This is a genomic window from Parabacteroides johnsonii DSM 18315, from assembly GCF_025151045.1.
Taxonomy (GTDB): domain Bacteria; phylum Bacteroidota; class Bacteroidia; order Bacteroidales; family Tannerellaceae; genus Parabacteroides; species Parabacteroides johnsonii.
The window spans coordinates 3,575,633-3,633,303 of record NZ_CP102285.1 but is presented as its reverse complement, the minus strand read 5'-3'; the positions used below and the strand labels follow the sequence as shown (position 1 = coordinate 3,633,303).

General features: G+C 44.9%; 39 protein-coding genes (2 of these 39 running past the window's edge). 29 read left to right on the top strand and 10 right to left on the bottom strand.

Features of this window, described 5'->3' with window-relative positions:
* Positions 1–715 carry the 3' portion of a Na/Pi cotransporter family protein gene (locus NQ564_RS15065; protein ID WP_008146559.1) on the top strand. Its footprint begins 974 nt before the window's first position, so 715 of the gene's 1,689 nt are visible here — the last part of the coding sequence; its start codon lies off the left edge, out of view; it ends in the stop codon at positions 713–715.
* A 70-nt stretch (positions 716–785) separates the two neighbouring features.
* Here the strand turns inward: NQ564_RS15065 and NQ564_RS15060 are convergent, their stop codons facing one another.
* Together NQ564_RS15060 and NQ564_RS15055 are read right to left on the bottom strand one after the other, a co-directional pair.
* Positions 786–2,273, bottom strand: a complete 1,488-nt coding sequence (locus NQ564_RS15060) for a UxaA family hydrolase (RefSeq protein WP_008146557.1) — start codon at positions 2,271–2,273, stop codon at positions 786–788.
* Entirely contained in the window at positions 2,273–3,712 is a 1,440-nt protein-coding gene (locus NQ564_RS15055) for a tagaturonate reductase (protein WP_039848029.1), read from the bottom strand. Before NQ564_RS15055 ends, NQ564_RS15060 begins: the two co-directional genes overlap by 1 nt.
* Positions 3,713–3,906: 194 nt before the next feature.
* Here NQ564_RS15055 and NQ564_RS15050 point away from each other — a divergent pair, with 194 nt between their 5' ends.
* A complete protein-coding gene (locus NQ564_RS15050) occupies positions 3,907–4,812 on the top strand; it encodes an SMP-30/gluconolactonase/LRE family protein (RefSeq protein WP_039847994.1) in 906 nt (301 codons plus the stop codon).
* An 81-nt stretch (positions 4,813–4,893) separates the two neighbouring features.
* On the top strand, positions 4,894–7,074 hold the full coding sequence (gene rnr / locus NQ564_RS15045; RefSeq protein WP_008146551.1) for a ribonuclease R: 2,181 nt from the start codon (positions 4,894–4,896) through the stop codon (positions 7,072–7,074).
* Positions 7,075–7,139: 65 nt separating this feature from the next.
* On the opposite strand, the gene NQ564_RS15040 is transcribed toward rnr, so the two are convergent.
* From NQ564_RS15040 to porX, 3 genes are all read right to left on the bottom strand, one after another.
* On the bottom strand, positions 7,140–7,355 hold the full coding sequence (locus NQ564_RS15040; RefSeq protein ID WP_008146549.1) for an immunity 17 family protein: 216 nt from the start codon (positions 7,353–7,355) through the stop codon (positions 7,140–7,142).
* Between the two features lies 1 nt (position 7,356).
* A complete protein-coding gene (tsaE, locus tag NQ564_RS15035; protein WP_008146546.1) occupies positions 7,357–7,776 on the bottom strand; it encodes a tRNA (adenosine(37)-N6)-threonylcarbamoyltransferase complex ATPase subunit type 1 TsaE in 420 nt (139 codons plus the stop codon).
* A gap of 153 nt (positions 7,777–7,929) precedes the next feature.
* A complete protein-coding gene (gene porX, locus NQ564_RS15030) occupies positions 7,930–9,480 on the bottom strand; it encodes a T9SS response regulator signal transducer PorX (RefSeq protein ID WP_008146544.1) in 1,551 nt (516 codons plus the stop codon).
* A gap of 157 nt (positions 9,481–9,637) precedes the next feature.
* Between porX and NQ564_RS15025 the strand changes: the two genes are divergently transcribed.
* From NQ564_RS15025 to NQ564_RS15000, 6 genes are all read left to right on the top strand, one after another.
* Positions 9,638–10,441 carry a sugar-binding domain-containing protein gene (locus tag NQ564_RS15025; protein WP_008146542.1) on the top strand — a complete coding sequence of 268 codons (804 nt, stop codon included), beginning with the start codon at positions 9,638–9,640 and terminating at the stop codon, positions 10,439–10,441.
* A 142-nt stretch (positions 10,442–10,583) separates the two neighbouring features.
* On the top strand, positions 10,584–10,721 hold the full coding sequence (locus NQ564_RS15020; protein WP_008146541.1) for a hypothetical protein: 138 nt from the start codon (positions 10,584–10,586) through the stop codon (positions 10,719–10,721).
* Between the two features lie 42 nt (positions 10,722–10,763).
* Complete coding sequence (dut, locus tag NQ564_RS15015; RefSeq protein WP_008146539.1) at positions 10,764–11,195, top strand: dUTP diphosphatase; 432 nt, start codon at positions 10,764–10,766, stop codon at positions 11,193–11,195.
* A 37-nt stretch (positions 11,196–11,232) separates the two neighbouring features.
* Complete coding sequence (locus NQ564_RS15010) at positions 11,233–12,966, top strand: tetratricopeptide repeat protein (protein WP_008146537.1); 1,734 nt, start codon at positions 11,233–11,235, stop codon at positions 12,964–12,966.
* Complete coding sequence (locus tag NQ564_RS15005; RefSeq protein ID WP_008146535.1) at positions 12,959–13,798, top strand: DUF4292 domain-containing protein; 840 nt, start codon at positions 12,959–12,961, stop codon at positions 13,796–13,798. Before NQ564_RS15010 ends, NQ564_RS15005 begins: the two co-directional genes overlap by 8 nt.
* Position 13,799: 1 nt before the next feature.
* Positions 13,800–15,125, top strand: a complete 1,326-nt coding sequence (locus NQ564_RS15000) for a murein hydrolase activator EnvC family protein (protein ID WP_008146533.1) — start codon at positions 13,800–13,802, stop codon at positions 15,123–15,125.
* Here the strand turns inward: NQ564_RS15000 and NQ564_RS14995 are convergent.
* Genes NQ564_RS14995 through ribF form a run of 4 tightly spaced genes read right to left on the bottom strand, consistent with a single transcriptional unit; the run spans position 15,122 to position 20,261 of the window.
* Entirely contained in the window at positions 15,122–16,780 is a 1,659-nt protein-coding gene (locus NQ564_RS14995) for an adenine nucleotide alpha hydrolase family protein (protein ID WP_129650216.1), read from the bottom strand. The genes NQ564_RS15000 and NQ564_RS14995 overlap by 4 nt on opposite strands.
* Complete coding sequence (locus tag NQ564_RS14990; protein ID WP_087375077.1) at positions 16,764–18,272, bottom strand: oligosaccharide flippase family protein; 1,509 nt, start codon at positions 18,270–18,272, stop codon at positions 16,764–16,766. The genes NQ564_RS14995 and NQ564_RS14990 overlap by 17 nt, the downstream gene beginning before the upstream one ends.
* Position 18,273: 1 nt before the next feature.
* Positions 18,274–19,326: a M20 family metallo-hydrolase gene (locus tag NQ564_RS14985; RefSeq protein ID WP_008146529.1), complete on the bottom strand. Its 1,053-nt coding sequence runs from the start codon at positions 19,324–19,326 to the stop codon at positions 18,274–18,276.
* An 8-nt stretch (positions 19,327–19,334) separates the two neighbouring features.
* Positions 19,335–20,261, bottom strand: coding sequence for a riboflavin biosynthesis protein RibF (gene ribF / locus NQ564_RS14980; protein ID WP_008146528.1), 927 nt, complete (start codon positions 20,259–20,261; stop codon positions 19,335–19,337).
* A 125-nt stretch (positions 20,262–20,386) separates the two neighbouring features.
* Here ribF and NQ564_RS14975 point away from each other — a divergent pair, with 125 nt between their 5' ends.
* From NQ564_RS14975 to NQ564_RS14900, 16 genes are all read left to right on the top strand, one after another.
* Complete coding sequence (locus tag NQ564_RS14975) at positions 20,387–23,536, top strand: hypothetical protein (RefSeq protein ID WP_008146527.1); 3,150 nt, start codon at positions 20,387–20,389, stop codon at positions 23,534–23,536.
* 27 nt (positions 23,537–23,563) lie between these two features.
* A complete protein-coding gene (locus tag NQ564_RS14970; RefSeq protein ID WP_008146526.1) occupies positions 23,564–24,106 on the top strand; it encodes an RNA polymerase sigma-70 factor in 543 nt (180 codons plus the stop codon).
* Positions 24,107–24,639: 533 nt separating this feature from the next.
* Entirely contained in the window at positions 24,640–25,620 is a 981-nt protein-coding gene (locus tag NQ564_RS14965) for a FecR family protein (RefSeq protein WP_008146523.1), read from the top strand.
* A gap of 159 nt (positions 25,621–25,779) precedes the next feature.
* Complete coding sequence (locus NQ564_RS14960) at positions 25,780–29,259, top strand: TonB-dependent receptor (RefSeq protein WP_129650213.1); 3,480 nt, start codon at positions 25,780–25,782, stop codon at positions 29,257–29,259.
* A 32-nt stretch (positions 29,260–29,291) separates the two neighbouring features.
* Positions 29,292–30,764: a RagB/SusD family nutrient uptake outer membrane protein gene (locus NQ564_RS14955; RefSeq protein WP_008156250.1), complete on the top strand. Its 1,473-nt coding sequence runs from the start codon at positions 29,292–29,294 to the stop codon at positions 30,762–30,764.
* An 83-nt stretch (positions 30,765–30,847) separates the two neighbouring features.
* Positions 30,848–32,035 (top strand): family 16 glycosylhydrolase, encoded by a 1,188-nt coding sequence (locus NQ564_RS14950; protein WP_008156251.1) that lies wholly within the window; start codon positions 30,848–30,850, stop codon positions 32,033–32,035.
* Between the two features lies 1 nt (position 32,036).
* Entirely contained in the window at positions 32,037–33,608 is a 1,572-nt protein-coding gene (locus NQ564_RS14945; protein ID WP_008146515.1) for a DUF4832 domain-containing protein, read from the top strand.
* Positions 33,605–35,761, top strand: coding sequence for an alpha-N-acetylglucosaminidase (locus NQ564_RS14940; protein ID WP_008146513.1), 2,157 nt, complete (start codon positions 33,605–33,607; stop codon positions 35,759–35,761). The genes NQ564_RS14945 and NQ564_RS14940 overlap by 4 nt, the downstream gene beginning before the upstream one ends.
* A 21-nt stretch (positions 35,762–35,782) precedes the next feature.
* Positions 35,783–37,378, top strand: coding sequence for a glycoside hydrolase family 31 protein (locus NQ564_RS14935; RefSeq protein WP_008146512.1), 1,596 nt, complete (start codon positions 35,783–35,785; stop codon positions 37,376–37,378).
* Between the two features lie 116 nt (positions 37,379–37,494).
* A complete protein-coding gene (locus NQ564_RS14930; RefSeq protein ID WP_008146511.1) occupies positions 37,495–38,049 on the top strand; it encodes an RNA polymerase sigma-70 factor in 555 nt (184 codons plus the stop codon).
* A 107-nt stretch (positions 38,050–38,156) separates the two neighbouring features.
* Positions 38,157–40,145, top strand: coding sequence for a glucosidase family protein (locus tag NQ564_RS14925; RefSeq protein ID WP_008146510.1), 1,989 nt, complete (start codon positions 38,157–38,159; stop codon positions 40,143–40,145).
* A gap of 32 nt (positions 40,146–40,177) precedes the next feature.
* On the top strand, positions 40,178–41,128 hold the full coding sequence (locus tag NQ564_RS14920; RefSeq protein WP_008146509.1) for a FecR family protein: 951 nt from the start codon (positions 40,178–40,180) through the stop codon (positions 41,126–41,128).
* A gap of 219 nt (positions 41,129–41,347) precedes the next feature.
* Positions 41,348–44,626: a TonB-dependent receptor gene (locus NQ564_RS14915; protein WP_227963166.1), complete on the top strand. Its 3,279-nt coding sequence runs from the start codon at positions 41,348–41,350 to the stop codon at positions 44,624–44,626.
* A 23-nt stretch (positions 44,627–44,649) separates the two neighbouring features.
* Positions 44,650–46,317: a RagB/SusD family nutrient uptake outer membrane protein gene (locus NQ564_RS14910; RefSeq protein ID WP_008146507.1), complete on the top strand. Its 1,668-nt coding sequence runs from the start codon at positions 44,650–44,652 to the stop codon at positions 46,315–46,317.
* A gap of 94 nt (positions 46,318–46,411) precedes the next feature.
* Entirely contained in the window at positions 46,412–47,896 is a 1,485-nt protein-coding gene (locus tag NQ564_RS14905) for a trehalase family glycosidase (RefSeq protein WP_008146506.1), read from the top strand.
* Positions 47,880–50,759 (top strand): sugar-binding domain-containing protein, encoded by a 2,880-nt coding sequence (locus tag NQ564_RS14900; RefSeq protein WP_008146505.1) that lies wholly within the window; start codon positions 47,880–47,882, stop codon positions 50,757–50,759. The genes NQ564_RS14905 and NQ564_RS14900 overlap by 17 nt, the downstream gene beginning before the upstream one ends.
* A 189-nt stretch (positions 50,760–50,948) precedes the next feature.
* Here NQ564_RS14900 and NQ564_RS14895 read toward each other — a convergent pair whose 3' ends face one another.
* Positions 50,949–51,734 carry a phosphatidylinositol-specific phospholipase C/glycerophosphodiester phosphodiesterase family protein gene (locus NQ564_RS14895; protein WP_008146504.1) on the bottom strand — a complete coding sequence of 262 codons (786 nt, stop codon included), beginning with the start codon at positions 51,732–51,734 and terminating at the stop codon, positions 50,949–50,951.
* Positions 51,735–51,828: 94 nt separating this feature from the next.
* Between NQ564_RS14895 and NQ564_RS14890 the strand changes: the two genes are divergently transcribed.
* The 4 genes from NQ564_RS14890 to NQ564_RS14875 all read left to right on the top strand — a co-directional run.
* Positions 51,829–52,728 (top strand): metallophosphoesterase, encoded by a 900-nt coding sequence (locus NQ564_RS14890; RefSeq protein WP_008146503.1) that lies wholly within the window; start codon positions 51,829–51,831, stop codon positions 52,726–52,728.
* Positions 52,729–52,733: 5 nt separating this feature from the next.
* The gene (locus tag NQ564_RS14885; protein WP_008146502.1) at positions 52,734–53,348 is read left to right on the top strand and encodes an RNA polymerase sigma-70 factor; all 615 of its coding nucleotides are present in this window, start codon (positions 52,734–52,736) and stop codon (positions 53,346–53,348) included.
* Positions 53,349–53,444: 96 nt separating this feature from the next.
* Complete coding sequence (locus NQ564_RS14880; protein WP_008146501.1) at positions 53,445–54,443, top strand: FecR family protein; 999 nt, start codon at positions 53,445–53,447, stop codon at positions 54,441–54,443.
* A 48-nt stretch (positions 54,444–54,491) separates the two neighbouring features.
* Positions 54,492–57,671, top strand: the 5' portion of a protein-coding gene (locus NQ564_RS14875) for a TonB-dependent receptor (RefSeq protein WP_008146500.1). It continues 42 nt past the right edge of the window; only the first 3,180 of its 3,222 coding nucleotides appear in the window; the start codon lies at positions 54,492–54,494; its stop codon lies beyond the right edge, outside the window.

Below are 57,671 nucleotides of genomic sequence, written 5' to 3'. Positions count from 1 at the left end.
CCTTATCAAAGGAAAGAAAGACGAGGACGAGGAATATCGTTTACGTTATATTACGGGGGGTATGCTGTCGACAGCCGAACTTTCGATCTTGCAGGCACATAAGGAGATCACGCTGTTTGCCGAGCGTACAGGCCGTATGCTGGATATGGTGAAAGCGCTGTTCTACGAGAAGAATGAGGATGCTTTCCTGAAAATTTATAGCCGTGTCGAGAAGTACGAAAGTATCAGTGACCGGATGGAGATCGAGATTGCCAATTATTTGACTTGCGTGGCGGAAGGTCGCTTGAGTTCGGAAGGTAAGGAAGAAATCCGTATCATGCTGCGTGCCGTATCGGAGATCGAGAGTATAGCGGACTCTTGCAATAACATGGCGAGAAGCATCAAACGTCGTAACGAGTTTAAATCGATATTCACAGATGAGCAGAATCACAATGTGGACCAGATGTTGGCACTTACGGAGAAAGCTTTGCATCGTATGATTGAGATTCTGAAGAAGTCGGAGCTTGTACGCGACGATGTCAATCCGTCTTATAATATCGAAAATGAAATAAACAATTACCGCAATCAGTTGAAGATCCACAATGTAGAAAATATCAACAATAAGAAATACCAGTATCAGGACGGTGTCTACTACATGGATATCATTGGTGAAGCTGAGAAGTTAGGCGACTATGTGCTGAATGTGGTACAAGCAGTTATTGAGAAGAAGATTTAAGAAAATATGAGTCTGATGACGCAGATATAATTTTATTTATTTGAATCTGCGTCTATCAGACTTGTGTGAATCACAGTGTCACACCGGATTTGAAAATTGCGATCTCTCTGTAACCGTTCTTTTCATTGTTAGTCGGGTTGCCACTTGCGATACCGATGATAAACTGGATAAAACATTCACAAAGTTCCTCCATGCTTTTGCCCTCCAAAAGGGAGCCGGCATTGAAGTCGATCCAGTTCGGTTTGCGGGCATTTAGATTACTGTTGGTCGAAACTTTGACTGTCGGAACAAATGTGCCGAACGGAGTTCCTCTTCCGGTTGTGAACAAAACCAGATGACAGCCGGATGAAGCAAGAGCCGTACTGGCTACGAGATCGTTCCCGGGGGCACTCAACAAATTCAGTCCCTTTGTTTTTAGCTGTTCACCGTAAAGCATCACGTCTCGGACAGCCGATGTTCCGGCTTTTTGCGTGCAACCCAGGGATTTCTCTTCCAGGGTGGAAATGCCTCCTGCCTTATTACCCGGAGAAGGGTTTTCGTAAATCGGCTGTTTGTTCTCTATAAAATAGGATTTGAAGTCGTTAATCAGATGAACGGTCTTCTCAAAGACAGCTTTCGATTCGCTCCGGTTCATCAGGATCGTCTCGGCGCCAAACATCTCCGGAACTTCTGTCAGGACGGTTGTCCCTCCCTGGGCTACCAGAAAGTCGGAAAAGACACCTAACAGCGGATTGGCCGTAATACCGGAAAATCCATCCGATCCTCCGCATTTCAATCCTACACGCAATTCATTTAAAGGAATATCTGTCCGCTGATCCTGCGAAGCAATCGCATAGAGTTCTCGCAACAGTGCCATTCCCGTTTCCAGTTCATCGTCCACCTTTTGCGTTTCCATAAAGCGGATACGTTCCGTATCGTAATCGCCAAGTATTTCACGGAAAGCGCCGACCTGGTTGTTTTCGCAACCTAACCCGACAACGAGAACTGCACCGGCATTCGGATGCAGAACCATATCCCGTAAAATCTTCCGGGTATTCTCATGATCGTCTCCCAGTTGGGAACAGCCATAATTATGAGGGAATGCGACGATCGCATCGACTCCGGCGCCCTGTGTCTCCTGTTGTAACCGATCTGTCAATCGATGTGTGATACCGTTGACGCAACCGACGGTCGGAATCACCCATATCTCATTCCGGATTCCCACTTCTCCATTCTTGCGGCGATATCCTTTAAAGGAAAGCAGCTTTCCGGATAACTGTTCCGGAGTAGGTTGCGGATTGAATTCATATTCCCGTAACCCTTCCAGATTGGTCTTGATATTCTTTTCATTCACCCAGCTTCCGGCAGTTATCGCTTTACGGGCATGTCCGATGGGAGCGCCATATTTAATTATATAGTCTCCCTCTTTAAAATCCTGTAAGGCTACTTTGTGTCCTGCCGGGATATCCTGCAGGACGATGATCGTTTTACCGTTGATATCCAAAGATGCACCGGCCTGTAAATCCTTTACGGCGACGATGACATTGTCTGCCGGATTTATTTGTATATAAGTCCGCATCAGCAAATTTCTTTAACGACATTAAGCATTCCTTTTTCTTCAATGGCATCCAGGAAACCTTTTACCATACTGGTTAATCCAGGAATGCGGTTCAAGTCTTCTCCCCAAATGGAAGTCGCTGCCAATACGCCTTCGGCGACTTGACCGGTCGAGCCAGTAGCCCAAAGGTCTTGCAATAGTTGAAGAATCTCGGTGGAATCATTCGGTTCGGATTTTGCTCCATCGGTACGGACATATCCTTTATAATAGGTAATAATAGCTGCCAGACCTAACACCAGTCCTTTGGGCAACTCGCCTTTCCGTTCCAGGTAAATTTTCAAGCCCGGCAGGTCACGTGTTTCATATTTAGGAAATGAGTTCAGCATGATCGAGACAACCGAATGATCGACGAACGGATTGTTAAAACGTTCCATGACGTCATTGCCGAACTGTACCAATTCTTCTTTCGGCAGATTCAGCGTTTCCAGCAATTCCCCGAACATCACTTTGTGGATGTATTTCCCTAAAATGTCGTGTTGGCAGGCATCCCGCACGATATTCACTCCGGAAAGCCAAGAGACAGGCGCTAAAACAGTATGAGGACCGTTCAAAAGGGTCACTTTCCGCTGGTGGTAAGGTTCCTCGCTCGGAACAAACAGTACATTCAAGCCAGCTTTGTCTGCCGGAAACTCTTTGGCGACCGATTCGGGCGCTTCGATTACCCATAAATAGAATATTTCCGCCTGTACGACTAAATTGTCGTTATATTGCAGTTTCTCTTTAATTGAATCGATCTCTTTACGTGGAAATCCCGGGACAATACGGTCGACCAGCGTCGCATATACACCGCAGCATTCCGTAAACCAGGTTTTGAAATCTTCTCCTAATTGCCACAAATCGATATACTGGTAAATGGTCTCTTTCAGTTTATGCCCGTTCAGGAAGATCAATTCGCACGGAAAGATGAGCAAGCCTTTGTCTTTTTCTCCGTTAAATGTTTTGTAGCGGTGATAAAGCAATTGCGTCAGCTTGCCCGGATAAGAAGAAGCAGGCGCGTCCTCCAACTTGCAAGCCGGATCGAAGGTGATTCCTGCTTCCGTCGTATTTGAAATGACGAAGCGCATTTCCGGCTGTTCCGCCAGTTTCATGAATGCGGAAAAATCCACATAAGGATTCAACGCGCGGCTTATCACATCGATCCGGGTAAGGCTGTCGACCTTCTTGCCTTTGTCTAATCCCTGAAGATTGACATGGTACAAGCAATCCTGTGCGTTCAACATGTCGACCATTCCCCGGTCGATAGGCTGGACCACCACAACGCTGCTGTTAAAATCCACTTTTTCATTCATCTTCTGGATAATCCAATCCACGAATGCCCGGAGGAAATTGCCTTCGCCGAACTGGATAATCCGTTCCGGATACAGCATTTTGCCGGCAGTTTTTTCATTCAATTCTTTCATCTTACTATTCATTTAAAATCTGTTCATTAATGGCAATCAAAGCCGATTATATAAATTCGGCGCCTAATTTAAAAGAAATCTCGGATTTATTTAGTATATTTGCATAAAACTTATCCGTAACTGGCAAGAACAGTCTTTTTTATACCATGAAACATTTTCTTATTAACGCATCTATTTTATTATCACTTTTAATTATGACAACATCCTGCTCACCAAAGGTCGAAATGATTCCAGCAGAGTTGGCTTATCAGGCTGAAGCGACTACTGGAGAAGGTTCTATCTGGCATCCCGAGCGTCACACTTTGTTTTGGGTGGACATCGAAGGGCAAACATTATACGAATATCATCCCGATACAAAAGAATGTAGTTCCTGGAAGTTTGATCGTATGGCATCGACGGTGGTTCCCGAAACGGACAGTACGGTTATCATAGCCTTGCAAAATGAAATTGTGCGGGTAAACCTGCATGACGGCCATACCACTTCCATTGCTCCGATACCTGACGAAAACGGTAAAGTGCGTTGTAACGACGGTAAATGTGATCCTGCCGGACATTTGTGGGTAGGGACGATGGGATTTGGTGCACCTAAAGGTGCCGGGACCTTGTACACTGTTTCGCCTGCCGGGACTGTCACCACGAAATTGAAAAAGGTCACGATTTCAAACGGGATCGTCTGGTCGTCCAATAAGAAGTTTATGTATTATAACGACACGCCGACCGGTAAGATAGCCCGCTACCGCTACGATGCCGACAACGGGGATATCTTGTTCGACGGTATAGCCGTTACCTTGCCCGACGGGACGGGAGCACCCGATGGTATGGCGATTGATAGCGACGATCACCTTTGGGTAGCCCAATGGGGAGGATATGGTGTTTATTGCTACAATCCCTACACGGGAGAATTGCTGGCGAAAGTAGAGGTCCCGGCACCTAATGTCGCTTCTTGCGCTTTCGGAGGCAATAAAATGGATACGCTTTACATAACAACGGCTCGTGCAGGCTTGTCCGAGGAACAACTCCGGGAATACCCCTTAAGTGGCAGTGTATTTTGTTGCAAACCGGGTATTAAAGGTGTAAGGGCCAACTGTTTCGGGGAATAAATCTCCCGAAGATTATTTATCACAAATGTAAACAGCTTCTCAAAATTTATTGTTTACTTTGTAAAACATTGAAAAAGATATATGACTAAGAGTAAATCTGAAAAGAAAAGTAATAAACCGGGGAAGAAGAAAAGCAATTCCAAAGGCGAAAACAAACGGATGAAAAAAGAGGCTATGATCAATGCCATCATCAACGTTTTCAAGTCTTCTCCCAAAGAACCTTTTAACTATCGACAAATCAGCAGTATGATAGGAGTAACCAATCAGGTGCAGAAGTTGCAGGTGGTGGATATCCTGTATGCTCTTTCTTCCGACAACTTCATTTCCGAAATAGACAGGGGACGTTACCGTTATAATAATTGGGGAACGACTGCTATCGGAACCTTTATGCGCCGTCAGAATGGCAAAAACTCTTTTATTCCCGAAGATGGGGGGACGCCGATTTTTGTGGCAGAGCGAAACTCCGCACATGCGCTTAACGGTGATAAGGTAAAAATACAGCTTCATGCCAAGAGAAAAGGGGCTGACCCAGAAGGCGAGGTTATCGAGATACTGGAAAGTGAGCGACGATTGATTACCGGTAAACTACAGGTGACCAAAGGATTTGCGTTCCTGATAACGGAAGACAAAACGCTCGCAAACGATATCTTTATCCCAAAAGACAAGTTGAAAGGTGGCAAGACTGGCGACAAAGCGATCGTCCGTATTACCGAATGGCCGGAGGAAGCCAAGAACCCGCTGGGTGAGGTGGTAGATATTTTGGGTACCGCCGGTGAAAACAATGCGGAGATGAACGCTATTCTGGCAGAGTTCAACCTTCCGTATAAATATCCGGTCAATGTAGAGAAGGCTGCGGAAAAGATATCGGAAGCAATTCCCGAAGAGGAAATTGCCAAGCGTGAGGATTTCCGTGGCATCACGACTTTTACGATTGACCCGAAAGATGCTAAGGACTTCGATGATGCCCTTTCCGCCCGTAAGTTGGATAATGGCAATTGGGAAGTAGGCGTTCATATCGCCGATGTGACCTACTATGTCAAACCCGAAAGTCTGATAGACCGGGAAGCTTTCAGTCGTGCGACATCTGTTTATCTCGTGGACCGCACTATCCCGATGTTACCGGAACGTCTGTGCAATCAGATCTGTTCGCTCCGTCCGGATGAAGAAAAACTTTGTTTTTCCGCAGTTTTCGAGTTGAATAAGGATGCCGAAGTCCAACAATCCCATATCACCCGTACCATTATCAAGAGCGACCGTCGCTTCACTTATGAAGAAGCTCAGGTTGTCATCGAGACAGGAGAAGGCGATTATAAAGAAGAAATCCTGATGCTTAACAGCATGGCGCAAAAATTGCGTGACCGTCGCTTTAAGGACGGGGCAATCGCTTTCGACCGTTACGAAGTCAAATTCGACATAGACGAGAATGGTAAACCGTTAGGAACCTACATCAAAGAATCGAAGGAAGCTAATAAACTGATTGAAGAATTCATGCTGCTGGCCAACCGTACGGTAGCCGAGTTTGTCGGAAAGAGCAAGAATAGGACAAAGAAAACGTTTGTCTATCGTATTCATGAACAGCCGGATCCTGAAAAATTGAGGGACTTCTCCGCATTCATCAGTCGCTTCGGTTACAAGATGCGTACGGAAGGGACGAAAACGGATATATCCAAAGGTATCAACAAGTTGTTGGATAACGTACAGGGTAAACCAGAAGAAAATCTGGTGGAGACGCTGGCTATCCGTTCCATGCAGAAAGCTCATTATACGACGGATAATATCGGTCATTATGGGTTAGCAATGGACTATTATACACACTTCACTTCTCCTATCCGCCGTTATCCGGATATGATGGTACATCGTTTGCTGGAACGCTATCTGGCAGGTGGCCGTAGTGTGATAAAGAGCAAGTATGAGGAGTATTGCAAACATTGCTCTGAGATGGAAATAGTGGCTTCAAATGCCGAACGTTCTTCCATCAAGTACAAACAGGTCGAGTTTATGAAAGATAAACTGGGACAGGTATTCGATGGTGTCGTATCCGGTGTCACCGAATGGGGTTTGTACGTGGAGCTGAATGAAAACAAATGTGAGGGGCTTGTTCCGATCCGTGATCTCGATGATGACTTCTATGAGTTTGACGACAAGAACTATTGTCTGCTTGGTCGTAGAACGAAACGTACTTACCAATTAGGAGATGCCATCACGGTAAAAGTAGCACAAGCTAACCTGGAGAGGAAACAGCTGGACTTTGCACTGGTTTAAACAATTGACAATTGACAATTAGTTCGGCCTTTGGTCGATTGTTCTATCTCTAAAATTGTCAATTGTCAATTCCAAAAGAGAAGTCCTGTCACTCCACAGGCAATCAATCCTAATCCCAAAAGAGCATAGAAAATACGGGCGCCTTTGCGCCCCAGCCACTTGACGAATGTCATGGCTCCACTGGTTTGGAAATACCAGTCGAGATTCAGGATTGCAGCGACAATCGAGAATATCCCTAATGCGATAAAGAGTGTCAGGATAAAATATTCGGTAGGTTCCATCTTATTTCACTTCTACGGTGCGGGAACCGTCCAGGTTTTCTGTAATGGCAACTTCCACAACGTCACCCGGCAATAATTCTTCGATCTTTTCCGGCCATTCGATAAAGCAGAGAGCACCGCTATAGAAATAGTCTTCCGTGCCTATATCTTCTGCTTCGCTTAATTTGTTGATGCGGTAGAAGTCAAAATGATAGATCAGTTCACCGGTTTCTCCGCTACGATATTCGTTGATAATGGCGAACGTCGGGCTGTTGATGACATCTTCCACGCCTAACTCTTCGCAGATAGCCTTGATGAAAGTGGTCTTCCCGGCTCCCATATCGCCCCGGAAAGCGAAAACGGTACGGTCGTCCATCCCGGCAATAAACTCTTTGGCAGCTTGGCGGATCGTATCTAAATTTTCGATTTTAATTGTATGCATAACTTTAATAATTGGCAATTGACAATTGACAATAGACAATTCAGTGAGAAAGAGAATTGGTAATTGACAGCCGGCAATTGAAGTTTTCGATTGCAAAGTTAAAACAATTGTCAATTGTCAATTGTCAATTGCCAATTATTTTGCGGTTGCTAATTATTTTACTGTCATAGTAATGAAAGGAATCAGCATTTCTTCCATCGAAATACCACCGTGTTGGAATGTATTCTTATAATAAGAAACATAATAATTATAGTTGTTCGGATAAGCAAAGAAATCATTGTTCATCGCAAAGATGTATTTGCTGCTCAGGTTCGGGGAAGGTAACCCTGCCTTGTCGGGAAAACGGATGTCAAATACTTCTTTCGGATTATAATTCAAGTTTTTGCCAACCTTGTAGCGCAGGTTGGTATTTGTATTCTTATCGCCTATTACTTTCTGCGGGTTATCGACACGGATAGTACCGTGGTCGGTCGTAACGATCACTTTATATCCTTTTCCGGCAATACGCTTGAAAAGTTCCAGCGTGCCCGAATGCTGGAACCAGGAACGTGTCAGGCTGCGATAGGCAGCTTCGCTCTGGGCCAGTTCGCGGATCATCTTGTTTTCGGTACGGGCATGGGAAAGCATATCGACAAAGTTCAGTACCACCACATTCAACTGGTTATGAAATAGGGAAGGGACGATATTCAGCAATTTGTCGTTATATTGCGAATCATGCACCTTGTGATAGGAGAAGGTATATTTCTTACGAAACCGCTCGATCTGCGTCCGGATAAGCGGTGCTTCGTTCAGGTTTTTCCCCTCCTCGCTATCCTCGTCCACCCAAAGTTCCGGAAACATCTTTTCGATCTGCAAAGGCATCAGTCCTGAGAAGATCGAGTTGCGGGCATACTGTGTGGCAGTCGGAAGGATACTGTAGTATAGGCTTTCGTCGAACGTATAGTATTCGGCAAGCAGATCCTTTACTTCGCGCCACTGATCGAGACGGAAATTGTCGATCAGGATGAAAAAGACCTTATCTCCGTTGTCGAGCATCGGGAATACTTTCTTTTTGAATAAATCCGGGCTCATCAACGGGCGGATTCCGGGGTTCTGAATCCAGTCCACGTAATTCTTTTTGACAAATTTGCCGAATGCACTGTTCGCCTCCTGTTTCTGCATGCGTAGCAGGTCGGTCATCGGAACCTGACTGTTTTCCAGTTCTATTTCCCAATAGACAAGCTTCTTGTAAACCTCCATCCAGTCGTCGGTCGTTAGCGAGTCGTTGATCTGCATGCCAATACGCCCGAACTCCTGCTGATAGCCGACAGTTGTCGTCTCGGATATAATTACATTCTTATGAACATTCTTCTTGATAGACAAGAGCAACTGATTCGGATTGACCGGTTTGATCAGGTAATCGGCGATCTTGTTACCGATAGCCTGGTTCATGATGCTTTCTTCTTCGCTCTTGGTAACCATGACGACAGGGACATCGGGATTGATCGCCTTGATCTGTGCCAATGTTTCCAATCCGGTCAGCCCCGGCATATTCTCGTCCAGGAAAATAATGTCGAACGACTCTTCCTTACAGCATTCGATGGCGTCCTGCCCGCTGATTACCGGAATCACTTCATATCCCTTATCCTGCAGGAAAAGGATGTGGGGCTTTAACAAATCTATCTCATCGTCTGCCCAAAGCACTCTGTCTTTCTTTGCTGCCATAGTTTTATCTTTCTTTTTTGAAGATGAACAAACAGGTTCATCCCTACAAATGTATGATATTATAACGACATACCCCTTTATTTTGTATGTTCTTCTCTCATTTTTTAGTCTCTTTTGTATTACCTTTGTATAATATAAACGAGTTAACTGTACACGTATGAGACTATCCGTATTTGCCCTGATCTGTCTGTCTCTTACCGCATGTGGCATTTGGAAAAAAGGGTATGAAAGAATATCCTTCAGCCAGGAATGGGACTTTGTTTTGGGCGGAGGACAAACAGATGCTTTCATATCCGAAGGCGATACACTGTGTGAGGGCATGGATGGATATCGGAAACAATTCAAGTTGCCCGAAAAAGACAAAGGAAAAGTGATCTGTCTGGATTTTGAAAGAGCGACCCTGAATCGTAAGATCTGGCTGAACGGACATTGGTTATGTCCTCGTCCTGACGGAAATGCCTCGTCTCGTTTTGTCCTAACACCGTTTCTGAATTATGGCAAGAAAGAAAATATATTACTTGTTCAAACAGACAGTTGCGTACAATTTAACTCTCACCGGGATTCGGATTCTGATATCGGCCGGAATGTATGGCTGGTGAAAGCCGGACAGGTTCATGTGGATAATTGGGGAACGAACATCACTATCCCGGTCATTAATGCGGACAAGAGTACGGTCGAAATTGAAACACCCTTGAAGAATGAAGCCTCTGGCGTAATCGTGGAAGTTTCTACCCGGATACAGGATCGGGAAGGGAAAGTTCTCTATCAGATATCCTCTCCGGCAGAGATCGCAGCTGGAGGGAAGAAGGTCGTTATACATACGATAGAAATGTTTTATCCGGAACGATGGAGTGTCCGAAATCCTTATCTATACACTGCTATAGTAGAAGTGAAAGTTGGTAATGAATTGATAGATAGCCATCAAACTACATTCGGCATGCATTCGCTCGATAGTATATGAATTTTTTCTCGAAAAAGTTTGCAGATTAAAAAAGATACCCTATATTCGCATCATAAATTTTTTCATAGTTAAGGTTTTGGTTAATAAGAAAGGATTGCCTGTGAGGGTGATCCTTTTTGCTTTTATAATGAGTCTATTCTAAATGAACCTGCAAAGTTATCGTGCTCATCTTCCGCTCGAAGTGACAGAAGGCTGTCCGGGTGAGCTAAGCCTGTTGAGCGATGAACGTTCGTTTTATAAGCATAATTTAAAGAATAATGGAACTTCCAAGAGATGGTAATCAGGGATATTTGTGTAAATTTGCCCGGAAATAAAAGAGTTTATGGAAGTAAAGATCATAAATAAGTCACACCATCCGCTGCCGGGATACGCGACTCCGCTGTCGGCAGGAATGGATATCCGTGCAAATCTGACGGAACCGGTAGTTTTGAACCCCCTTGAACGGAAACTGATTCCGACCGGATTATATATCGCATTGCCGGAAGGCTATGAGGCACAGATGCGCCCCCGTAGCGGTCTGGCATTGAAGCATGGCATTACATTGCTGAACACTCCGGGTACTATCGATGCGGACTATCGCGGCGAGATCGGTATAATCCTGATAAATCTCTCATCCGAACCTTTTACCGTCAATGACGGAGAGCGGATTTGCCAGATGGTGATCACGACTCATAGCCAGGTCGCTTGGCAGCTGGTGGAAGCGCTGGACGACACCGAACGGGGTGCTGGCGGCTTCGGTCACACAGGGAAATAATTCTGAATTGACAATTAATAATTGATAATTGACAATTATGAGGAAAATGCTAAAGTTGCTGTTTTCGATATTGTTCCTATTCCCTTTGATGGGATGTCCGCTGTCGTTGAGGGCGCAGGGACAGGAGGCGGATCAGCGGAAATTCGATTACTTCTTCTACGAAGGGCTGAACTTGAAGACTGCCGGAAAATTCGATGCTGCTTATGATGCCTTTAACCATTGTCTGGCGATCGACTCGACTGCTTCGGCCGTCTTATACGAACTTTCTTCGTTTTATGCCCAGCTGAACCGTCCGGAAAAGTCGTTGGAGATGTTGAGACGTGCAGTGGCTTACAGTTCCGATAATTTTACCTATAGACTGGCGTTGGCGACCATGAGCCGCAACCTTGGTATGTTCGGCGAGGCGGCGGAAGAGTATGAGAAGCTTGTAAAAGATTATCCCGGAAAACCGGAGTTGAACTATTACCTGGCGGATGCGCTTACACAGGAAGGCGAAATCGGGAAGGCGATCGATGCTTATGACGCCCTCGAATCGTCCATCGGTATGAATGAAGCGCTTTCAATGCAGAAATATAAGTTGTATAACGCGTTGGAGCAGACCGAAAATGCGTTCAAAGAGGTGGAAAAGCTTGCCGACAAGTTCCCGATGGAATCCCGCTATCAGATAATTCTGGGTGATCTTCACCTGGAAAAGAATGATACGGTCAAAGCACTGAAATATTATCAGAAAGCGCACGAAATCGATCCGGGAAGTCCTTATTACATTGTCTCCATGGCGAACTATTATGAAGCTGTCGGTAATAAGGACGCTGCCGAGACGCAGATACGCAATGCATTGGTGAATGAAAAGCTGGATGTCGATACGAAAGTCGGTATCCTGTCCCGCTATATTCTCAAATTGCAGCAGACGAAGAAAGGGACCGAGAGCGCGAATGCCCTTTTCCTGACATTGCTGGAACAACATCCGGAAGATATCGATCTGAAACAGATGTACGGTAGTTTGCTGATTACGCAGGGAAAGACAGACGAAGCCCGTTTCCAGTTTCAGCTGATTACCGAGATGGAGCCTTCGAATGCTGCTGCCTGGCAACAACTCCTGAATCTGGCGTTGAAGTCGGAAGACATCCCCGAAGTGATCCGTATTTGTACCCGTTGCCAGGAGCTTTTCCCCGATGCACCGGAGTATTACTTTTATCTTGGGATCGCTTATTTCCAGCAGGAAAAGTATCAGGATGCACTGGATACTTACAAAGCCGGCCTGGAGATTATTCCAGAGACGAACGTCGGGTTGAAGTCTGATTTTTATGGGCAGATAGGCGATATTTACTATCAGATCAAGAATATGCCGGAAGCCTACAAGGCATATGACGAAGCTTTGAAATATAATGATAAGAATGTGGTCGTCCTCAATAATTATGCCTATTTTCTTTCACTGGAAAAGAAAGACCTGAAAAAGGCGGAGCGGATGAGCGCGTTGGCGGTCAAACTGGAACCGAACAATTCGACTTATCTTGATACCTATGCTTGGATATTCTTTGTACAAGGAAACTATACGCTTGCCAAGATATACATAGAGAGCGCTCTTGCCAACGATACGACCAAAAGTTCCGAACTGGTGGACCATTACGGCGATATCCTCTTTATGAGCGGTGATAAGGAAAAAGCGCTTGAACAGTGGAAGAAGGCGAAGGAGATGGGAAAAGAAAGTGAGGTACTGGATCGCAAGATCGCAGAAGGAACCTATATAGAAGAGGAGGTCAAGAATGAATAAGATAAGCTTTGCCTTTGTGCTGGCCTTTTTTATCGCCCTGTCGTTCACAGGCTGCAAATCGACCAAGAAAGTCGGTACGGTCGAAGCAGGCGGAGCGAAAGCGCATAACGAGTTCTTTGCGCTTATGCAGGAGCAGGCGTTTAAGTATGAAACCCTGACCGCACGCCTGAACGTAGACTTGAACCTGCCGGGTAACAATATGAGTTCTCGTGTTGACCTGAAGATGGTAAAAGACAGCGCTTTCCAGTTGTCCGTACAACCTTTTTTAGGTATTGAGGTTTTCCGCGCCGAGATCAGTGTGGATAGCGTAAAAGTGATCGACCGCATGAACAAGCGCTATGTAGCTGATAATTATGCCAACCTAAAAGGGCAGACGCCGATTGAGTTCAATTTTTATAATCTGCAGGCGCTTTTCACCAATCATCTGTTCCTTCCTGGACAGCAAGGGATCAGCCCGAAGCAGTATAGTCGTTTTAAGTTGAAGCAGGACGGACCCACAGCCGAAATACAGGTAAAGGATGTGATGGGACTATTGTACACTTTTATGGCGGATGGAGAGGAGAAGATTCTCTCAACCTGTATTGCCGAACCTTCAGACCGTTACGCCCTGCAATGGGACTATGCCGATTTTCGCTTGGCAGACGGACAGCCATTCCCGATGAAAATGGATGTGCAGGTGATGAAGGAGGGCGCTTCGCAAGGAGGAATTACACTGTATTTCTCCCGTATGCAGACGGATGTCCCGGTGAAAATGGATTTTTCCATTCCTGCCAAATATAAACGTATCACATTGTCTCAGATCATCAAATCGTTGAGTAGTAGTAAGATGTAAGATGAGATATCTCTGGTTCGTCATATTCGTGCTGTCGATCGGTTCTGTTTTCGCACAGAACTCGGCAAGAGTGCGCGAACTCGAAAAACAGCGTAAAGCCGCACTTGCCGAGATCGAGATGACCAGCCAGTTATTAGACGAGACGCGGCAGACGGCACGTAACTCTCTAAACCGGCTAAACCTGCTCTCCAAACAAATTCTTTCCCGTAAACAGGTTATCAGTCTCCTGAACCAAGAGATCGGGGAAATAGACAAACAAATAGCTTCTTCCCGCCGTAACATCTCCCAACTGGAAAAAGAGTTGGGGAATAAACGGCAGAATTACGGTAAATCGGTTCAAAGCATGTACAAACGCCGTAGTTCGCAGGATAAATTGCTGTTTATCCTTTCCGCTGACAATTTCGCCCAGTCTCTTCGCCGTATGCGTTACCTTCGCGAGTATGCCGACTGGCAGAAGAAGCAAGCATCCGAAATTATCGATAAGCAAAAGGAAATTGCCGACAAGCAGAAAGAACTGGAAAAGACGCGTTCCGAGAAGAACGCCTTATTGGGGGCACGGGAAGATGAAAGCCGCAAGCTCCAGACCGAAGAATCGAGCCAAAAAGAGGAGGTGCAGCAGTTAAACAAGAAACAGAAGCAGTTGCAGGCTGATCTGAAAAAGAAGAAGAAGCAGGCTGATGCCCTGAACCGCCAGATCGAAAAGCAGATAGCTGAAGAAATCGCCCGTGCCGAAGCCGAAGCCGCCCGTGAGCGGGCCGCCCGTGCTGAAAGGAACCGTCTGGCACGTGAAAAGGCAGCTGCTTCAGGCAAGAAAGTCCCTGATACCGCACCTGAGACAGAGCAGGTCCGTGAGGAACGTGTTGCCGATACCAAAGGGGGATATGCCATGACAAAAGCCGAGAAACGTTTGTCTGATGATTTTGCAGGCAATAAGGGCCGTTTGCCCTATCCTGTGTCCGGTCGCCATACGATTGTCGCTGCCTTTGGCGAGCAGCAGCATCAGGAACTGAAGTATGTCCGTACGAATAACAGCGGTATCGATATCCAGACCGCTCCAGGGGCTGATGCTCGTGCCGTGTTCAATGGCGAGGTGACACGCGTGTTCGTTGTCCCGGGATATAACAATTCGGTCATTATCCGTCACGGTAACTATCTGACGGTTTACAGCAATTTGAGCCAGGTCTATGTGAAGGCAGGCGATAAGGTAAGTACCCGCCAGGCGATCGGAAAGATTTTTACCGATACTGAGGATGGCAATGCTACGATCCTTCATTTCCAGCTTTGGAAAGAAAAGACGAAATTGAATCCAGCTCCGTGGCTGGATTAGGAAAAAACTTCCTGTTTAAATTGCTCTCGCAAAGCGTACATACTATTGTTATCATTGTCTGGGAACCAGCATAAAGGTCGATTTTTATACGGTTTCAAATAGTTTTGTAATGCTTTGGGACAAGAGTTGTAGGTAGCCTGATCTTTTAAGATTGTTTTTTGATGAGCATATACATGATGCAGCCCGTCATCTAAATGTATGGCTTGCGGGCGAATATAATGTTTAATTTTGCGAATGAAGGTATAGGGAATCAAACGCAACAGTTTGTCTATTGTGCGAGCTTTTGGATTCATTTGAAAATCAAATGGGATGGAGCGTAGAGGTTCATTATATAGTCCTTGTTGTTCACATTCATATAGAAAATTGCGGTATAATTTGTAGTCTACGTGCAACGATTGCCAATATTTAACCAGCTCTTGGTCCCATAAAGGTGCACGCCAATCAAATCCGAAATATTCATATACACGGACACTGTTCAATAAAAATTTGCAATGCCATTCTTGCCAATAGAAGTATTCTGTAAAGTTATTATAAGGTAAAGGGGTTTGCCTGATCATATCAGTAATCTCTTTTAAAAGATGTTTGGGACGTGTTTTGTAACTCCATTGATTGATGCAGTATCTCAAATAATTGATAACATCTTTCTCCGACTGTAGTTCTTTTATATTTCTTAGACATTGAGAACCTGTGATAAAATCGAATGTATGTCCTGGAACAAAAATATCGTCAGGGTGGAAAACACCCTGTTTGTTCAGTTCATATACTGCTAACAGATCTTGTATATGCGGATTGCTTATTCCGTTGAAAGCAAAGTCGAAATATCGGTTAAAATCGGCAGTTTGTCGTATTTGATACCACTTTTCAGCAGTATATTCAACGAAATACCAAGGATACCCTAATGCATTAGCCACTCGTTGGCTTAATTGAGCTTGCCGATTGTTGACTTCTCCGTATGAAAAACAAATCACATTTTTAATTCCCAGCTTATGTATTTGATTGATAATCATACGAGAATCATGCCCTCCACTTAAAGGTACAATCCAATTATGTACGGTCGGAGCACTATCTGACATTCGTTGGAAAACATGGGCAAATATTTCGTTTTGCTTGTTGATCTCTTCTTTAGTTATGAGTTGCTGCTTGTTTTCGGTATTTAGCGTATAGCGAAAATAACGTTTTGACTTGGCAGTCTCATTTTGTTTAGATAATTCTACTATTTCGGCAGCTTGTATGCCAAATACCTCTTTGTAAATCGTATGGTTTCCGAACGTCAAACTTGAAAGGAGGAATGTTTCGGCCTGAGAAATATCCACTGTAGGTTTGAGTACATAATCGGCTTTTAGAGATAAAAAATCATCTGTGATATATAGGACACCCTTATTTTTTAGATAGATTAAGGGATATGACCGTGTTCTGTCTGCAATTAAAAAGACGCTTTGATGTGTGGTAATTACTAAAGCATAGCTCCCATTGAGTGTGTTTGCTAATTGATAAGCATCATCTGCGCCGAATGTGTTCGGATCAATTTGCGATTCGATAAATTGGTGGAAGGCTTTATCCGGATAGCAAGTGTCAGGAGTAGAAGCCCATCCGATGCTATGAATTCCGTTTCCGGATATCCATTTATTTCGATATAACTTAATTTGAACGTCCATGATTTTTGTTTGTGAAAGAATTAAAAAGATGTACTAAAATACTCATATAATTGAGTCCAAACAAGCGACTGCTTGCGACGAGCACTAAATAAAAAAGCAGAAATGCCATCAGCAAGGTAATCAATGGTGGATATGATTCCTGAAAGGCCGATGTACTCCAGTAAATCAGAGAGGCAGTCAATAGGCTGTGAAATAGCACCTTGCTCAGAAATAACAAAATTCTGCTTGTAAACACAGTTGTTTGTAACTCCCTTTTTATGTAAAGGTAAAACACGACTACTAACAAGATTGTATTGGTAATTGATATACAAGCAATAGCAATCGGGGAAGAAAAGAGACGAATCCCAATAGCCTCCGTTACCCAGATGGATAAGGCAGATAAGAAGTAAAAAGATGAATATACTTTTAACTTTTTGAGTGCCAATAAAAGGGGAAGGAATGGATAAATATTAAATAAATTGCTAATAAGTATGATTTGAAAGTAAATGGCCGAACAAGTATAGTTTTTCCCATAAATGAACGTAACAATCTCTGTCGCAAAAAAGAAACAAAATACTAAGATCGGATAGAGCAACAAGCAGGTTTTTCGGATGGCATTTTGCCATGATCGGATAGCCTCGTTTAGTTTCTTAGTAGTATTGGCTTGTGAAAACATTGGTATCAATACAGTTAGGACACTTCCTGACACCATAGTTGCTAAAGGAAATTGTATGAATCCATTGGAATATTCGGCAAAAACAGCTTCTCCAAAATATCGGCTGATGAAAAACTGATCGGCTGAATTGAATAGCATCAAAGCAAAGTCTGCACTCAACAAAGGAATAGAATAGCCAATGACATCTCGTATATTCAAATGGCTTCTCTGACAGTGATATCCTTTGTATGGCTTAGCTATCAAAAATAGAGCCACAATGAGCATACAAGCAGACGAGAAGACCAAGCCATGAAGAGCTACTTGACAACTTGCCTGATAGAAAATGACTGGAAGTGTAATACCGCATAAAACCATGAATCGCGAGAAAATAAGATAAATCGCTTGATAATGGCTTTTATGTTCGTTCATGTAAATGCTTTCCATAGTGAAAGTCGGCATCAGCAACAAGGGGACCGGCGCATATATTTTTAGTGCATCTGCCAAGGTTGGGTTATTCAATATCTCAGCAATAGTAGAGGAGCCAAAATATAAGCAAGAAGAAAACAGCAATCCTAAGAAGATGAATATTATTTCAAACTGGAGAACTAAGTATTTTTGCTCTTCTTTCTTTAATTTTGGCAGAAAATAGGTAAGTGTTTCCGGAAGACCTGCCATGAAGATTAATGAAAAAGATGCATATAAATACATGATTTGTTTATAGGTCCCATAATCTTCTTTGCTAAGAAAACGGGACAGAATCGCTGCACTGACAAAAGCCAATGCAAATGAGCTAAGTCTTCCGAAACCTAACCAAAAGGCTTGCATAATATTGCTTTTGTCTTTTAACAGTTGGATCATTTTATACCAGTTGTAGTCCGTCTAATAACTTCACATACATATCGATTGCTTCCCGTATCTCCATCAGGCCGATATATTCGTCGGCGGCATGGGAACGGGCGGAGTTTCCCGGTCCGATCTTTACGGAAGGGAAGTGCATGAGGGCCTGGTCGCTTAAAGTAGGCGAACCGAAAGGCTCTTTCCCCATCATGACGGCGCGACGTACGAACGGATGTTGCAAATCTGTACGGGTAGAGTTGAGGCGGAAACTGCGGGCCTTTATTTCGCAGCCGACCTGAGGCTTGATCAGTTCGAACAGCTTTTCGTTGGGATAGAATTCGTTTGTCCGGATATCGACGGTAAATTCGCAGCGGTCCGGAATGACATTGTGCTGTGTACCGGCATGGATAATCGTTACGCTCATTTTCACCGGTCCGAGGAAATCACTTTTTTCCGGGAATTGATAGCTGTTGAACCATTCGATATCTTTCATAGCGAGCGTGATGGCATTGATCCCTTCGTTCCGGGCGGCATGTCCGGCCTTACCGGTACTTACGCAATCCAGGACCATCAGCCCCTTTTCGGCTATGGCAGGTTGCATACCAGTCGGTTCGCCGACAACGGCGAATGAGATGGGAGGAAGGTCGGCAAGAGCACTTTCCAGCCCGTTCTTACCGGAAACTTCTTCTTCGCATGAAGCCAAGAAGATCAGGTTGTAGGGTTGTTCCTTTCCTGACAACACTCTGAATGCCTCGTAAAGAGAAACTACGCTCGCGCCGGCATCGTTGCTGCCGAGACCGTACAGACGTTCGTCTTCCGTCTCCTCTGGCTTAAACGGATCTTTGGTCCAGCCCGAAGCCGGCTTGACAGTGTCGATATGCGAATTAAGCAGCAAGGTAGGCTTGTCCAAATCAAAACCAGGAGCAATTAGCCATAGGTTATTCCCCTTGCGGTTCACCTTATACCCGGCCTTTTCCCAACTTTTCTTGAGAAAATCAGCCACTTCTCCCTCTTCCCTGCTGAAAGAAGGACGTGAAATCATCCCTTTTAATAGGTCTATTGCGTCGTAGTACATGATATGTTTTATTCCGTTAATATTCTATCCACCGTTTCCCTGTCTTTTTTCAGTTGGTCGATCAATTGGTCGAGGGAGTTGAATTTGATGTCGCCTCGTACGTGTTGTATGAACGCGACTGTTATTTCATTATTGTAGATATCGCCGGAGAAGTTGAGGATGTTTACTTCCAGTGTGATGTTGTCACCGTTGTCCAAAGTCGGGCGGTTGCCGATGTACAGCATTCCTTTGTAGCGCTGTTCGTTCAGATAGACCCGAACGGCATATACGCCGATACCCGGAATAATCTTGAAAGGTTCGTCTACCTGGATATTGGCGGTCGGAAAACCTAATTTCCGGCCAACCTTATAACCACTGACGATGCTTCCCCTCAGCCCATAAGGATAAGTCAGCAGATGAGCCGCCTCTTCTACCCGGCATTCCGCAAGGAGTTTCCGTATTTCGGACGAACTGACGGCCGCCTCACCTTCGCTGTATTGCGAAGCTTTGATCACCCGGATGCCGTAATTCTTACCATACGTTACATATTGCTCGAAGCCATCCTCGCGGTTATGCCCGAAGCGATGGTCGTAGCCGATCAGCAAAGTATCCACATGCAACCGGTCTGCTAATACGGTCGTGATAAACTCTTTTGCCGTCAGGCGGGATAGTTCGAGAGTGAAGTCTAACACGATACAATAGTCGATCCCGGTGGATGCCAAATGTTTCAATTTCTCTTCGAACGAATTGAGCAGCTTAGGCTGATAGTCGGCGTGCAGGACTGCACGGGGATGTTCGGGAAACGTAATGACGGCGGAAGGCAATCCAGCGGCCTCGGCCACCTGCTTCAGTTCGTGAATCAGAAAACGATGTCCCAGATGAACTCCATCGAAAAAGCCGATAGTGGCTACCAGCCTTTTCCCTTTCAATGTCTCCGTATCTCTTACAACTATCATTTTTCAGTCTTAGGTGCTTATATTACATCTACAAAAGTACATAAAAACTGCGAGTAATAATAATACGGAAATAAATCGTACATTTGGAAAGTGATTTGAACGAAAAACATTTGTATTAAGTTTATATGAAAAAAACATGTATCTCCCTATGCCTAATTGTATTTGCTGTACTTCAGGCATACGCCTCATCTTCCTGGAAAGAAACAAGAACAGTCATCTTTACCCCCGCAGGAAGTGAAAAAACACATCTGCTCGAACCCGATCAGAGCGTCTCCGAAATCGTTACCTTCGGGCAGTCCGGAATCCCGACACGGAAATTCCTGCGCGTGATCGGAGGAGTGAAGATGTCTGCCCCTTTTCAGAGCAGAGGTGAAGAAATGTTCCGTCGGTCTGAGTTTTATATTGACGACAACTTGGATTCTGTGATCCGTAAAAAGGATCGTTATTCGCTTTATTTCAAAGGCGAAGACAATAATTTCGAGCGCCATGCCTATTACCGCATTTCCGGTAAGTTGCTGAAACCGGGTGAACTGACGGTTACGCTGCCGGTCGTGAAGAAACAGGATTTGACTGTTTCCAAGAATGGCGATTTCGGAGTCGAAATCGAATTGTTCTACCAGAAACCGGGACGGGGGGCTGACGATATCTATGATAAGCCGGATTCTGTGCTCTACATGCCGGTCCCGGAAGGTACGGGAAAATACCAGACGGTGTCTGAGACATTCGTATTGCCGGAAAATGTGGCTTGCGCTTTCCTGCGTGTTGGCGGAACGCATTTCAGCGGCGAATGTTGGGTGGAAGCTCCGCGCCTGACACAGGACAAGAAGGTGGTTTGCTCCATACCATTTACCAAATTTACCCAAAAAACGGACGACTACAACTACTGGATCGGCTGTAATCTCGCAACCCGTAGCTGGCCGATGTGGAAGCTCGAATTTAATGGAGAGACGCTCTTCGAGGGAAACATCTTCGACCGTGCTTCCAATGTGGCGGATTTCTATATTCCGCTTCCGTCTTCCTTGCAAGGCAGTGGCGAGATGAAGCTGACACTTCGGAAAGAACCGCATCGCGCCGCTTATCCGTATGAATTGAGAGGTTTGGAGATCATCGAAGAGACAGCACGTGATTTCGAAGTCGTTTCCGTCCCCGAATATGTTGCCAAAAACGCCTCTTTCGGCATATTGGTGGAAACGAATAAACCGAGTGTCAGCCTCAAAGTAAAGGCAAACGGTGCTGCCACGCCCGCCGAGCAGGAATGTTTGTTTGAAAAGCCCGGTCTGCATGTTGTAGAAATGCGTGCAGGCGAGGCCGGTCACGCTATCCCGCTGGTGTTTGATGATGGTAGCCGTACGGAGCAGGCACAAATCCGCCAAGTAATCGACAAGGAAGCAGAGCAGATTTACCTTTCGTCTGGTGATGAAATCTATATCGACAAGCAATATACGCCGTATGATTATTTTTTTAAATGGTATATTTCCAACCGGATCGGTAACTGGTATCAGTTCCGTCCTTCCTACCAGTGGAGCGGTTTCCGTGTTGCCGACCCTGCCGTAATCGGCTATTACACCCGGTTGCTGGACCAGTTGAAAATCCCGTACGCTTGGCAAGTCGAAGGGCGTACGCTGGCAGGAAGCCGGATCAATCCTTCTTTGGAAACATTGGCTTCCCCGATGTTCCGTGGCAAGCAGGCGCATGAGAATGACGGCGGCTACTATTACTGGCAGCATTTCCAGTATCAGGGAGTCTTCTCTGATATGGCGGCACGCAACCGTCCTTATGGCGGAATCTTTGCCAAACGTCGTCCGATTTATACCGATCACGGTGTCTTTATCCATTATGATCCGGAAGGAGTGACGGATATGGCCGACGGCGCCCGCAAACTCGTTGCCAATTTCCGCTATTCCAAAGGTCCGAGTACACGCCATACGGGACCATCCACATTGTTCCGCTATCTGTATCAAGCCGGTTACGACTGGTTGGGAGCCGAACAAATGTACGGGCCGGAAGAAATCATACTCTCTTCCTTGCGTGGTGCATCCCGCGCCTACAGCCGTCCGCTTTACGGGACGCTTCATGCCATGCAATGGGGCTCAGGCCCGTTTACCGATCCGAAGCACTCCTTGCGTCTGTATATGTCGCTGGCTGTTGCTTATATGCACGGTTCTTCCCACATGAATACGGAAGAAGCCTTGTGGACGGACGAATATATGAACGACCGTTATTCCGTTTCCGGCAAGGAACACCTGTTTGCCCAGCATCAGATGCTCGATTTCGTGGAAACGCATTCCCGCCGTGGAGATCTGAGAAGCAATATTGCCGTGATTCAGGGACGTAATGACGCTTGGAAATCGTTCGGTCGCGGTAGCCTGTGGTCGCAGAAGGGTGATAAATGGAAGTTCAATAAGGCATGCGAAAGTTTCGATCTGCTGAATGTCTTCTATCCGGACAATATCGTGGATGGCTGCGGGCCGGAAGGTTGGTTCACTTCCACCCCTTACGGTACGGTTGACTTGCTTCCTGTCGAAGCACCTCAAGATGTGATGGACCGGTATAAAGCGATGATCTTCCTCGGATGGAACAGTTATGATGCGAATGATTTCCTGCGTATCCGGGATTTCGTATTCAAAGGCGGAACACTTTTGCTTACGGCTGCTCATCTGAATGAAGAGTTGCAGCCCGACCAATCGGTCCGTTTTCCTTCCGACGATGCGGTTATCCGTGAGATGTTGGGAGAAAATTACCAACAATTAACAACTAAGACAGAGATTACCTGTGGTTTGGGAAAAATCATCTATTTCCCCCAGAAAGCCTATCCTGCCGAAACAACGTTGAAAGCTGACTACGTGGCAGCCATGAAAGAGATTGCAGCCAAGACTGCCGGTGAGGAAGTCTGTAAAGGCTGGATGGAGGCGGCTCCTTCCGTCGGTTTCACGGTTTGGGATCACTCGGATCGCCGTACGATCTATCTGTTGAACGCTGATTGGACGAGCGACCAAGAACAGCGTCCGGCTACCTTCATATATAAAGGTAAGAGATTCCCGGTAGCTGTACGCCGCTATCATATCGAAACCATACATTGCGCTGATGGATTGGCTGTTATGCCGGCTTCTAATACGACGGATATCCTGTCTGTCTGCAAGAAAGAAAATGGATGGGCAGTCAAGGCCCAGACTACTGGAAACGATATTGTTCAATGTATGAATGCTGTCACCGGGAAGGTCGAACCTATAAAATTCGATAAGCCGGGTGTGCATGAAGTGTTTGTTAATGAATAATTAGATTTTTTTTCTATATTTGCAAGTATGGGGAATGCATCTTTGGACATAGATCATTATCAACATATTTATACGGAGTATGCCCCGATGTTGATGCGCTTTGCGGAGAAGTTTGTTTCCGGCTTCTTTGCAGAAGATATTGTTCACGATGTATTCCTGAAACTGTGGGACAAGCAGGTGTTCCGCCTTCCGGAGAGTGACCTGAAACGGGTGCTTTATGTCTCCGTACGGAATGCCTGCCTGGATTACCTCCGCCGGATGAATATGGAGCAGGAGATCATCGATCACCGTGCCCTTCAGTTAAAATTGGACGAACTTGATTTCTTTGAAGCTTCCGACGAACTTTTCATGCGAAAGGATCTGCTCGATTTGCTGATGAAAAAGGTTGCCGAACTGCCTGAAAGAAGCCAGGAAGTCTTCCGTATGTCCTATCTCGAAGGTCTGAAAGCGGCCGAAATAGCAGAACGCCTGAATCTCTCCGTCCGAACGGTCGAGAACCTGCTTTATCGTTCCCTCCTTTATCTGCGCAAGAACTGTTCGAATCTGTTCCTGCTTATCTTTCTTTTATAAAGGATTTGTGGGTCTTTTTCTCTCCTCATCCTTTCCAACCAATCGGTATTTAGCCGCTTGTCGACAACTGTCAGCAGGCTTGCCGACGATTGTCGGCAGACGACGTGATGCCGGAAAAAGTTCGGCAGCATCGGAGCTTTCGGGAAGATCGGCAGGCATTTGAATCCTCTTTTGTGCTTGCAAACATGACAGTATCCCCCCTTAAAATTATGTTTTTTCTTAAATCTTTGGTTATTAGTGATATATGGAAATATTAGTTTGTTAAAAAATATTACCCTTGCGGGTAATTTGAATTAGATGGAGTATAAAAGTGAATTAGATGCGGTAGTAGTTTCGATTCGGACCAATGGCTTTTTCAAGAAATATGACAATAAGGAGAGGTTGGTTGTACCGACTCTTAATTGTATGATGAAAATATTTTATAAAAAAATCATTTTTCTTGTGAGTACTTTTTCTTTCCCGTTCGTTGTGTATATGTAAGAGCCAAGTTAACCATGTGTCGACTTTGTATCTACATCTAATTAATTAAAAAAATGGAAAACGAACATTCGGAATTAATCATCGGGTATTTGCAAGGACGGCTGCAAGGTCGGTCTTTGGACGATTTTTATGCCTGGGTGAATGAAAGTGCAGACAATAAAAAACTGTTTTTCGAGACGAAAGCACTTTATGAAGCCTGTGCACCTTCCCGTGATGTTTCTGAAATACACGATAGCTGGCTTCGCCTTCTCCATAAGAGAAAGTCCCGCCAGCGTAAAAGGTTTACCTTGTTAACGCGCATAAGTACTTATGCGGCTGTGGCAATCTTTGCCGCAGCCATTACTTCTACTGTATTTCTATTTTTTTCAAGAGAATATGATGGCTGGATTACCAGCTATGTAGGTGGAGACGGGCTTGAAGCGGATGTAGTTGTCTTGCCGGACGGAACCCGTGTCAGTCTCGGAACCCGGACTTCTTTCTCCTATGATTCCCGTTATGGTCAATCCGAACGTGTCGTGCAACTGGAAGGAGAAGCTTATTTTGAAGTCGCCAAAGATAAAGATAAGCCATTTATTGTCAATACGAAAGAGCAATCTATCAAAGCGCTCGGAACAAAGTTCAACGTCTCTGCTTATCCGACCGATTCACTTCTGACTACAACACTGCTGGAAGGTTCCGTCCTGTTGACCACGCAGAGCTTGTTACATCCTACGGTATTGAGGCCAAACGAACAGTTTGTCTATAACAAAAAAACGCAATCAGCCCTCCTGCAACAAGTCGACGCCAACCGGTTCGTTTCGTGGACAACCGGATATTATTATTTCCCCGAACAAAGTCTTGATGCTATTCTGTACCGGTTGAGCCATGTCTACGGCGTGCAGTTCACAGTCAAGTCGGAAGCCCTGAACCGGCGGACATTTACAGGGACTTTCTATCGCGGGCAGAGTATCAAAGACATCATGGAGATTATCCATTTGTCAATCCCGATCCGGTACAAGATCGATGATCATCATGTAATAATATCAGAAATCTAAATAAAAACAAATTGCTAATCTTAGTAGGAAATATGAACACCAGTTAGTCTTAAACAAAAAAAGAAGAGAAAATCTTGCTGGATCTCCTCTTCTGAAAGTGTGAACAATTAAACTCCCATTGCCGTGGGATCATGTTTAATCTTAAAAACATTCAAAAGTATGAATAATCAACGTATAGTTGTTTCTCTTAACCTGAAAAGAACTATAAAAATCATGAAATTAACCGTGTTAATGTTGGCTGTTTGTCTGTCGAACGTGGTTGCTTCCACCTATGCACAAACTGCCACTCTAAATGTTTCAGCTAAGAATGAAACGTTAGAAAAAGTGTTGAAACAGATCGAAAAGCAGTCTGAATTCCTGTTTTTCTATAATCTGGAAGAGATCAACAAGAATGAAAAGATCTCAATTAATGAGAAGAATGCCAATATTCAGACTGTGTTGGACGCCATTGCTGCTAAAACAGGACTGAAATATACTATCAAGGACCGTCACATCGTCCTGACTTCCGAACCGGCTCCGGCTTCTACCGCCGCCGCACAACAGGATCGTAAGGTGACCGGTACTGTAAGCGATGCATTCGGTCCTGTTGCCGGCGCAAACGTTATCCAGAAAGGTACGACTAATGGTACGACTACCGACATGGATGGAAACTTCTCCATTGAAGTTCCGGCTAACGCGACTTTGCAAATTTCCTTTATCGGATACATTCCGCAGGATATTGTTGTGAAGAACCAGAGTGTGATCAACGTTCTGTTGAAAGAAGATACGCAGGCTTTGGAAGAAGTAGTCGTTGTCGGTTACGGTACAATGAAGAAGAAGGATATGACAGGTGCGGTTGCCTCTGTAAAGATGGATGATACTCCTGTAGCGACAGTGTCTACAGTTAGTCATGCTTTGGCTGGTAAAGCTGCCGGTTTGCAGGTCAGCACGATTAGCGCCCAGCCGGGTGGACAATCAACATTCCGTATTCGCGGTGCTGCTTCTTCTGATAAGGCAGGTAATGATCCGTTGATCATTATTGATGGTTTCCCCGTGAATTCCCCGGGCTCATTGGATAGTGGTAACCAATATTCGGGAGGTAATAAAGATAATATCCTGGCTTCTATCAATCCAAACGATATTGAGTCTATCGAAGTGCTGAAAGATGCAAGCTCGACTGCAATTTATGGTGCCCGGGCTGGTAACGGTGTGATCATCGTGACTACAAAACGAGGTAAGAGCGGAGCAGCTAAGGTGCAGTATTCCGGATCGGCTTCTGTACAGCAGATTGCCAAATCTTATGAAATGTTAGACGCTTCCGGTTTTATGTCGGCAACAAACGATTACACTCGTGAACAGTGGATGCGTACGAACGGTGTTGGCATTTATGGAGGAAAAGAGGCTACAGATCCTTCTTTGCCGGCTTTGACGTTGCCTTATACGGATGCTCAGATTGCCAATCCGGCTAATAATACGAATTGGTTTGATGAAATATCCCGTTTAGGTTTTCAGACATCTCATAACTTGTCTATAACAGGTGGGAACGACAATACGAAATACCTGGTTTCCGGAAACTATTTTAATCAGAATGGGGTGATTAAAAATAATGGAATGACAAGATACTCCCTTCGTGCCAATTTAGACCAGAAATTGAGCAAATATGTAAAGATGGGGATTAATTTGACGGCGACACGTAATGAATATGACAATGTGCCTTTAGGTAGTGGCCAGAATGAAAATGCGGGAATCCTGGTTTCTGCGGCTCAGTTTAATCCGGCTTTACCTGTTCGGGACGAGAATGGTAATTATTCGATGAACTCCGATGCCTCTTTCTTACCGAACCCAGTTTCACTGTTGGATATTACAGATAAAACGACTCAGGAACGTTTGTTGGCAAATGCTTTTTTTGAAGTTCGTCCGATCGATGGTTTATTATTGAAGGCAAATTTCGGTATCGACCGTAATTATCAGAAACTGAAACAATATATGCCTACGACGACTCTTTATGGACAACGTGAAAATGGTGCGGCTTCTATTGCGCAGGGTGATAACTCTGACTACTTGATGGAATTGACAGCTAATTATACGAAACAGGTAGGCGATCATAATTTCAACGCTTTGGTTGGTCATTCTTATCAGTTGTTTACGTATGAAATGTTTTCTGGAAAAAGCAATGACTTCATTACAGATGGTTTCTTATACAATAACTTGGGTGCGGGTAATGCGAAACGTCCGACGGTCGAATCGAGTGCGACCAAATCTCGTATGGCTTCATTCTTCGGTCGTTTGAACTATACGTTTAAAGATCGTTATCTGCTGACAGCTACATTGCGTGCCGATGGTTCTTCTAACTTTGCTTCAGGTGAACGTTGGGGGTTCTTCCCTTCAGTTGCTGCCGGATGGAGATTTACGGAAGAAGAATTCTTGGCTCCTTTGAGAAGTGTATTGTCTAATGGTAAATTGCGTTTAAGCTATGGTGAAACAGGTAACTCCAATGTAGGAGATAAAGCATATAGTTATTATAAGGTAGGCAACAACAATATCTTTGGCAGTTCCATGATTAATGGTGTCTATTTGGATCAGTTCGGAAACAGTGTTTTGACTTGGGAAACAGCCCGTGAATGGAACGTTGGTCTGGATTTAGGTTTCTTGGACGGACGTATTAATGTGACTGCTGAATATTATCACAAAGTCGTTTCCGATTTGTTGAACGAACAGACTCTGCTGTCTTATAACGAGGTAAATAAAATCATTGCAAACGTGGGTAAAACTCAGAGCCAAGGTTTTGAATTGACAATCAATACGACTAATATCCGTAATAAGGACTTTGAATGGACATCAGACTTGACATTCTCTCTGTATCGTGACAAGTGGAAAGAACGTGATCCGAAATGGAAACCTAACGCTTATGACCAATATAACGGATGGATGCGTTATTATTCCGGCTATTTGTCAGATGGTTTGGTCCAGGTAGGTGAAACGATCGACCATATGCCTGGTGCATTACCCGGACAGGTAAAGATCAAAGATATCGACGGATATGTTTATGAAGCCGATGGTTCCATTAAGGTCGATAAACATGGTATTCCGATGAAGACTGGAAAACCTGATGGTAAGCTGGATGATGCAGATAAAGTGATCTACGGATCTGCCGATCCGGGCTATTTGTTCGGGTTTAATAATACTTTGCGTTGGAAAAACTTTGATTTCAATGTTTATTTCTATGGACAGTTTGATAAACTCTCTGCCGGAAGTTATAAGAAACAATGGTTGAGTAATAACGTTAATGACTTGCGTCGTGGCTATAATCAGCCTACTTCAATATCGGATCTTTGGTCTTCCAGCAATCCGAACGGTACGTTACCCGGATATTTCCAGACTGAAAGCGCATATGGAGTCGGTGATTATTATTATGAAAAGACTTGGTTTATCCGTTGTCGTAATATTACTTTAGGTTATAATATTCCAATTAAGACTAGCAAACATATTCTGTCTAACATACGTGTGTACTTCGACGTGAACAATCCGTTTACGATTACTCCGTATACAGGTCTTGACCCGGAAACTGACATTTCAAGTTCAGAAAGTGCTCCATCTCAGTTGCAATGGGCTTACCCGAATGTTCGTACTTACAGCTTCGGTTTGGATATTACATTCTAATAGTATAAACAGTTAAAAATAAAGATAAAGTCATGAAGAAATTATTATATACAGTAATGTGCTGTTGCGCATTGGCCTCATGTACTAATTTGGATTCGGAAAGATATGATGCGATCAATCCGGATTTTTTCCCGACGAATGAAAAAGATGCGGAGGCACTTGTCGTGGGTGGTGTCTATGCCCCTTTCCGTAGTGCGGAGTATAGCGGTGTATTCAGTACGGCTCACAGTTTCCAGGTTATTGGAGATATGTCAACTGATATTGCTGTTTGCTGCTGGGTGAATGATAGCTGGATTCCGCTGACAACTCATAACTGGACTCCGAATCATTCTTATACGACCCTCAATTATACGGATTATGCCAAATATCTGGGTACAATGACATTGACATTGGATCGTATATCAAATGTAGAAATGAGTGACGAGAAGAAGGCTTTACTGGTGGCTGAAACTCATCTCGGTCGTGGTTGGTTGGCATTCTTGTTGTATGATTTCTATGGACCTATTCCAATTCCGACGCTGGAAGATTTGAAGAATCCGTTGGATGAAGTAATTGAGCCGCGTGCAACTCAGGAAGAGATGACAAATTTCATTGAAACAGAATTGACTGAATCTTTGAAAGGCCTGCCTACCCGTACGACACAGTTCGGACGCTTTGACAAAGGTTTGGCATATACGATTCTGATGAAGTACTATATGCATGAGAAAAACTGGGCGAAAGCGGAAGAATGCGGTCGTGAATTGTTGAAAGCCGAATATGGTTATGGATTGATGGATAGATATGCAGATATCTTTACGCTTGAAAATGAAGGTAACAAGGAGATTATCTTTGCTTGTACGGAAGAAAGAGGTACAAATCTTCAGTTGTGGCATGATCACGCTTTACCGGGCAATTACCCGACTCAGAATACTGCTATCCAGAAATGGGATGGTTACAAAGTTCCCTGGCCTTTTTACCGCACTTTCGAGGAAGGAGATGACCGTCTGTCTGTTTTGGTTGGCGAATATGTAGGTACTGATGGCGTACTGTTCAATGAAGAGTCTGATATTGCCAAGCATGGTAACCTTTATTCAGGAGCTGTTCCTGTAAAATATGGCGAAGACCCCGAATCTACAGGTGACGGTAGCCAGATCGACTTGGTTGTTTACCGCTATGCAGATGTTCTGACTTTGCTTTCTGAAGCAATCGTCCGTAAAGGAAATGCCGTAACCTCTGAAGCACTGGATCTGTTGAATCAGGTTCGTGTACGTGCCAAACTGAATCCATATACGATGGGTGATGTAAAAGGTGTAGACGATTTCTTGCAGAAAGTATTGGATGAAAGAGGACACGAACTTTGGTTCGAAGGTGTCCGCCGTTCCGACCTGATTCGCCACGGACAGTTTATCCAGAATGCAAGAGACCGTGGTTGTACGACTACCAAAGACGAGTTTGTCTTATTCCCGTTGCCTCAAGCTGTAATCAACGAAGGTAAGGGTAAGATCGTCCAGAATCCGGGCTATTGATCCGATTCTTTTAGAGTCTATATTAATTGAGAAAGGGCCGCTTCATTTGCGGCCTTTTTTCTCTCCGCTAACAAATAAATATCATGAGTAATAAACATCTATTCAGTACACTTCTTGCCTGTTTCCTTTTACAGGGAAACTTGCAGAACATACAGGCCCAGGATTATCCTGCCAATCCTTTGGAGAAAGAGGGCTACCGTCTGATCTTTCACGATGAATTCGATGGGAAAGAGATCGACCGGACGAAATGGATTCCCGAGTATCTGCCATCCTGGCCGAAAGACCGGACCGTCTGTACACCGACATACGAGATGAAAGACGGAGTGGTCCGTCTGACGATCGACCGGGATTCAAAAAATGAGTTTGATAAGGGTATGTATATATCGGGTTTTATGAGTGCCAGCCGCACAGGTATGCATCACTATGATCCGAAAAAGAAAGCCCTTCACTCGATCAAGACGGAAGCTACACAAATAAACCAGTACGGCTATTACGAAATGCGTGCCAAGATGCAAGCAGGAGGTGGTGTGCATTGTGCCTGGTGGTTGATCGGGTTTGAAGATGATCCGAACCAGAGTTGCGAGATCGATATCTTTGAGATATTGGGGACTGATGTCGATCGTATCTGGTCCACCGTGCACAGTTGGAAAGATTCGACGATCCAGTATCACACGGAACATCCCTGGTTTGCCAATAAGAAACTGGCGGAAGAATTTCATGTGTATGGTTTCGATTGGACACCGGAAGGTGTGACCGTGTATGTGGATGGCATACAGGTGATGACACATAAGGCTGCGATCACTTATCCGCTGATCCAGATTATCTCTTTCTATGACAATCGAAAAGCAAAGAACGGTTGGACAGGAACTTACGATCCTTCCGTCCCGTATCCGAAGAGTTTTGATATCGACTATATCCGTATGTACAAGAAGATACCCGACGGCTATCGGGCGGTATCGGAAAATGAGTTGCGCATCACTTCTATCGAACCGGCACGCTTGCAGGTCTCCGAAGGAAAAGCTACCTTGCGCGATATTGACGGGCATGTGACACGTGAGTTGTTATATACACCTTCGTTTGTGAATGTGCATTATAACGACGGAACGGTAACACAACAGTTTGTGGAATGGGAGCCGTTGAGTGATAAAGCCTTACGACTGGTTCAAGACGCCGGAACGATTATCGTGAACGGGAAGATTACCGGTCTTCCGGATGATTTGTTGAAGGGGCAGGAGGCTACATTGATTATAACAACTATTAAAAAAGATTGATATGAAAAATATTATGACCCTTATGCTGGCTACCGCATTGACGCTTGGACTTTTCATCTCTTGTGGTTCCGGTGTTCAGCATCGTACTTTCCGAGGTATTTATGCGGATGATCCGGCAGGTATGGAAGGGCTGTATAATCCCGAAAGAGGGTTTCGCCTTGAAGTGGCATTGGATGTAACGGAAAAGAACTATGTCTGGGCCCCTGAAGAATTTCCTGACATCACTTCCTATCTGGAAGAACAGTCCGAACTCTATGCTTCCGACAGCGTTTCACTGGTGCAGACCTATTTCTATCTGACGGGAGCAGTCGGAAAAGAGCTGGCAGGAGAGGATTTCCAGACGATGGGCGTTTTTTTTGACAAATTGCGGGCCTTAGGCAAGAAAGCAGTCCTCCGTTTTGCTTATGAAACCCAGTTCCTGGGGCGGGCAGCTACCGGTCCTACATTGGAAGACATCATTCGTCATACGGAACAACTCAAGCCTTTCCTTGAAGAGAATAAGGATGTGATCCAGGTTGTACAGGCTGGCATGATCGGTGCCTGGGGGGAGTGGCACAGTTCTTTTCATGGTCTAGAAAAATCGGATGACACGAAGCGGACTGTTTTGCAACATATCTGCCGGATGACACCGGAAGGGCGGGCTATCCAAATACGGGTTCCCGAATATAAAAATTTGCTGGATATGGCTTCTGGCGATTATAAACGGGTTTCTTTCCATGATGATTTTATTGTGATTAAAAAACATCAGTGGGATGGCGGAATGTCGGAAGGTACGCCTGCTTATGAGCAGATTGTGTGTGAGTCTCCTTGTCTTCCGGTCGATGGAGAACTGCCCTGGGGAACTTGGAGCATGAACGAGGACCCTGATAATCCCGAAGCCGGGTGGATCATTGATGGACTGCAGACGGCACGCCGCCTGTTCTTGCAACATTTCACTTCACTTAGCGCAATCCATAACTATAAAGAAAAGAATACGAAAGATAAGTATTCGATGATGTATTGGAAGGAAACTCCTGTTTCCGCAGAATTCCTGCGGGAAAACAAGATGCCGGTATCGGATGGATATTTCACCAGGAAGGATGGTTCTGTCGCGGAACGGAATGTATTCGATTATATCCGGGACCACCTCGGTTACCGTATCGAGTTGCAGGAGATGACGGCTCCGGCGGTTTTGCTTGCCGGACAGGCTAATCCTGTTGAAATATCTTTGATAAACCGGGGTTTCTCGACATTGTTTAATGAACATCCTGTTTATCTGGTCTTGATCGACGAGTCCGGTAAGGTCTGCCATGTCGCCTTGACGGATACGAATGTGAATGACTGGCAACCGTATGAACCGGGCGACAGCACCTGCACTCCGTTGCTGCATACGATCGCTACCGACCTGCAGATTCCGGCTGGCCTGGCAAAGGGAACGTACCGTCTCGGTCTCTGGATTCCCGATGGCTCTGACCGTTTGCAGTATGACAATCGTTTTGCGATCCGTTGTGCAAACGGTGATACGCAGTGGTGGGTGTCTCCTGACGGAAAATATGGTGTCAATATCTTAATGAATAAAATCTCTATCAAATGAAAATCATCCATATCCTTGGCATGCTGCTCATTGCACTTGCCGTAAATGCAGCTTCTCCTATCGAAGGGTTGCTGGAACGTATCGACAAAGGTGCGTCGCGTAAATTTGTGATTGAACAGGTGAAATCTCCTGTCGATTTCTTTGAGCTCGACCAGAAGGGTGACAAGGTCGTGATTCGGGGTAATAATTATGTGAGTATCGCGACCGGGCTGAACTGGTATCTGAAATATCATGCCGGAATTCATCTTTCCTGGAACGGCATGCAAGCCGAATTGCCGGAAGTCTTGCCGGCAGTGAAGCTGAAGGAACGCCATGAGACGGATATGAAATACCGCTATGACTTCAACTATTGTACCTTCTCTTATACGATGGCTTTTTGGGATTGGGCACGTTGGGAGAAAGAGATCGACTGGATGGCGTTGCACGGTATTAATTTGCCGTTGGCGATGGTCGGGACGGATGGTGTCTGGTTCAATGTGCTGAGCAAGTTAGGTTATACGAAAGAAGAAATCAATGAGTTTATAGCCGGTCCCGGTTTTCAGGCTTGGTGGCTGATGAACAATCTGGAAGGCTGGGGCGGTCCGAATCCGGATAGCTGGTACAAGCAGCAAATCGCTTTGCAGCAACAGATCGTAAAGCGGATGCGTGAATATGGTATCGAACCGGTATTCCCCGGATACTCCGGCATGGTTCCTCATAACGCAAAAGAAAAGTTAGGCTTGAATGTTTCTGATCCGGGATTATGGAATGGGTATCGCCGTCCGGCATTTTTACAGCCGACAGATCCGCGTTTCGAAGAGATCGCTTCCCTCTATTATAAGGAGATGAACAAATTGTATGGCAAAGCGAACTATTATAGCATGGACCCGTTCCACGAAGGCGGAAGTGTGGCCGGTGTGGATCTGGATGCTGCCGGAAAGGCAATCATGCAGGCGATGAAGAAGAATAATCCGAAAGCCGTCTGGGTGGCTCAGGCATGGCAGGCGAACCCACGTCCGCAGATGATCGGGAATTTGGAGGCAGGAGACCTGATCGCGTTGGATCTGTTTGCGGAAAGCCGTCCGCAGTGGGGAGATCCTGCATCTACTTGGTATCGGAAGGACGGGTTTGGACAGCATGACTGGATTTACTGTATGTTGCTGAACTATGGTGGAAACATCGGGCTGCATGGGAAGATGAAGCATGTGATCGACGAGTTCTATAAAGCGAAGGAAAGTCCGTTCGGTACAACCTTGAAAGGAGTCGGTATGACAATGGAAGGAAGTGAAAACAATCCGGTTATGTTCGAACTGCTGACGGAATTGCCTTGGCGCCCGCAGCGTTTCGACAAGGATCAGTGGTTGAAAGCGTATACGGTTGCCCGTTACGGAAAGAGCAACCCCGTTGTGCAGGACGCCTGGATACTGTTGAGCAATTCCATCTATAACTGCCCAGACGCAAATACGCAGCAGGGAACCCATGAGTCGGTATTCTGTGCCCGTCCTACCGAACATCCGTATCAGGTTTCGAGCTGGTCGGAGATGAAAGACTATTATGATCCGAACGATGTGATCCGTGCTGCCGCCATGATGGTGTCTGTCTCCGATCAGTTTAAGGGAAACAATAATTTCGAGTATGATCTGGTTGATATTGTCCGCCAGGCAATCGCCGAGAAAGGACGTCTTACGGAGAAGGTGGTTGAGGCCGCTTTTGCCGCCGGCGATAAAAAGCTGTATAAAGATGCTTCGGATCGTTTTCTGCGTTTGATCCTGTTGCAGGATGAACTGCTGGCAACACGTCCTGAGTTTAAGGTCGGAACCTGGATCGCCCGCGCTCGTAGCCTCGGAAATACCTCTGAAGAAAAGGATCTGTACGAATGGAATGCCCGTGTGCAGATTACGACTTGGGGTAACCGGTTGGCGGCCGACGAAGGAGGCTTGCGCGATTATGCCCATCGCGAATGGAACGGCATCCTGAAAGATTTCTATTATATGCGTTGGAAAACCTGGTTCGATTATCAGACTCGGCTTTTGGATGGTAAAAAAACAGCGGCGATCGACTTTTATGCAATCGAGGAACCCTGGACCAAGCAGACAAATCCTTATTCAAACGAACCGGAAGGTGATTGTATTCCGACAGTACAACGTATATTTGCAGAAATATTCGGGAAATAACATAACAATATTGAATATATCATGACACATAGAACAATCTCTCTCCTTTTCTTGGCTCTCTTGGTATTGCCCTGCTTTGCCGCGAGTAAGTACGAATCGAAAATAACGTCTCTCGAAGGAGAGAAATGGTGGGGCGGTGCAGTCGGTCTGGGAGCGAGGATGCCTTTTGAAGGTGACCTGCGTTTGTTCGACCTTTCTGCTGAGAATCTGAACAATCAGAACGTGCCGCTTCTGCTTTCTTCGGAGGGACGGTATATCTGGAGTGACAAGCCGTTTTCTTTTCAAGTCGAGAATGGAGAGCTGCGTTTGTATTCCGATTATGAGAAGATGGAACCGGTATTGGCGGGCCGTACGTTAAAAGATGCCTATATGGCTGCTTCAGCCAAACATTTCCCGCCTTCCGGTGATTTGCCGGACCCGTTGTTCTTTTCCATGCCGCAGTATAATACTTGGATCGAACTGATGTATAACCAGAATCAGCAGGATATCCTGAAATATGCGGATCATGTATTGGAGAATGATTTTCCAGTCGGTGTGTTCATGGTGGATGATAACTGGCAGAAATATTATGGCAATTTCGACTTTAAACCTGAACGCTTTCCTGATCCGAAAGGAATGATCGATCGTCTGCACGAGCAGGGATTTAAGATCATGTTCTGGATTTGCCCGTTCGTCAGCCCGGATAGCCCGGAGTTTCGTGAGCTTCAGCAGAAAGAATACCTGATCAAGAAGAAGGGAACAAATGAAGCGGCCATCATCCCGTGGTGGAATGGCTATAGTGCCTGCTATGACTTGAGTAATCCGGCTGCTGCTGAACATCTGAAACAACAATTGCGCAGCATGCAAGAGAAATACGGGGCGGATGGTTTCAAGTTCGACGCCGGTGATATTGGCCATTATAACGATCCGGGACTGGAGTTTTACGATCAGTCGGCTACTTCGGTGGATATGTGCCGGTATTGGGCGGAAATCGGGTTGGATTTCCCGTTCAACGAGTATCGTGCCGGATGGAAGATGGGGGGTGAGGCCTTGGTTCAGCGTCTGGGTGATAAGGATTACTCTTGGAATGCGGTTGGCCTGCTGATTCCAGACATGATTGCTGCCGGTCTGCTGGGATATGCTTATGCTTGCCCGGATATGATCGGCGGAGGTCAGTTCGGTTCTTTCCTGGGAGTGGACCAGACAAAGCTCGACCAGGAGCTGATTGTGCGTTCCTGCCAGGTACACGCCTTGATGCCGATGATGCAATTCTCGGTGGCTCCGTGGCGGATCCTCGATGAAAAGCATCTGGCGATTTGCCGTGATTATGCTCATCTGCACGAGAAGATGGGAACATACATTCTGGAGCAGGCGCATCATGCTGCAAAGACCGGTGAGCCGATCATCCGGCATATGGAATATGTGTTCCCGCACCAGGGATTCGTTGATTGCAAGGATCAGTTCATGTTGGGCGATAAATATCTGATTGCTCCGGTACTGACCAAAGAGCACACACGCAGAGTGATGTTGCCTAAAGGCGTATGGATAGACGATACCGGCAAAAAGTTCAAGGGACCGAAAACGATCGAAGTGACGGCTCCTCTGGAACGCCTGCCTTGGTTCGAAAAAGTAAAATAAGCGGGTGAAAACAGAGTTTCCGGCACCTTCTGGAATTAGAATACGCAGGAAACTCTGTTTCTTGTAATCTGCATTATTGAAAATTTGTACTATCTTTATCGGCGAAAAGCGACATTATGGAAACAGCCTCGGAGATAAAAGCTTTTAATAAGTTGTTTGCCGAATATCATGGATTGTTTGTGCGTTTCGCCAATACGTACCTGCAAGATGAAGCGGCAGCGGAAGATATTGCTGTCGAGGGGATCATGTATTATTGGGAAAACCGCTATTCTCTTTCTTCCAATTCGAATATTCCTGCCTATATCCTGGAAGTGATCAAACATAAATGTCTGAATTACCTTCGTCATCTTCGTGTCCGTGAAGATGTGGAACAACGCATCCAGGAACACCAGCAACGGGTGAACAGCCTGAGGATCGCTACTCTTGAAGCCTGCGATCCTCAAGAAATCTTCAGTTCGGAGGCCGGACGGCTCGTTGATGAAGCATTGGCGATGATGCCTGACAAGACCCGTCGGATCTTTATCATGAGCCGCTATGAAAATAAGACATACCCGGAAATTGCTGCCCATTTCTCTCTTTCCGTCAAGAGTGTGGAGTTTCACATATCAAAAGCATTGAAGATATTGAAAGTGAAGTTGAAGGACTATATGACGATTGTTTTGTTCATGTGAATGTGAAATGAAAGTGTTTCAGAAAGAATGATATTTTTTTAGGGGATATCTTTTTTGAGGTGCTTATTATGAAAAGAAACTTGAAAAACACATTATAATTAAGTAACATGAGAAAACAGATTTATTGCCTTTTATCTCTTTTATGGATTAGCTGCCTTTCCGTTTCGGCAGCCGATCGCTGGGTTATTAATCCTGCCGGTGGTATTACTTGGCAGATAGACGAGCGCGTCCCACATGAGGACCATATCGAAATGAGCGGGTTGAAAGTCTCGACCGTGCTTCGCTACGGAGTGGATGCGAATGGTTCCTTTATGCTGAACAGAAGTATGGTATGGCCGATGCTCCGCACGATTCCGAATAATACGCATGCCAGCTTGATGCGTCGTTTTGCTTGGGATGTGACGGATATGGTCGAGGTAAACGGACAGTCTTTACTGAACGAGAAGGTAAAAGAGGTCACGTTGAACGGCACGATGGTCGTGCAGAGCGAATACGTGCTTCCTCGTAAAGGAAAACTTGGTCTGACGCGTGTCTTGTTCCCTTCCGTCTCGAATCCGGCTTTTTGTGAAAAATATATTTTACGGAATACAGGTGAATCCACGATATCGATAGAAATCCCTTCTTCCCGTTCGGTTGTCGAGACAGATGTCGCGAAAGGGGTGGATGGTAGCTATAAGTTGGTTTCGACTATCAACGGACAGGCAACTCGTCAGTTGCAACCGGGCGAGGAACTGACATTCAGTGCGATTTTTGCCGGATATAAAAAGAATGAAAGTGAGCTTTCGTTCGATATTGACCGGGAGTTACAGGCCCGGCAGGATTTGATTGCCGGCTTCTGGGATAACTTGGTTCTGGATACGCCCGATCCTGTCATCAACACCATGTTCGCTTTTGCAAAAATCCGTGGAGCGGAAAGTATTTACGACACGAAAGGCGGCCTGATGCATGGTCCCGGCGGCGAATCCTACTATGCTGCAATCTGGGCGAACGACCAGGCGGAATATATCAATCCTTTCTTTCCTTACTTGGGATATGAAGTCGGAAACCGTTCCGCATTGTGCTCGTATGAACATTTTGCCCGTTTCATGAATCCGGAATACAAGCCGATCCCTAGTTCAATCATAGCGGAGGGTATCGACATCTGGGCGGGGGCCGGTGACCGTGGCGATGCGGCGATGGTTGCTTATGGTGCTTCCCGCTATGCTTTGTCCAAAGGAGATAAGGCTGAAGCCGAAAAGTTGTGGCCATTGATCGAATGGTGCTTGGAATATTGCCGGCGCAATCTGAATGAGAGTGGTGTTGTGGCTTCCGATGCGGATGAACTGGAAAACCGTTTCCCTGCTGGAAAAGCAAACCTTTGCACTTCTTCCTTATATTATGATGCCTTGATCTCAGCCGGTTATTTAGGGAGAGATTTAGGTAAGCCGGTAGCTGCCTATACTCGCCAGGCTATAGCCCTGAAGAAAAATATCGACCGCTATTTCGGTGGGACTGTCGAAGGATTTGATACCTATAAATATTATGAAGGAAATGATGTCCTGCGTTCCTGGATCTGCATTCCGCTCACGGTCGGGATACAGGACCGGAAAGATGCGACCATCCAGGCGTTGTTCTCTCCGCGCCTGTGGACGGAGAACGGTTTGCTGACGCAGGCCGGAAGTGAAACATTCTGGGACCGCTCCACCTTGTATGCGTTGCGTGGCGTGTATGCTTGCGGTGAGACAGAGAAAGCTACCGATTATTTAAAATTCTATTCTTCCCAGCGTCTGCTGGGTGAACATGTCCCTTATGCAATCGAGGCATGGCCGGAAGGTAACCAGCGCCATCTGTCTGCCGAAAGCGGTTTGTATTGCCGTATCATTACGGAAGGGATGTTTGGTATTCGTCCGACCGGCCTGAATTCGTTTGTCTTTACTCCCCGTCTGCCGCAGGAGTGGGATCATATGAACCTGCGTAAGATTTGTGCGTTCGGTCAAGTATTCGATATCGAAGTGAAGCGCCTCGGTGATAAACTGCAAGTTGCCGTTATCGCAGACGGAAAAACGATCTGTAACCGGAAAATAAAGGAAGGTGAAAATATTCGGATAAAATTTTAGGGGGTTACTTTCGAGAGGTGCTTATATAGTATATGGACAGAAATGTATTACATCGATTTTTTGCAGGAACAGCCTCTTTTGAAGAGGAAGAGGCTGTTTGTGACTGGGTGGATGCTTCTGATAAGAATCGGGAAGAGCTGATAAGGGAGCGGAAATATTTTGATGTGCTGTTGTTGCATAAGACGAAAAATAGCAGTATGGTGCAATCCGGTCACCGTTTCAGTCTGCCCTTTGTTATCAGAGAATCGCTGAAGATCGCCGTTGCAATTTCCGTATTGGTAGTGTCTACCCTGTACATATATAATAACGTGGCAAAACCGGCTCCTGTATTGGCGATGAACAAGATAGTCGTTCCTCCGGGCCAGCGGGCGAACCTCACCCTGTCCGACGGGACGAATGTCTGGTTGAACGCTTGTAGTGAAATGACTTATCCGGCCTCTTTTAGCGAGGATACCCGCCGTGTGTCGTTGAAAGGTGAAGCCTATTTTGATGTCTCTAAAGATGTGGAACATCCGTTTGTCGTACAGACGAAGAAATGCGATATAAAAGTTTTAGGGACGGAATTTAATGTCCGGGTGAATGAGTCGGAGTCGGATTGTGAATTTTCAGCCGCCCTGTTGGAAGGTTCCATCGAACTGATAAATAAGATGAAGCCTGGTCCTTCCATCCGGCTTGCTCCGATGCAGAAAGCGGAATGGACGGGAGGCAAAATGATGGTGGAATCAATCCGTAACCTGGATGACTATCGCTGGAAAGAGGGGTTGATCTGCTTTGAGGAGATCCGTTTTGCCGATTTGATGAAACGCTTTGAGAAGACGTATGATATCCGTATCGTAATCCAAAACAAAAGTCTGCATGACTATAAATGTAGTGGTAAGTGCCGTGTTTCGGACGGGGTGGATTTCATTTTGCAGGTGTTGCAACGCAGTACGCGTTTTACTTTTTCCCGCAGTGATGATAATACGATTATCTATATAAAGTAAATGTGTAACCTTAAATTAAAAACGAGAAATGCCTATGGAATGAAATAAAACACGAAAAACGATGTAAAAAGGCGATGAATGTGCGAGATTCACCGCCTTATAACTAACACATGTCTAACACAAGTATTAATCTTTAAATATCACAAAGTTATGAATAAAATACCTTTGTCGGGGTTTTGTCTCTTATTAAAATCACGACATAAACATTTATTTAGGATTATGAGAATAACCTATATGTTATTATTTGCAGCCATTTTCTGCTTGCATGCAGAGAATGCGATATCGCAAAAGATCACCCTGCAGGGTGATAATCTTTCAGTGAAAGATTATTTGAATACTATTGAAAAGCAGACGGATTACCTTTTCATTTATGATGCCGGTGTAAATGTAAATAAAAGGATATCCGTTAATATGGTCGGTAAGTCCATTAAGGAAGTTTTGGATAATCTCTCTACCCAGTTGGGATTGAATTATTCCCAGAAGGGCTCTTATATTGTCTTGTCGAGTTACAAAGCAAAAGAAACATCCGCTCCGGTCGTTGCCCAGCAAAAGAAAACGATTACGGGTGTCGTTACGGATGACCTGGGCGAACCGATTATTGGCGCCAATGTGATTGAAAAAGGAACTACAAACGGTATTATCACCGATATCGATGGTAAGTTTACACTGGAAGTCGCTCCGGGTGCGGTCGTACAGGTATCCTATATCGGTTATAATACGCAAGAAGTAAAGGTTGGTAACCAGTCGACATTGGCTATCCAGTTGGTTGAAGATACCCAAGCATTGAGCGAGGTTGTTGTTGTCGGTTACGGTGTGCAGCGTAAAGTGACGACTACCGGTGCCGTTACAAAGCTGGAGGGTGATGAAATCAATAAAATGACAGTGGTAAATGCCACAAAAGCTTTGCAAGGGTTGAGCCCCGGTATTACGGTAGTCGACCGTGGCGGTGCTCCGGGTAGTGACGATCCTGAAATCTACTTGCGTGGTGTCGGAACGACTGGCAATGCGAAACCGCTGGTATTGGTGGACGGTATCGAAATGTCTTTAAGTCAGATTCCTTCTTCCGAAATCGAGAATATCTCCGTTTTAAAAGATGCTGCATCTGCTTCTATCTATGGCTCACGTGCTGCTCACGGTGTAATTCTGGTAACGACCAAACGTGGTAAGGAAGGTAAAGTGAAATTATCGTACGATGGTACGATCGGTTTCCAAGACCGGGCGGTAAGAGCCGAACAGGTTTCCGCACGCGAATATATGACGATGGTTAATGAAGCATTAGTCAATTCCGGCGGTTCGATCAAATATTCGGAAGATGATATTCTGGCAACGGAAAGAGGCGATGATCCGTATAATCATTCTTATATCAATTGGGCGAATGAGGTGTATAAACCTACTTATATCACACAGCATACATTGAACTTGACAGGTGGTAGCGAAGTCGGACGCTATTTGGTCTCATTTGACTATCTGGATCAGCCTGGATTGGTGGAAAATACGGAATATCAGCGTTATAGCTATCGTGTGAATACAGATTTGAATATTGGAAAGATGCTGAAAGTTAGCAGTGATGTGACATATCGACATATTGACCGCCTGTGGCCGGAAGCATTAGGTAGTGTACAGTCGGATGTATGGAGTATGCAACCCACATCACCGGTCAGATATGAAAACGGCGATTACCGTTTGGATAAGCAGAACAGAAATGCTATCTCCCTTATGGATTTGGATGTCGTAGGGGAAGACCGTTATAATATGGATGTGGTTTATGGACAGGTAAAAGCTGATTTCGAACCAATCAAGGATTTGGTGTTTACGGGTATGGCCTCTTTGAACGGTTCATGGGACAGAAGAAAGATCCATTATAAGAATTATAAATATTACAATGAAGCCGGGGAACTGGTTACACAGCGTAATAATCCAAACAGTGTGAAAGACGAACGTAATAATAGTTATCAGATGACACTACGTTTTTTGGCCAATTACAAAAAACGTTTCGGTGACGACCATGATTTGGCATTGCTTTACGGTATGGAACAAATCTCTTACCGCAACTACTATTCGATGGCTCAGCGTAAAGATTTGATCTCTGACGCTTTACCGGATGTCTCTTTAGGTTCGGCCGGTAGCCAGTTTGCGGAAGGATATCCGACAAAATGGGGTATCAATTCTTTCTTCGGACGTGTAAACTACGGTTTCAAGGATAAGTATTTATTTGAAGCGAATATCCGAACCGACGGTTCTTCCCGTTTTGCAAAAGGGCATAAGTGGGGTGTTTTCCCGTCTTTCTCTGCCGCATGGCGTATTTCGGAAGAAGGGTTTATGAAGAATCTGGGATTTGTGGATAATCTGAAACTGAGAGCATCCTGGGGACAGACCGGTAACGAACGTATTGATGCCTTCATGTATCTGCCTCAGTATAACACCTCGAATGTGGTCATGAACGGTAGCCTTGTTTCTGCGGTTTACCAGAAAAAGATGGCGAATCCGGATGTGACTTGGGAAACAGTGGAACAGACTAATATCGGTTTGGACTTTGGTTTCCTGAATAACACGATCTATGGTGAATTGGACTGGTATTCAAAAGATACGAAAGATATTTTGTTAGCACTGGGTATCCCTCATTTCATTGGTCTGGATGCTCCTGAACAAAATGCCGGAGTGGTTCGTAACTCAGGTGTAGAAGCTATGGTCGGTTTCCGTAAAACATTCGGAGAGTTTACATTCAACACCTCTTTCAACCTGGCTTATAACAAGAACGAATGGATCGATCGCGGTGGTGACGATAAGAATATCAGTGGTTATAATATCCAGACGATCGGTTCGCCTTTGAACGCTTTCTACATCTACCAGGCAGATGGTTTGATCGCGAACGAACAGGAATTGGAAGAATACCGTGCCAAATATAAATCGGACCCGCGTGGTATGTCTGATCTTCATGCTGGCGATGTGAAATTGGTCGATACGAATAACGATGGAACAATCGACCCGGACGACCGTCAGATTTTTGCCTCCAATATTCCTAAGTTCACATATGGATGGAATATCAGCGGCGAATATAAAGGTTTCGATCTGAGCTTGTTGTTCCAGGGATCAAGCGGTGCAAACCGAATGATGTACGGGGAATGGATCGAAGGACCGAGTTATGAAGCCTTCACCGGTGTACATTTCCGCGACAGATGGACGGAAGAGAACCAGAATGGAAATGCCGAAATGCCCCGTTTGGAGGCGGCTAACAACCGTAATGCATCTACCTATAATTCGTTCTTCCTGAAAAAGACAAACTATCTTCGTCTGAAGAACGCCCAGTTGGGTTATACCTTCTCGAAGGGTATCACGGACAAGCTGAGAATCACGAAGCTGAGATTGTATGTTTCTGGCTCGAACTTGCTTACATTCAGTAGCTTGTATCAAGGTCTGGACCCGGAAGGAAAGAGCGATAGAATTAATGACTTCCCTCCGTTGAAAATTGTGAACTTCGGTGTAAACATTATCTTTTAATCTAAACTAATAAATAGAGCATTATGAAAATATATAAGAAATCGTTGCTGTATGGGGCATTCGCTCTGACTCTTTGTATGGCAGGCGGTTGTAACAGTAATATTGATCTGGAGCCGGAAGGTATTATTACGGCGGACGGTTATTTCAAATCGGCAGAAGATTATGAGAAGGCGTTGACCGCCTTGTATGAGAGACTGAATGTCGAAAGTTATGATTTATGGATGGATGGCGTGACGGATAATGGTTTGGTTACGCATAGTTGGAATAGGGGATATGACTTGGGACGAGGCATCGGAAGTACGGCCTCTTCTTTCCCGGCCGACAAATGGGATAAAGGATATATTTCCGTCCAGCGTGCGAATAACGTAATCAACAATATCGATAAGTACCAGTGGCCGGGCGGGGAAAGCGATGCTAACCGGAACCAGGTTTTGGGTGAAGCTCGTACATTGCGTGCCTATTTTTATCTGGATTTGGTTTCTATCTTCGGACATATCATGTTTTATACCGAGAATCCGGCTACAGTAGCGGAAAGTGAAAACGTTAAGCAAGTACAGGACCCGAAAGAAGTGTTCGATTTTATCCTGGATGACCTGGACAAGGCAATTGCCGGATTACCGGACAAGCCAAGCAATAAATCGAAGATCGGAAAACCGGCTGCCCGCTTGCTTCGTGCACGTGCTGCCGCCTATGCCGCCGGGTATCTGAATGATAAGTCTTATTTCCAGATTACGTTGGATGAAACGGCCCAATTGGTTGCATCCGCTCCGCAGCTGGCCGATTTTGACAAGTTGTTTGTAACCGGTTGTGAAGATCTCGATGAAGTGATTCTGGTAAGACGCTATTCATTGGATGCGACGAATAGTTGGGGAAACTGGTATAACCAGTCTATTGGTGGTTATTGCGTGACGACTCCGGTGAAAGCATTGGCTGATGCTTTTGAATATGTGGGCGAGAGAAATGAAACTATGCCGTATCTGAATAAAGATCCCCGTTTTTATCAGACTATCTACGCTCCGGGTATGGAAATGCGCGGCAAGTATTTTAATACGATTCCGAACAATGTGATTGAAAAGGATGGCAAAACTTATTTTGATCCCAACAAGGATTACGGGGCTTTGCAAGACAAGGAAGTCAGCGTAGGTGATGTTTTGGCAGAAGGTGGCGGTGGAGAATGGAACAAGACGCCTACCGGCCTGTCTTGGAAAAAATACTTCCAGGAAGAAGAGACATGGACAACTTACAACTCGTTTATAATTTTCCGTTATGCGGAAGCTTATCTGTTGAGGGCGGAAGCGTTGGTGGAAACCGGAGGAAGTACGGACGAAGCCAAGTCTCTGATTAAAGTGATTCGTGACCGTGCCGGCAATACGAACGATATCGACAAAATGGTTGCCGAACAGTATAACGGCAGCCTCCGGGATCTGATCCGCAACGAAAGACGTGTGGAACTAGCACAGGAAGGGCTTCGTTTTGCCGATATCCGTCGCTGGAACATTTTGTTGGATGTGATGAACAAGCCGATCGAAGGTATCGAATATCGCGACTTTTCGAGCGGGACGCCTAAACATACCGTTTTGATTCCAGCGGAGAGAGATGCCTATACGGCAAGAGATTTCTGGTGGCCGATTCCGCAAGCAGAGATCGACTTGAACCCAGGTCGTATCACCCAGAACGAAGGTTGGAAATAATAACCGGTTCTGAATTATAAGGAGAAAGCGCGTCAGGACTATCCGAGGATATTCTGATGCGCTTTTTTTGTAATAACATAATGATCGTATAGAAATGAAATTATCATATTTATCTCTTATCCTTGTTTTAAGTTGTGCTTGCGGCCAGCCTGGGCAGGTGAAGTATCCTGATATAGCGGATGCAGCACGTACCTCATTTTGTGTGGCATCCGACGATACTGCTCTGGTGAATATATTCGATTGGGCCGTAAGTAATTCGAATCAGTATGTCGGGGAGGATTCCGATCCGGTCGGACCTTGGTATGAAGCGGCTTTGCCGAATCGCCAGGCTTTCTGCATGCGGGATGTCTCTCATCAATGTATAGGCGAGGAGCTGAACGGGCATGGCAGGCAAAATGCGAATATGATAGGTAAGTTTGTCGAGAATATTTCCGAGTCGAAGGACTATTGCACCTATTGGGAGATAGACAGGAATAACCTGCCGGCTCCGGCTGATTATGTCTCGGATCAGGATTTCTGGTATAACCTGAATGCGAACTTCGATGTGATGAACGCTTGTTACCGTTTGTACCTCTGGACAGGCAATGAAGTCTACATCAATGATCCCCGTTTTGAAGAGTTCTTCCGTTTATCGGCCAATGAATATATCGACAGATGGCAGTTGCAGGCGGATAAGATCATGGAACGTCCGGGAGTGATGCACGAAGACGATACACGTGTCGATCCGAAGTTCAAATCCTTCCGTGGGCTCCCTTCTTATGAGGAATCGGTTCGGGGATTGACGGTAACCGGCGATTTGATCGCTACGATCTACCGGGGATTGAAATCGTATGCACAGATTCAACGGCTGGGAGGAAATGAAGAGGCCGCCCGCCACTATGAGTCGAAGGCGGAAGAGTATGCACGCCTATATAATGCCGGTTGGTGGAATGAAGAGACTCAAAACTATTATGCCTATAAGTTGGAGAATGAAAACCTGAAAGAAGGCGGATGCAATGTTTTTCCTCTTTGGTTTGGTATCGTAGACAAACCGGAACGTATCAATCGTTTATTGACGATCCTGTCGGAGAAGGAGACAAACGTGGAAAGCATGTCTTACTATCCGAAGATCTTTTATAAATACGGCAGGCAGGATATGGGCTATCCTTATCTAAAGGAGCTTTATGCGAATGAACGCCGGGATTATCCCGAAGTAGCCAGCGGTGTGATTGAGGGAATTGTGTGTGGACTTGCCGGTGTAGATGCCGATGTCACGGCAAACCGTATTACCACTCTTCCGCGCTTTACGGATGCTACCCATTGGGTTTCGATAGAAAATATTCCTGTATTCTCAGGAAAAATATCTATCTTGCATCAATCTGCCGGAAGTAGCACCTTCGTGAACAAGTCCGGGAAAGAATTGATTTGGAGAGCCATGTTTCCGGGTAATGTCGCCATGATTAGCGGGATGGATGCCAAGCATACGAACGATGAACTGGGTAATCCGTTCAGTTATCTCGATATTGTTTGTAAACCGGGTGAAACGAAAACAGCTGAAGCATGTAAATATAAACCTGAAGAAGATGAAAAATTCGATTAAACTTGTTGCCTTGTTGTTAACCGCCGGATTTTGTTCCGCTTGTACCCGACAACTGCCTTTCGATACCCGGAGTCGCATTTCCCTCAAGGGTAATTGGGGATTACAACTGGATACTGCCGGTACGGGGATTACTCCTGATTGGCCCGCAAAGCCCTGTACGGATTCTCTTTTCCTGCCCGGTACTACCGATATGGGAAAAAAAGGAACTTACAATACGGATATGACACTGACTACATCCCTTTCCAGGGAATATGTGTTTGAAGGAAAAGCGCTGTACACGAAACAGGTCGATATACCGGAAGAATGGGACGGAACATCCGTCCGCCTGGTGATGGAGCGCACGAAGCCCACGACGATCTGGATCGACGGAAAAGAGGTCGGGGCGAATAACGATATCTCTACGGCTCAACAATATGACCTGTCCTCTTATCTGTCTCCCGGAACCCATACCGTTGCTATTTTAGTCGATAACGGCAAGCAGGCCGTGCCGGAAAAGGTCTACGGCTCTTCACATGCTTATTCTGCTTCCACACAGACAAACTGGAATGGAATTATCGGTGATTTTTATCTGGAAAGCGCACCTCTTTGCGGGATCGATGACGTCCAGCTTTATCCGGATGTCGCGAAAAAAGCCGTGACAGCCAGAGTAACCCTTCGTAACCCGGACAAAGGGGCGGGAAAAGGCACATTGTCCTTTTATGCCGAAGCCTGGAATACGGATAAACAGCATAAGACACCCGTACAGACAATTGAAGTGGACTGGACGAAACCGGAACAGGAGTTCGAACTTGCGCTGGGGGATAAGGCTTTGCTTTGGAGCGAATTTACACCGGCTCTATACCGTCTCTCTGTCTCACTAAAAACAGATCAATCGGTCGATACGGAGCAGGCAACTTTCGGTTTGCGTGATTTCAAGACAAAAGGACGTCAGTTCACCATGAATGGCAAGGTTACGTTCCTGCGCGGAAAACATGACGCCTGCGTCTTCCCTCTGATTGCCCATACCGCAATGGATGTGGAGACCTGGCGGCACTATTTCCAGGTAGCGAAACAGTACGGCATCAACCATTATCGTTTCCACTCCTGGTGTCCTCCCGAAGCCTGTTTTGAGGCTGCCGACATCGAAGGCATTTACCTGCAACCGGAACTTCCTGTTTGGGGTAATATCGATATCGATGATACCGAATTATGCGATTATCTGTTGAAAGAAGGGCGGAACCTGCATCGGGCTTATAGCAATCATGCCTCTTTCGTGATGTTCGGATTAGGAAACGAGATGTCCGGCGAAGAAGGACTTGCCATGCTGATCCAGACCTTCAAAAAGGAGGATAACCGCCATATCTATGCTTCCGGTTCGAATAATTATTTAGGCTTTAAAGGAAAGCAGGCGGATGAAGATTATTTCACGACTTGCCGTGTCGGGCGTGAAGACGACAAGCAGTTCAACACCCATGCCCGTGCCTCTTTCTCATTTGCCGACGCTTATGACGGTGGGTATCTGAACCATACGTATCCGAATTCGGAGATGGATTTCTCCTCTGCCAATGCTTTGTGCGATGTTCCGATTATCAGCCACGAGACGGGGCAGTTCCAGGTATATCCGAATTATGAAGAGATAAAGAAATATACGGGTGTATTGAAGCCCCGCAATTTCGAAATCTTCAAGAAACGCTTGGAAGAGGCCGGTATGGCCGACCAAGCGCATGACTTTATGATGGCTTCCGGTAAATGGTCGGCTCTGTTGTACCGGGCGGATATCGAGATGAACCTGCGTACACCGGAATGGGGCGGTTTCCAGTTGCTCGATTTGCAGGATTATCCGGGACAAGGCTCGGCTTATGTCGGAATCTTGGATGCTTTTATGGAGAGTAAAGGGTTGATCACGCCGGAAGAATGGCGGCATTTCTGTTCGGAAGTGGTTCCTTTGTTCTGCACGGAGAAGTTTTGTTGGACGAATGATGAGGCGCTCACCGGAGAGGTAGAGATAGCCAATTATTCCGAAAGCGATTTGCATGGCAAACAACTGTCCTGGACATTGACCGACAGCAAACAACAGGTCTTGGACAAGGGTGTTTTACCTTTACAGGTCAAACAAGGAGAGCTGGCAAAGGTAGGCACATTGAAATCGACTATCGCTTCTGTCCGGAAGGCTGAAAAAGTCACGCTCGCCTTGTCGATAGACGGCACTCCTTACCGAAATGATTATTCCCTTTGGATTTATCCGGCAGATAAAGAGGTTGCACCGTCTGAAAACATTTGTGTGACGGATGATCTGGATGCCCGTCTGAAATACCTGGCGGAAGGCGGCAAAGTCCTTTGGTTCCCTTCGAAAGATAAACACAAGGAGCAAACGGTAGGCGGACTTTTCCAGACGGATTATTGGAATTACCGTATGTTCCGGACTATCTGCGAAAACTTAGACCGTCCTGTTTCTCCCGGTACATTGGGAATCTTGACTGATCCCAGCCACCCTGCATTGGCTGATTTCCCGACCGAGTTCCACACCAACTGGCAATGGTTCCCGATCATCAAGCAGAGCTACCCTATGGTCTTAGACCGTCTGTCCGACGATTACCGGCCGATCGTGCAGGTAATCGACAATGTCGAACGCAACCATAAATTGGGCTTGTTGTTCGAATTCAAGATAGGGAACGGCAAACTCTTAGTTTGTATGTCCGATCTGAAAGCCGTACAGGACTGCCCGGAAGCTCGGCAGTTCTATCGTAGCATTTTGGAATACATGGAATCCCCTGCTTTCGCACCGTCTTACTCCTTATCCGCTAAGGATTTGCAAGATCTGTTTACGGCTAAGGTGAAAACGGGCGAGATGAAGAAGTTATTCAATATTTCGTCTTATAAGTAGTCTTGGTTTACTTATCTACATAGTATAAGAAAACATCGGAGTGCCTATTAATTCTGTAATCAGTGGCAGTGATTATAAAATCAGTGCTGGCGATTATATAATCACAACTACTGATTATATAATCACTGACGCCGATTACAAAATTAGTAGACATTTAAAAAAGAATTATTCGGGATGAAAAAAGATTTTTTAGGGATTCTGTAAAATCAAGCTCAACGCTTTCAGGTTGTCGGCCCCGATCAGATCCACTTTTTCTTTGATAAAGAACTTTTTGAATAGTGGTGTGTCCGGTGCACCCCACCAGCGGAATAGTTTGCCTTCCGCATGGGTTTGCCGGATATATTCGCGCATCTTTTCGAGCTTTTCGGCGGGTATCTCTCCCTGGCCTTTCCAGCCGATGTATTTGGAATAATTATCGCTAATGACAGGCATTTGGGCGGCCGGAATACCTTTCCCTAAATCTTCTATCGTACCGTCCAGAAAGATAAATCGGTTGGTTTCAGCAGCAATAGCCTTACGGGGACTTCTCCCTGACAGATAGAACAACACGGCACTTTCTTGCAGTTTCCCGTCCTTTTCATGACAGAAAAGAGATTCGTATGGCTCCAGTTTCTTTTTCAAGACGGGGTACATCGCTTCGCCGTCTGTCTTGCAATCAACCATCAGGTAAAACGGGCGGTCGCTGCCCGGATATACTTTGCCCCCGTTCTTTTTGATCCGTTCGACTAATGGCAAGAGATACAGTTTCTCGAATGTGATATCCGGGTTGGGGGCGACCGAATCGTGGGACACATACAGCTCGCCGTCGATTAGCCATAAATCCGCTTCCACACAATTGAATTGGAATGAAAGGGCATCGAATAGCGGACGGGGACGTTCATAATCGTTGTGTGAGAAAGCATTGTAATGAATTGTCTGGGCTTCGATAGAGCCGGACAACAGACTGATAAGCAGAATAATTACTTTTAGTTTCATATGACAGATTCGTATTTGATAAGGCAAAGGTAAACAGTTTTATCCAATTCTCCGGGAATATTGTTTACATTTGCCCTAATCAATCTGATAAACCATGAATAGACGATTATTTTTTAAGAGATCATGTGCGGGGGCATTACTTTTATCCTGTCCGGGTTTGTTGGCGCGGGAAAATGAAAAGAGACTGCGTTTCGGCTTGGTAACGGATATACATTTTGCTCATCGGAATGTACACGGAACCCGCTATTATGAACAATCTATCACAAAATTATCGGAAGCAATAGACGTTTTTAATAGGCGGAAATTAGATTTCATGATTGAACTTGGAGATTTGAAGGATATGGGTGATACTCCTGAAAGAGGGCAGACTTTGTCGTTTTTAGATGAGATAGAAGCAAAGTTCCAGACATTCGACGGCCCTGTCTATCATGTGTTGGGCAATCATGATATGGATAGCATTTCAAAACCTGAATTCCTCGCGCATACGGCCAATTATGGGAATGCGAAAGGAAAACCTTATTATTCCTTCGTACGGAACCAGATTAAGTTTATCGTACTCGATGGTAACTGCAACGAGGATGGTTCCGATTATGATTCCGGTAATTTCGATTGGACCAAGGCGTTTATCCCCGCTGGCCAAAGAGAATGGTTGCAGCAGGAACTGAAGAAAGACGATTTGCCTGTCGTGATCTTTATCCATGAACTGTTGGATACTTTTTCGGGTATTAGTAAGGAACTTTGTATCGGCAATGCTGAGGAGATCGTTTCGATACTTGAGCAAAGCGGCAAGGTCGTAGCCGTTATCCAAGGACATCATCACGCGGGTAACTATAGTTTCCGGCATGGAATCCACTATTTTACGATGAAAGGAATGATAGAAGGAAGTCTTCCCGAAAATAATAGTTTTGCTGTTGTTGAAATAGACAAAGACTTGAATATCTATATAGAGGGGTTTTATAATTGCAAGAATAAGGAGATGAAACATAATAGATAATCATTATGAAGAACTTCACAGACGAGAAGACTCTCCTTCGGGAGATAAAGAACGGAAACGGCGAAGCATTCGAATTTCTGTTCAATAGCTATTATCCTCGGTTGCGGGGATATGCTGCTCGTTTTGTGACAGATGAGGAGGCAGTCAGGGATATCATACAGGAGAGCTTTTTGAGGTTTTGGGAAAAACGTGATCTGATAGAAGCTGTTTCCATTTCATCTCTTCTTTTCGCAATGGTGAGAAATGCCTGTCTGAATTATTTGAAACATCTACAACTGGTCGAGCAGCATAACCTGGAACATTTGGATAGGGTGGCTGGGCAGGAAGAACTTTATTATTGGGACTTTAACCTGAGTCCGGAATATACGCTTCTGTATAAGGAACTGCAACAACAGATCCGTCTTGTTATGAATGATTTGCCCTCCCGTTGCCGTGAAGTATTTGAAATGAGCCGTTTTAAGAAAATGAAAAACCGGGAGATTGCAGATGCTCTCCAAATATCGACTACTGCGGTAGAGAAACATATAGCCAAAGCCTTAGCACGCTTTTCCGCACATTTTAAAGATAAATATCCGTTGGATGTCTATATCGCGATACTGGCTTGGCTGCTTTCCGAATGAACGAAGTCCTGTTTCTTTTGTTTTGGAAAATTTTTTTCAGGGAGGGGGTTGGGTAAAATTCATTTGGGTTGTTACATCATATAGAAAGCAAAAGTTATGAAAGAGCAGGAGATCGATAATCACCAGTTGGCAATACGTTATTTTGAAGGACGCATTACTCCCTCCGAAGAAGAAATTCTTTTCCGGTTTGTGAATGATGCACCTTCCAATAAGAGAATGTTTCGCCAATGGGAGGAAGAATGGATGCTTTCTTATAAATTGATTCCTGAAGTTTCGAATGAATGGAAACAGTTGCAGCGCCGGATGCAGGTGCGTCAATCGCTGAATGGGGTGTTTAGTACTAAATACATGCAATTGCAGCGGTTTATCGCTGTTGCTGCAATTGCATGTGTTTTATTATTGAGTGGAACATATGGTTTCTATCTTTATCGGAATACGGAAACTGCCGATAACCGGTTTGCTTTAGAAACGGCCTATGGAGAAAAAAGTAAGCTGATATTGGCGGATGGAACGATTGTATGGTTGAATGCCGGTTCTTCTTTACAGTATGCCGGTAATTTCAATTCTAAAAACAGGGAAGTCTTTTTAACCGGCGAAGCTTATTTTGAAGTGACCAAACAGTCGGATGGAACTCCTTTTGTGGTTAAAACGGACCAGTATAGTGTATTGGTCAAAGGAACAAAGTTTAATGTATCTTCTTACCCCGAAGATATTTCTGCCAAAACGACATTATTGGAAGGCTCTATCGATATTTTATATAAAGGAAGACATATTCCGGTTGCACCGGGAGAATTGCTTAGTCTTGACAAACAAAACGGAAGTTTTTCCCGTCAGAGGGTGCAGGCATCTCAATATAAATCCTGGACAGAAGGTAGAGTTGAATATGATAAAATCACTCTCAATGAGCTAGCAGTCCGCCTATCCCGTAAATATGACGTTCAGATTCATTTGGGGGACGACTTGGAAAAAGATATTGCTTTCCGTGTATCACTTCGCAATGAAGAGACTGTCGGAGATGTCTTTCAAGCTTTATCCGAGATTATACCGATCCGTTATGAGCGGCGGGGCCGGGATATTTATATTCGAAAACAATAGCGCAATTGTTAATATATTATTAAATCTAATTCTTTAATTTATTGGTTTATGTATAGAAAACATGTAGGAAGGGCGTTAATCCTTGCCTTGATGCTTTCTGGAGCCACCTCCATGAATGCACAGCGGATCACCCGGCAATTTAAAAATGTTCCTTTAAAAACAGTATTAGCGGAAGTAGAGAAAGAACTACAGTATTCCATCATTTACAAGAAAGACGAGGTAAATGAACGGAAGCAGATTACGCGAGATTTTAAAGATGCATCCTTGGAAGAAGTGCTATCTGCCATATTGGATAATGGATTGTCTTATTCCGTCCAAGGCAAGATGATTGTAATTTCCAAGAAAGAAGCAGCGGAACCATCTATCACTCAGCAAAAGCAGATCATCGTGAAAGGTATTGTGAAAGATGAAAATGGCGAACCTGTTGCCGGTGCGAATGTTGTTGAAAAGGGAACGTCTAATGGTACGATTACGGATATGGATGGGAATTTCTCTTTGTCGATATCCGAAGGTTCCAAATTAAGTATAACGTACATCGGATATTTGGACAAGGATGTTGCGGTTAGTAAAGGTAAGACAACATTGAACATCCAATTGAAGGAAGATACACAAGCTTTGGATGAAGTGGTTGTGGTTGGCTATGGTTCTGTCAAAAAACGTGACCTGACAGGATCTGTTTCACAGATTTCATCTTCATCGATTCAGAATCAGGCTGTGATGAAAGATCCTATGCAAGCATTGCAAGGTAAAATTGCAGGTGCGGATATTACGATGGGAAACTCTCCCGGAGCATCTTCTACCATTGTGATCCGTGGATATAATTCGATCAATGCGGGCAATGATCCATTGATAGTGGTGGATGATGCTCCGTTCGGAGGAAAGATCGATGAGATCAATCCGGCAGAAATCGAGTCGATTGATGTTTTGAAAGATGCTTCATCCACCGCTATTTATGGTTCTCGAGGAGCAAATGGTGTTGTTATCATTACGACAAAACGTGCCCGTAAGGAAGCTAAACTGTCTGTTAGTTATGACGGATATGTCGGTGTGTCCAAGTCATTCAAAAATTATGATATGATGAGCGGTGAAAAATATGCAGACTGGAAAAGAATGGCTAATTATGGAAAGACAGATAAGGAAATATTTGATGATATTCAATTAAAAGCCTTGAACTCCGGACAATTTGTAGATTGGCAAGATTTGATGTTTAGCGGTACGGGCTATAAAACGGATCATAATGTCAGTATCAACCAGTCGAATGGTCGTAACCGTAATATGTTAGTGTTAGGTTATAATAAAGACCAAAGTATTATTGATAATATGGGATATGAACGTTTCTCTGCCCGTATTAATGGAGATATGGAATTAGCAAAGAACTTGAAAGTCGGTTATTCTTCTTTATTGGCACTGACAACCCGTAATAATGGAGATAATAGTGTTTGGAAATATGGTACTGTACTGGATCCTCTAACGGAGGTGTATGATGAAAATGGTGATTTACGCTTCTATAATAGTGGTTGGTATCAGACGGTATTGCATTCGAATCCTTTGTTCGATACTGATAAAAGTAATGTAGACAATAAGGAGAAGAGAACTCGTATTTTATTGAACCTGTTTGCTGATTGGGAAATTGTTACGGGGCTGAAATTCCGTACCAGTTTGACCTATGGTTTATCCGCAATTGAAAATGGAATTTACAGAAGTGCGACTTCACAGGCTCGGCAGTTGGCGGATCCGTCTGCTGAGTATAAGAAAACGAATGAACAGCAGATTACATTCACAAATATGTTGAATTACAAAAAAACATGGAATGAGCATAGTTTGGATGCTTCGCTTGTACATGATATGCAGACTGATAAATCGGAATTGGTCGGATTGACAGGTCAAGGTATGCCTTATTTTGGTTCTTCGTTTAATGTGAATGAAGCTCCGGATGTCTTTACTCGTCTATCTTCCGTACGAAAATGGGCATTGTTGTCATTCATGGGAAGAATCAATTATTCGTTTAAGGATCGGTATTTATTGACATTGACGGGGCGTTATGATGGCTCTTCCCGTTTGGCTAAAGGTAATAAATGGGACTTTTTCCCATCTGTGGCATTAGCTTGGCGCATGAATGATGAATCATTTTTGAGAGATGTTGATTGGCTTTCAAATTTGAAACTCCGTTTAAGTTGGGGTAATTCAGGAAATACAGCTATATCGGAATATGCAACGCAAGGAGCTTTAGGTAAATATGTCTATTATTTTGGTACAACCGAACAATCGGCTATGGGATATCTCCCTACTGAATTGGCTAATAATCAATTAGGGTGGGAGCGGACAGAAGAATATAATGTTGGTGTTGATTTCGGCTTCTTGAATAACCGTATCAATGGTTCTATTGATGGATATGTCCGTAATACAGATGATTTGTTGATGAAACGTAATTTACCGATTACAACCGGATATGAATTTACTTGGCAGAATGTAGGTAAAACTCGTAATTCAGGTGTGGAAATTGCATTGAATACAGTTCCAGTGATAACGAAAGATTTCAAATGGACAGTGGACTTGACGTTTGGTTATAATAAGAATGAAATAGTCGAATTGTTTAACGGAAAAGAGGATAGCCCAGGTAACAAATGGTTTATTGGAGAGCCGCTGTATATTGAGCGCTTGTATAAATATATCGGCGTTTGGCAAAAGGGAGAAGAGGAAGAGGCTGCACGATATGGGCGTGAACCGGGAAATCCTAAAATAGAAGATGTAAACAATAACGGTGTATATGATGAAGGTGATTTGCACACATTCAATAAAATACCGAAGTGGACAGCAGGTTTATCTACCGGATTGTATTATAAGAACTTTGATTTGAATGTTTATTTCTATACACGTCAGAAATATGGTCAGGTGCTAGGTGTTTTAACAGATGAAGCTGGTTCTACTCGTTATAATCATTTGAATGTAGATTTTTGGACGCCTGATAATCCGTCGAATACGTGTCCTAAACCTGTCATAACCAATCCACAGGAGTTGTTGACATCGAGTGATTATGCTTATAGAGATCTCTCTTTCATTCGTTTGAAGAACATTAACGTGGGCTATACATTGCCGAAAGAAATCTCCAAGAAGTTCTATAGCGAAAAGTTTAGGATGTATTTTATGGTTGAAAATCCATATACTTGGACAAAAAGTGATTATGTAGGACTGGATCCGGAAAACTGTAATGCTTATACGGACCATCGC

What these genes read in the sequence shown, in the direction of transcription:
- NQ564_RS15060 (WP_008146557.1), bottom strand. Translation starts at nt 2,273, where the DNA reads ATGCGGACTTATATACAAATAAATCCGGCAGACAATGTCATCGTCGCC.
- NQ564_RS15055 (WP_039848029.1), bottom strand. Translation starts at nt 3,712, where the DNA reads ATGAAAGAATTGAATGAAAAAACTGCCGGCAAAATGCTGTATCCGGAA.
- NQ564_RS15050 (WP_039847994.1), top strand. Translation starts at nt 3,907, where the DNA reads ATGACAACATCCTGCTCACCAAAGGTCGAAATGATTCCAGCAGAGTTG.
- rnr (WP_008146551.1), top strand. Translation starts at nt 4,894, where the DNA reads ATGACTAAGAGTAAATCTGAAAAGAAAAGTAATAAACCGGGGAAGAAG.
- NQ564_RS15040 (WP_008146549.1), bottom strand. Translation starts at nt 7,355, where the DNA reads ATGGAACCTACCGAATATTTTATCCTGACACTCTTTATCGCATTAGGG.
- tsaE (WP_008146546.1), bottom strand. Translation starts at nt 7,776, where the DNA reads ATGCATACAATTAAAATCGAAAATTTAGATACGATCCGCCAAGCTGCC.
- porX (WP_008146544.1), bottom strand. Translation starts at nt 9,480, where the DNA reads ATGGCAGCAAAGAAAGACAGAGTGCTTTGGGCAGACGATGAGATAGAT.
- NQ564_RS15025 (WP_008146542.1), top strand. Translation starts at nt 9,638, where the DNA reads ATGAGACTATCCGTATTTGCCCTGATCTGTCTGTCTCTTACCGCATGT.
- NQ564_RS15020 (WP_008146541.1), top strand. Translation starts at nt 10,584, where the DNA reads ATGAACCTGCAAAGTTATCGTGCTCATCTTCCGCTCGAAGTGACAGAA.
- dut (WP_008146539.1), top strand. Translation starts at nt 10,764, where the DNA reads ATGGAAGTAAAGATCATAAATAAGTCACACCATCCGCTGCCGGGATAC.
- NQ564_RS15010 (WP_008146537.1), top strand. Translation starts at nt 11,233, where the DNA reads ATGAGGAAAATGCTAAAGTTGCTGTTTTCGATATTGTTCCTATTCCCT.
- NQ564_RS15005 (WP_008146535.1), top strand. Translation starts at nt 12,959, where the DNA reads ATGAATAAGATAAGCTTTGCCTTTGTGCTGGCCTTTTTTATCGCCCTG.
- NQ564_RS15000 (WP_008146533.1), top strand. Translation starts at nt 13,800, where the DNA reads ATGAGATATCTCTGGTTCGTCATATTCGTGCTGTCGATCGGTTCTGTT.
- NQ564_RS14995 (WP_129650216.1), bottom strand. Translation starts at nt 16,780, where the DNA reads ATGGACGTTCAAATTAAGTTATATCGAAATAAATGGATATCCGGAAAC.
- NQ564_RS14990 (WP_087375077.1), bottom strand. Translation starts at nt 18,272, where the DNA reads ATGATCCAACTGTTAAAAGACAAAAGCAATATTATGCAAGCCTTTTGG.
- NQ564_RS14985 (WP_008146529.1), bottom strand. Translation starts at nt 19,326, where the DNA reads ATGTACTACGACGCAATAGACCTATTAAAAGGGATGATTTCACGTCCT.
- ribF (WP_008146528.1), bottom strand. Translation starts at nt 20,261, where the DNA reads ATGATAGTTGTAAGAGATACGGAGACATTGAAAGGGAAAAGGCTGGTA.
- NQ564_RS14975 (WP_008146527.1), top strand. Translation starts at nt 20,387, where the DNA reads ATGAAAAAAACATGTATCTCCCTATGCCTAATTGTATTTGCTGTACTT.
- NQ564_RS14970 (WP_008146526.1), top strand. Translation starts at nt 23,564, where the DNA reads ATGGGGAATGCATCTTTGGACATAGATCATTATCAACATATTTATACG.
- NQ564_RS14965 (WP_008146523.1), top strand. Translation starts at nt 24,640, where the DNA reads ATGGAAAACGAACATTCGGAATTAATCATCGGGTATTTGCAAGGACGG.
- NQ564_RS14960 (WP_129650213.1), top strand. Translation starts at nt 25,780, where the DNA reads ATGAATAATCAACGTATAGTTGTTTCTCTTAACCTGAAAAGAACTATA.
- NQ564_RS14955 (WP_008156250.1), top strand. Translation starts at nt 29,292, where the DNA reads ATGAAGAAATTATTATATACAGTAATGTGCTGTTGCGCATTGGCCTCA.
- NQ564_RS14950 (WP_008156251.1), top strand. Translation starts at nt 30,848, where the DNA reads ATGAGTAATAAACATCTATTCAGTACACTTCTTGCCTGTTTCCTTTTA.
- NQ564_RS14945 (WP_008146515.1), top strand. Translation starts at nt 32,037, where the DNA reads ATGAAAAATATTATGACCCTTATGCTGGCTACCGCATTGACGCTTGGA.
- NQ564_RS14940 (WP_008146513.1), top strand. Translation starts at nt 33,605, where the DNA reads ATGAAAATCATCCATATCCTTGGCATGCTGCTCATTGCACTTGCCGTA.
- NQ564_RS14935 (WP_008146512.1), top strand. Translation starts at nt 35,783, where the DNA reads ATGACACATAGAACAATCTCTCTCCTTTTCTTGGCTCTCTTGGTATTG.
- NQ564_RS14930 (WP_008146511.1), top strand. Translation starts at nt 37,495, where the DNA reads ATGGAAACAGCCTCGGAGATAAAAGCTTTTAATAAGTTGTTTGCCGAA.
- NQ564_RS14925 (WP_008146510.1), top strand. Translation starts at nt 38,157, where the DNA reads ATGAGAAAACAGATTTATTGCCTTTTATCTCTTTTATGGATTAGCTGC.
- NQ564_RS14920 (WP_008146509.1), top strand. Translation starts at nt 40,178, where the DNA reads ATGGACAGAAATGTATTACATCGATTTTTTGCAGGAACAGCCTCTTTT.
- NQ564_RS14915 (WP_227963166.1), top strand. Translation starts at nt 41,348, where the DNA reads ATGAGAATAACCTATATGTTATTATTTGCAGCCATTTTCTGCTTGCAT.
- NQ564_RS14910 (WP_008146507.1), top strand. Translation starts at nt 44,650, where the DNA reads ATGAAAATATATAAGAAATCGTTGCTGTATGGGGCATTCGCTCTGACT.
- NQ564_RS14905 (WP_008146506.1), top strand. Translation starts at nt 46,412, where the DNA reads ATGAAATTATCATATTTATCTCTTATCCTTGTTTTAAGTTGTGCTTGC.
- NQ564_RS14900 (WP_008146505.1), top strand. Translation starts at nt 47,880, where the DNA reads ATGAAAAATTCGATTAAACTTGTTGCCTTGTTGTTAACCGCCGGATTT.
- NQ564_RS14895 (WP_008146504.1), bottom strand. Translation starts at nt 51,734, where the DNA reads ATGAAACTAAAAGTAATTATTCTGCTTATCAGTCTGTTGTCCGGCTCT.
- NQ564_RS14890 (WP_008146503.1), top strand. Translation starts at nt 51,829, where the DNA reads ATGAATAGACGATTATTTTTTAAGAGATCATGTGCGGGGGCATTACTT.
- NQ564_RS14885 (WP_008146502.1), top strand. Translation starts at nt 52,734, where the DNA reads ATGAAGAACTTCACAGACGAGAAGACTCTCCTTCGGGAGATAAAGAAC.
- NQ564_RS14880 (WP_008146501.1), top strand. Translation starts at nt 53,445, where the DNA reads ATGAAAGAGCAGGAGATCGATAATCACCAGTTGGCAATACGTTATTTT.